Below are 55,199 nucleotides of genomic sequence, written 5' to 3' on the forward strand. Positions count from 1 at the left end.
TTATATCGATTTTTTTGCCATGCTCGCAACAATGCAGGGCCATTCTGCCGCGCCTCGAACTTCTCGGCAAAGAATCCAAAGATGCCGCCCCTGGCAAGTTACCCACAAAAATTGTGCGCAAGCCTGTTGATAACCTTTTAGCTGGCGGCTTATCTATTTGATTCGTATGGATTTTTTTGCTCTGCTCACAACAAGGCAGGAAACTTGTGCTGCATTGATCGGCGTCAGCGCAAAACCACGATGCAAGCCGTAGGGACAAAAAAAAGCCCGCTCACCTTGCGGTTGCGGGCTGAATCCAAACCTTAGGAGGTGTTGGAGGAGACAGGTGTAACTATATGGCGATGCAGCATGCTTGTCTGCTTTATTTAGCCAATAACAGATATTCTAAATTTATATATCAGTGCAATTACCATTGACGCCTTCAACACGCGTCAACAATGCCTATGATTATTTCGGCTTCTCGTCATGACCACGGCAAGCATCGGCGCGGGCTTTGTGCAGCGTGCCATCCTTACAACGCATGACGCTCTGGATACTACTTACCCGGTGGCTACCATCATAAAAAGACGCCGAATTACGGTCGTTGCGTGCATCGGGATGGCCTTCCAACGCGGCTCCGGGAGCTGGGCTTGGCGCCGGCTCATTTTGCGCATAGGCAAAAGAGCTGGTAGCCAGCAGGAGCGCCAGCGCGCTGAGCAGTTTTTTTCCTGGCAGTTTCTTCATATTCGGCCTTTCGTTTGAAAGTGGAAGAACGATGATGATCTGATGCAGATGACACTGTTTCGAGCCGCGCTAGCGCTTAACGTTCCGCATTCAGGTTAAATCTTTTGTCATGACCCGGCTTGCAGGGTCCGATAAAGCGCCTCGCCCGACAGCGGCCGTGGCGCCAATCCTTCGGCGCCGTGAATCAGTGCGGTAATGCGGCGATTGGCTGGTGCATCACGTCCGAATGACTCCGCGAGGCGAACAATCGCGCCATTCAAATAATCGACCTCAGTGCGTCGTCCGCCATGCAAGTCTTCCCACATCGACGAACGCGCCTCAGGGTCGATTTTCAGCATGGTGGCGGCCAGCCGCTTGAACAATGCGTCCGGCAGACGCAGCAATGTCGGCAGTAGTTGCGGCCTTACCCTGGCGATCTTGGCCGGCCGAATGCCGGCTTCACGCAGCAACAGCAACGCCTCCTCGATCAGCAACGCCAGACAGCGTCGGTATGCGCGCTGCGACAACTCCGCTTTAAGCGGCAAATCGGACAACGCATTCACCGAATTATTCAGGTTCAGCAACAGCTTGCCCCATTGTATGGATGGGAAATCCTGACTTTCCTGCAACGGCAAATGCGCAGCGCGAAACACTGTCGTCCAGGCGCGCAGTTCGGGACTGGCTTCGATCGCCAATTCGCCGCCGGTGGCGCGATGAAAACGGCTGCCCGCCATCTGCGCCACATTGAACGGCACCATGCCGCCCAATATCGTCCGGCCGGGCAGCGCCTGCCGCAAGGTATCGGCATTGCCGACGCCGTTCTGCAGGCTGATGATCAGCGCCGACGGCTTGGCGTGCGCGGCAATTTCTGTCGCTGCGGCAGGCGTATCTGCGCTCTTGACGGTGACCAGAATCAGGTCGGCATCGGCCAGTGCTGCAGCGCTTTCAGCATAGGGAACGTCAGCTGCCGCCAGTTGCATGCGGAGTCCCGCCAGATCGGTCAACAGCAAGCCTTCGCGGGCAATCTGCTGGCGCATCCGCGCGCGTCCGACCAGCACTGCCTCGGCGCCGGATGCCAGCAGCGATCCGCCGATATAAACACCGATCGATCCGGCGCCGAAGATGGCAATTTTCATTGCGGCGTGCGAACGATTAATAGGCAATGCTGAGGCGCCGGTACAGGAAGCCGAGTACAAACAGCGGGCCGATCAGCAGGAAACGCAGGTCGTCGAAAAACGATGGTTTCTTGCCTTCGATCTTGTGGCCGATGAACTGCCCGATCCATGCCAGCACGAACACCGTGATCGAGAGTGGCAATATCCACTGTGGCGGCAGCACATACAGCAGCGCAAGCATGAAACCGAACATCAGCAGCATCCCAATCGCCAGCGGCGCCGACAGCGAGAAGTAATACAGCAGCGACGCCAGCGCCGCCGCCACTGCCACCAGCGGATGAATCGTCCACAGCAAACCCAGCAAGGTAAAGACGATCACCGGCACGCAAATGAAATGGATGATTTCATTGACGGGATTGAGATGGCTCTCGGAATACTTGGCCAGCAAGGTATCGATGGCGCGCGCGGACAGGGACTGCGAATCGGTGTTCATGATGGTCTCCATTCTTTTAATATGAAACCATCTTAGACCAACATTTTCAGTCGCGCTTGAACGCAATCGCCATCTTTTGCAGCTCCGACGGCACCACGCCGAAGGTGTGGCGGAAGGTCCTGCTCATGTGCGCCAGGTCGGCAAACCCGGCGTGGTGGGCGGCATTGGTCATGTTGTCGCCACGCGCGACTGCTTCGACGCCATCCAGCAGGCGCGACCACAGCAGGTAGCGCGATAGCGACAAGCCGGTCTGCTGGCGAAACAGATGGGTAAAGCGGCTGGGCGAGAGATGCGCGTCTGCGGCTAGCGACGCGCCGCTAACCGCGGCGCCGGGATGATGATCGATCCACGCCAGCGCTTGGCTGATGCGCGGGTCGATCTGCTGTTGCGCGGCATCGCCCAGCGCTGCACAGGATAGCCAGTCCTGCATCGCCCGTTCTGCATCCTCAAGCTCCAAGCTGCCGTTCCTGCCATGACCTAGAGCGCTGCGAACCGAAGCAAAATCGGCGGCACGATCGAAGCTCGCCAGCAGCACACTGGGCATGCTCTGCGAGCGTTGTGGCAACTCAATGAATAGATGTGCGAGCAGTGTCGCGTCGCACTGGATCTGGTGCGGCTGGTTGGAAGCGAAGACGGCTGCGCGTGTGGTGGTCCATGGCTGGTCCGGCGCCAGGCGCGCCTGGAATGGCGCATCCAGCCCCCAGGTCAGTTGCGTCGCAAAATGCGCATGGAATTTTGAATCGATGCCGGGACCGACCACCAGTGCGCGGCCGCGCCAGAGAAACAGATGAGAGCGTTGTGAATTCATCAATTCCCTACTTTGCCTACGCTTGAAAAAATTCGCGGCGCGGACCGTTCCGCCAACGCCGTCAGTATTTGTGGCAGGTGCAATTGCCCCAGCGGTACAGATGCATTTTGTGGAAAACGTTCTTCAGCTCATTTGGCACACCACCGAACAGTACTTCCGGCGCCGTCAGGCCAAACACGCCGAGACTGATCGACGGCTCCAGCGATACCACAGCGTGCCAGGTGCGCTTGGGAATGAACAGCGCATCGCCGGGTTCGACTCGTGCGTACAGCCCCTGCGTTTTTTCAAATTCGCGCAACTGCTCCGGCTGCTGATCGAGGCGCGAAATATTGATGTCGCTCAGGATCGCGCCCCAGTCGTACTTCTGGGAGATGCACATGTGCGGCGTTTGCTCGGGTGGAAACAGGATGAATTCCTTGGTGCCGCGGACCTGGCAGAACCAGTTGTGCGGGAAGTCGTAATGCAGGCCGGTTACCGTGTGGGCCGGCCCCATGAACACGTACTCCCAGGTCCAGCGCCAGCCAGGCCACAATTCCTTGATCGAGAAATCGTTGCGCAACGCCGGAAACTCGTCGAGGATATTCCATTGCGCCAGATACATGCGATCCGGCTGGAACGATTGCATGTATGACCAATCAAGGAAAAACTGTTCACCCGCAGCCAACTGATGGCGACGCTGATTCGACAGCAAGCCGATATCGTCCGCCAGAGGCTGCCGTGCGATCGCCGCCAGTTCCTGCAGATACGGACCGACCGGCATCACCGGTCGATGCCGGGTCTGCCCCTGCTCGACCAGGCCGTTCTGGAATTTCACTTTCGGCTCGCTGCCATCCTTGTAGCGCAACGCGGCCATCTGCTCAAACGACCAACCCTGCTGCGCCGGCCAGTTGCGCAGCGCGCCCTTCACCAGCAAAGGCCGGGTGCGCTCGCCGAAACCACCGTCGCGCTTGAGTTGCTCGGCGTCGATCTGGTCGACTAACTGGAAGGAAGGGCCGCGAATCGAAGTCATAGATAGGCAAGAAATCTGGTGGGAACGGCGCGGCACGCTGGCCGCAAACCGACAGGAAAGCCAGTATATTAGCAGGATGCGCCGGGAAATTTCGGCGCCCTGCCTTTCCTCGCCGGCGCCGTTATCCAACCATCAGAAATTGCGGATATCGTCCTGGATCATGCGAATCCGATTGTCGCTGCCGAGGCGATTGATCAATTGCGCCTGCACGCTTTGCCATAGCTGATTGCGGTCCATCAAATAGCCTTCGGTGCGATAGCCATACCTGCCGTTCCTCGGCACATCGCCGAAATAGCTGATCGTGGTGCGGCGGCTTTCGGCGCCTTCGTTGTAGCGCAGATCCAGGTTCGGCACGCGCGTCACCGACAGGTCGAGCACGATCTGGAATGAGTTTTCTTCGACCACCACCCTGCGGTTGAAACGGTAGGTCTTGGTCGACGTGCTGCCGTCCGGATTTTTCGTATCGACATTCTCGCTCAGCGCTTCGACGTACTCGCGGGCGCGTGGCGGATAGTAGACATAGGAGGTGTTGATATACATGCCGAGGTCGGCATTGCCGCCGCCTTGATACTGGAAGCGGGTGAAGCCGAGATTGAACAGGCCCATCACGCTGCGGGTGATGTCGCCGTCGGGATCGTTGCTGCTGACCTGCAGCACCACAGTGCCGAGTGCGCGATATTTGTCGGAAAGCGCCTGCGCATCCTTGTAGGGACCGTGTTCCTGATAGACGTTGTAGGCATTGTAGAAAGCCTGGCCGGCATCGCGATATATCGAGCGCCGGCGCTGCGGATTATTCGCCGCCAGTTCCGTGCCCTGCTTGTAATAGGCCGCTGCATCCAGGCTGTCGGCCGCGTAGCGGTGTTTGTCGGCCTGTTTGCGGGCGTCCTTGTAGTCGCCGTAGGGCTGGTAGATATCGGCCGCAGCGGCAAAACTGATCGCCGCCTGGCGTTCGTCCTTGTAGGCCGCTGCCGCGCTGGCCTTCTGGTAATACTCGGAGGCCAGCGTGTCGCGCAAGGTGGCGTCCGTGTAACGCAACGGCAGATCGGTGTACTTGGGGTAGTAGCTCCGCGCCGCGAGCGCGGTGCGAATATCCAGCAACGCCAGGTAGGCGCCTATCTTGCGATCGTAGTCGCGCTCGCCGGCGCCCTGAATCGTCGCTTCGTAGCTGGCCACAATGACGCGCAGGCGTTCGCGGATGCCATTTCTTTCATCGCTGTCGTCGTAGTCCGGCTTCTTGTATTTGTCATCAAGATAGGTAAGCGTCGACTTGACGCTGGCGACGTAATCGCCCTTCTCAAACTGCGAAATCGAAGTGGACAAAGAGGCGCAGCCGGCCAGCAGGAGCATGCACCCCATGAGCATTAGTGTGGATGCAGCTGTTTTGATTTTTTGCATTATTCTTCCCTGTGGCGGCTGATGGCCGCTGCCCCGCTGTCGCGCTATCTTGCTGTCGCAGCGATGTTTTCAAATGTCGAGCGGGCACAATTTTAACCTTGCCATTTTCTTTGTATATTTTTATTTACAGAAAGAAAACGAATGCCCGGCTTCGAGCATGTGGGAAAAATGCGTCTTTAGTTGGCATGGCGACCTCATCGACGCCGGCGTCGGCCATAAAAAAGCCGCGCTCTCATGGAAGAATCGCGGCGAACCGGTGCCGGGGAGCACTGGAGGGAGATCAAAAAAAGCCCACCACCTTGCGGCAGCGGGCTAAATATCAACATAGGAGAGGATAGGCTCCGATAGACGGTTTTCATTCTATTGAGAATTGACAGTAGCCACACCTGTCAGTTTTGACAGGTGAACAGAGATAAAAGTGCAGAAAAATATGCATATGACAATATTATGTCGGTAAATTGCAGCAAATCTGCCAAATCACTTCTCAATGATGATTGTTGCTGGAATTTGCTGGGAACTATCCGATTGCTGTTCCGGCATCCACCGCCGCTATCGTGTCGCGCAACCAACGCAAACCAGGATCACCCTGGTTACGCGGATGCCAGGCGGCAAACAGCGAAAAACCGCGGGCCTGGAACGGTAATGCGAACGCATCCAGCCGATCCTGGTAGCGTTGCACCAGGCGGCTCGGCAGCGTCGCCACATAATCGCTATTGCACAGCAGATCCGGCACCAGCGTGAAATTCTGCACTGACAGCATGACATCGCGCCGACGGCCAATCTGCTCCAGGTGCTCGTCCATGAAACCGTGAAAACTGCCGCCGCTGGTTGAAACCAGCACGTGCTTGAGCGCGCAATACTGTTCCAGGTCCAGCTCGCCCAGGCCGCGCGGATGCCCTTTGCGCTGCGCCATCACAAAGTGCTCGTCCATCAATTTCCGAGCTTTCATAGACGACGGCACCATCCGTTCCGATCCGATCAGCAGATCGATTTCTGCCCGCTCCAACTGTGTCGCGACCTGGCGCTGGTCGGCATTGACGAAAGCGATCCGGATGCCCGCGCCGGCCAACGATGGCAATTGCTCCATCAATCGCAAGCCGAGCACCGCGGTCGCATTATCGTTGGCGGCGATGATAAAACGCCGGTTGTCACGATGTGGATCGAATGCAGGACGTTGCCTGACCACGTTCTCCAGGTCGCGCAGTGCTGCACGCAAGGGCTCTACCAGCGCCAGTGCGTGCGCACTCGGCGTCATGCCGCGCCCGCCGTCGGCCGGTATCAGTAAAGGATCGTCGAATATTTTGCGCAGGCGCGCCAGTTGCGTCGACACCGCTGGCTGGGTCAGATGCAGACGCGTTGCCGCTTTGGTCACGTTGCATTCCTCCAGCAGCGCATCCAGCGACACCAAAAGATTGAGATCGACGCCACGTAGATCAATCATATTGATACGTCTCATATTATTAATTAATTTCAAATATACGTTGCTGCACCGTAAAGTTCAAGCATCGACACCGCAACCAGGAGATGAGCATGAAAGCATGGATGTTTAATCAGGCAGAACTTTCGTTGACATTGCAGGACCTTGCACAACCCGCGCTGCGCCCCGGCGCCGCGCTAATACGGATGGAAGCAGCGCCGCTGTTGAGCTACACCGGCGATTACCTGCAAGGCAAACTGCCCTATGCCTATCCGCCGGGCCCTTTTACCCCGGGCACCAATGGCATAGGCCGCATCGTCGCGGTAGGCGACGGCGTGCAGCATTTCCGCCCAGGACAGCGGGTAGCACTCAATCCCTACTGGATTGCCGATGAAGCGGTGCAGGAACCGGCGCAAATCCTGATCGGCCTGACCGGTATCAGCCATGACAGCGGCGGCATGCTGGCGGCATTCCCGCACGGTACATTGCGTGAAGTCGTCGACATGCCTGCTTCGACGCTGCTGCCATTGGAGGGGCTTGATCATCTGCCCGCCGAGCGCCTGGCGGTACTGGCTAAATTTGTGGTGCCGTTCGGCGGCTTGCGCCGTGGCCGGCTGGCTGCCGGCGAAACCGTGGCCATCAACGGCGCCGGCGGCTATTTCGGCTCGGCAGCAGCGATCGCCGCGCTGGCCATGGGCGCCAGCAAGGTGCTGGCGATTGGACGCCGAGCTGCATCATTGCAACGCCTGGTGGAAATCGGCCAGGGACGCGTGCTGCCGATCGTGTTATCCGGCGACGTCGTGGCGGACGCTGCTGCAATTCGGGAAGCGGCCGCCGGCGGGGTCGACCTGGCGTTCGACATGGTCGGCCAGGCAGTTGACGCGGACAGCACGCTGGCCGTATTGAACAGCTTGCGGCGCCGTGGCCGCCTGGTGCTGATGGGCAGCATGCAAGTACCGCTGCCGGTGCCGTATGGCGCCATGCTGCTCAATAGCTGGGAGTTGATTGGGCATTTCATGTACACCCCGGAAGACTACCTGGCGCTGCTGTCGCTGGTCAGGAGCGGCCTGTTATCGCTGGATACGGTGGACGTGAAGACCTTCGAGTTTTCTGCGCTGAAAACAGCAGTCGATCATGCGGCGCAGATGGCGGGATTGCAATCGACGGTTGTGCTGTTTGAATAGTAAGGAGAAAGATCCTTGCGGCGTGAACCGACGCCGCAAGCTTCAATTCAACTAAGGCCTGGCGGCAAAGCCTAGGAAAGATAGGCGATTAATTTGCCAAAAATTCCCGCCACGGCTCGAAGTATTTTTCGCGCCAGCCGATCTTGACGTTTTCGTAGTCCTGGTCGGGCACATCAAGATGCACCAGGTCGATGCGCCCTTGCTCGCCCTGCGGATGAAATGACAGGATCAGGATCGAGTCAGGATCTTCCTCCGCAAATTCGCTCGAACGCCAGGTCTGCACGATCAATCGCGGCTTGACCACTTGCAGCATGACCCCGCTCAGCGCGCCGTCGAAAGCCTCGAACTCGGCTCCGGCTTCCGCTGCGATCATCACCGGCTGGCCAGTGATGGCCTGATGCATTACCGGATCAACGTACATGTCGAACAGGGCTTCGGCTGAGGCTTTCAAGACTACCGTCTTGTAAATGACATTGCGCATGGCGATTCTTCCTTCGGTGCTATTGAGACAGCTATCCGGATTACTCAAACGCCACGGCAACCAGCCTGCTTCGTTCAACAATGGCGCGATCAGACAATACTTGAACTACTTGCGACAAAACTCTACCTGAATTCTACAAAAATTTATTTAAGCGCTCGTCGCATGCCGACATACAAAGCCTCGACCTTCTCGCGCGCCCATGGCGTCTTGCGCAGGAAAGTCAGGCTCGACTTGATACTGGGATCACTCTTGAAGCAGCGGATATCGATGCGCTGCGCCAGGCCATCCCAACCGAAATGCTCCACCAGTTCCGTCAGCATGACCTCCAGAGTAACGCCGTGCAGGTGGTGATGTGTGTTTTGTGTCATGTGATTCTCGCTCATTTCTCACTCATTTCTCGCTCAACATTCAGGATGTCATTTTACGGCCAGCTCGGCACTTGCGAGCATCGGCCTGCGCAAACGATGGCAACTTAAGCAAATAATTAGGGCCTTGAATTACAGATTTTCCAAATGTTGTCGTTAACTGGGTGGTAGTTAAACCGTTATTGTCAAAGGAAAATCATGATTTCAAGAACTTCGTCAGTACAGGGATCCGGTCAATCGGCCGCCAGTATCGCGTCGCAAATCGCCGCCCTGCAGAAACAACTTGCCGGTTTGCAAAAGCAACTAACCACAACGTTAAAGAACGCGGCCGCGGATGCCGATCCGGAGGCAACCGACATGCGCGTAAAAATGCTGCAGTTGCAGATCACTTCGATTGAGGCGCAAATCACGCGTTTGACCCAGATGGCAGCGGCGCCGACAGTCGATGATTCCGCGCTAAAACTGCAAGATGCAAAACAAAATTCGACATCCTCTGCATCGACAGAAGAACAAAAAAAACAATCCACGCTGTCGTCGGGCGGCAACGTGGATCTGTATATCTGAAGCAGCGAATTTCGCTGGCACTACAAGCTTGCGGTCGGGCCGCTTCCAGAGCGATTACCCCGACCGCCGGCCGCTACTCGGCCGCTACTCGCCCACTACTCGGCCGTTATTTGGCAGCCACACCAGCCTTGCTGGCAGGCGTACTCAGATTGCCGAAGCTACTACCGACAAAGGCCGTCACCGCATTAGCCAACAGCTTGTGCGTATGCGTGGTCGGATGCAGCGTATCCCAGAAAACGAAGGTGTCGGGATTGCTGCACTGGGAACGCGCTGTCTGCGTTTGCAGATAGTTGGTGCTGGAATCGGTATTGATGTTCAGGCAGGACTGCGTGGTGTTGCTGACCTGATACTTGGCTGGATTATTCAACACATCGTTGAACAACGAATAGGTATCGAACAACTGGATATTCAAGCTGCTGCCGTATTGCGCCTGCAGTGAAGCCACCAGCGCAACCAGGCGGTTGTTCAGGTCAGTTACCTGCGCCGCTACCGCCGCGCCGTTGGTCTTGATGGTAAACACCGGCGCCTTCGAAACGTCCGGCAGCTTGAGCAGCAGGATGTTGCGAGCGCCCGACTGGATCAGGTTTTGCAGGGCCTGGGTTTCGCCGCTGATGACCTGGTCGACCGTGCTGTTGTAATTGACCAGATCATTGCCGCCGATCAGCAGTGTAAACAGGGTGTTCTGCGGCTGGTAATTCTGCGCCTTCTGCATGTACGTCGTGTACGACTGCACCTGCTGGATCACACCTGGAATCACCAGATCCTGGGTAGTCACGCCCGCGCCGCCGATGGCCCAGTTGTACAACGGCAGTTGCAGATTGCCGGCCAGGTATTCCACCCAGTTATTACCGTTGCTGAAATGTCCGACGAACCAGCTATTGGAGTTCGGCAGGGTCCAGTTCGAGGCGTTGTAGATATTTTGATTATCAGACAGGCTGTCGCCAAAGGCGACGATCTTGTTGATGCCGTTCTGGGCGACGCTGTCGGTGGTCCAGACCGTGTAATTGAACGACAACGCATTGTCGGCTGCGGCGACCATCGCCACCGGCTGGCTGATGCCTTTCGCGGTGAGCGTGCTCTGGCAAACCGATTGCAATGTGTTTTGGGTGACGTCGCTATAGAACATGTTTTGCCAGTTCAGCAGACCGCCTGCCCACCAGTAGCCGTTGATACGGTAGTAATCGCCGCTGGACGGATCCAGTCCCCACACATAGGTAGTGGTGGGCTTGGTCGGATTGCTACCGGTGCGATAGAAACAGCGCAAATACGTGTAAGTACTGGTGCTGGCCGTGCTGGCAACAGCCTCCGTACGCAAGCTGGTAGCGCCAGTTTTTTTAGCCGACTGCGTAGATTGCTGTTTGAGCAACTGCTCCTTGGACAGCGGGCCGGATGAAGACAGTTGATGAGTGAAACGGGCATCGGGTTTTACATCAGGAGACACTTGTGCCAAAGCCATGCTGGAACACAGGGTACAAAGTACGAAGAGTGTTTTCATTGCTGGTTTCCTTGTTGTAGTTAGTGCGAAAGGCAAGTTGGACGACAGGAATGGGCCGGCAGCAAGACAACGGGATCAACTGCCGACGAATAAAAAAAAGCGGCATCGACAAATCCGCAACGTCACATCTTTAAATGACAAAACGTTATCGTTGATGCCCACCGAGATATTGCCACACAGAAATTACTTGATGGTTACGTAAAACCACTAAAGATGTTTTCCTCTAATTCCAGCCCGCTACTTACCCACAGAAAATGTGGACAGTCCTGTTGATAACTACCCAACGTTGTTCCTATGCGATTGATTTATATGGATTTTTTCTCACTGCTCACAGTCGTTGCGGTGAGTCGGCGGAGCAGGATGTGGATTTGTTTAAGAATCGCTTAATGCAATAAGGCTAAACTGAAGCCTTTCCGGCATCTTGCCGATTGCCTAAGGAGCTGGGCTCATGCGTTTGTTGCTGGTGGAAGACGATCCGATGGTGGGCGAAGCGGTCCGCAAGGGACTGCGGCAGGACGGCTTTGTCATTGACTGGGTGCAGGATGGCATCGCTGCGCAAAGTGCGGCCGCCCAGGAAGACTACCAATTGATATTGCTCGATCTCGGCTTGCCGAAAAAGAGCGGCCTTGAAGTGCTCAAGGCCCTGCGCGGCAGCGGCAACCAGATTCCGGTACTGATCCTGACTGCGCGCGATGCGGTGTCCGACCGCGTCGCCGGCCTCGATGCCGGCGCCGACGACTACCTGGTCAAACCCTTCGACCTGGAAGAACTGGCAGCGCGCATCCGTGCCCTGCTACGTCGCCAGTCGGGACGCGCCGAGCCGTTGATCGCACTTGGCGATCTGACTCTCAATCCGGCTACCCATGAAGTCTTGCTGCAAGGACGGCAGGTGAACCTGTCGGCCCGCGAATATGCATTACTGTGCGCGTTTCTTGATCGCCCCGGCGCCGTATTGTCGCGCGCCCAGCTGGAAGAAAAAATGTACGGCTGGGACGACAGCATCGAAAGCAATGCGATCGAAGTGTACATCCACGCCTTGCGCAAAAAGCTGGGCAGCGACTTCATCAAGAACGTCCGCGGCATCGGCTATATGGTGGCCAAATGACGTCGATACGCCGCGGTTTACTGTCTTGGCTGGCGGTCGGCCTTGGCGGCGCCATCCTGCTCGCCGGGGTTGCGCTGTACTACCAGGCACGCGGCGAAGCCAACGAACTGTTCGACTACCAGATGAAACAGATCGCCGCGTCGCTGCCGCGCCAGGCGTTTGCGCTGGTTGATCCGGGCGCCGACAGCGGACCGGAACTGGACGACGACATCATGATCCAGATCTGGGACAACACCGGCGTCGTGCTGTACCACTCGCACGGCCAGGCCAGCTTGCCGTTGCAGGCTGAACTGGGCTTCACCAACGTCCGCCAAAGCAACGGCGTGTGGCGCGTCTACAGCGCGCAACTCGGCAATACCGTGGTGCAGATCGCGCAACCGCAAAGCGCGCGCAACCAGATTGCCGCGCAAATGGCGGTCAAGACCGTCACGCCGTTGCTGTTGCTGTTTCCGTTGCTGGGCATCTTGATCTGGATCGCAGTCGGCCGCGGGCTGGCGCCGATCAAGCGTGCGGCGGCAGAAGTGCAGGCGCGCGACATGCATGCCCTGTCGCCGATACCGGATACCAAACTGCCGCAGGAAATCCGGCCGCTGACGCAGGCACTGAATGACTTGCTGGGCCGGCTCGGACAATCGATCAATGCGCAACGCGCGTTCGTCGCCGATGCCGCGCATGAATTGCGCACGCCGCTCACCGCGCTGCGCTTGCAGGTGCAGCTTGCGGAGCGCGCCGACAATGACATCGAACGCCAGGCTGCGTTTGGCGACTTGAAGAACGGCCTGGAGCGCGCCACCCACTTGCTGCAGCAATTGCTGACGCTGGCGCGCCAGGAGCCGGGCGCTTTCGAACAGGCCCATGCCGAACTCGACCTGAATGCGCTGCTGCATGGCGTGATCGGCGACTTCGCCCTCGCTGCGGACGCTCATCAAATCGACCTCGGCATCAGCAAGGAAATACCGGCTACCGTGGTCGGCAATGCCGACGCCTTGCGCATCCTGTTCAACAACCTGATCGACAATGCATTGCGCCACAGCCCGGCCGGCAGCAGCATCGATATTGCCGTCGCATCGGAGGAAAGCGGCGTCACCGTGTCCGTGGAAGATCACGGCTCTGGTATTCCGGAGGCGGAATTGCAACGCGTGTTCGACCGCTTTTATCGTGCCGCCGGCAGCCAGTCGCAAACACCCGGCAGCGGCCTGGGGCTGGCCATCGTCAAGCAGATTGCCGACGCACACGGCGCCGCTGTCACGCTGCGCAACACCGGCCACGGCCTGCTTGCCAGCGTACATTTTACAAAGTGATCGCGGGCCGACACTGAAAAAATTATCTGCAGTTCTTTAAGTCTGTTTTAATTTTTAATATTTATGCTGTGTGCTATCGAGTCGTTTCAATCTCTGATTTGAAGCTCTGATTTTCAGCTTCGTTCGGATGCTGAAACGGATTGGAAACGACATCGGTTCATCCATCTGCAAAGGAGCACAGCATGAATCGTCTGAATTTTACCCGTAGCACCATTGCCGTCGCCGTACTGGTTGTCGCCGGTGGCGCTTACCTGCATTCCAAGGGCGGAGAAATCGGCATCCCCGACGCCAATGCAGCGACGCAGGTTGCCAATGTAGCGCCGGTTCCGAATGCCGCGCCGGCGGTGGCAGTAGCCACCGATTTTTCCGGCATCGTCGATCGCTTCGGACCAGCCGTGGTCAACATCAGCGTCACCAGTAAACCGAAGCAGAGCGCAGTCTCCGACCAGGATGACGACTCCGCCGACCTCGATCCGAACGACCCATTCTCGCAATTTTTCAAGCGCTTCGGCCCGCAGTTGCAGATCCCGCGCCATCCGCAAATCATGCGCGGTGAAGGCTCTGGCTTCATCATCAGCCCGGATGGTTTGATACTCACCAACGCCCATGTTGTCGATGGCGCGCAGGAAGTCACCGTCAAGCTGACCGACCGCCGCGAATTCAGGGCCAAGGTGCTCGGCTCCGACAAGCAAAGCGACATCGCGGTGATCCGCATCGACGCCAAGAATCTGCCAACGGTACAGATCGGCAATCCTACTCTGACCAAGGTCGGTGAACCGGTATTGGCGATCGGCTCGCCATACGGCTTTGAAAATACGGCCACCGCCGGCATCGTCAGCGCCAAATCGCGCTCGCTGCCGGACGACACTTACGTGCCTTTCATCCAGACCGACGTTGCCGTCAATCCCGGCAATTCAGGTGGCCCGCTGTTCAACATCCGCGGTGAAGTGATCGGCATCAATTCGCAGATCTACAGCCAGACCGGCGGTTATCAGGGCTTGTCGTTTGCCATTCCGATCGACGTCGCCACCAAGGTCGAGCAGCAGTTGGTGAAGAGCGGCAAGGTAACCCGCAGTCATCTCGGCGTCAGCGTGCAGGAAGTTAATCAGTCGCTGGCTGAATCGTTCGGCTTGAAGAGCCCCACCGGCGCGCTGGTCAGTTCGGTCGACAAAGGCAGCCCAGCGGACAAGGGCGGCATGCAGACCGGCGACGTGATCCTGCGTTTCAACGGCCAATCGATCAATCACTCGGCCGATCTGCCAAGCCTGGTGGCCGACACCGCGCCCGGCACGTCGAGCAAGATCGACGTGATCCGCAACGGCCAGGAAAAGACGCTGGTCGTCAAACTGACCGAAGCAGAACCTGCCAAGTTGGCCCGCAACGACAACGGCGCCGGTTCGCAAGGCAGGCTGGGACTGGCGCTGCGCGAACTCAGCCCGAATGAGCAGCAACAGATCGGCACCCGTGGCGGCCTGGTGGTGGAAGATGCCTCCGGACCGTCCGCAGTGGCAGGCATCCAGCGCGGCGACGTGATATTGTCGCTCAACGGCACCCCCGTCAGCAGCGTCGAGCAGTTGCGCCAACTGGTGGGTAAAGCCGGCAAGAATGTGGCGCTGCTGGTGCAACGCGACAAGGACAAGATCTTTGTACCGCTGACCCTGGGCTGACTGATTGATCGAAAGACGGCAGGGTGACAGAGAAGGAAAGCAACTCATGAAATTCAATAATCTGTCGCAACACATCCTGCCGTCCTCGGCCACGATGATCGGCGTCTGCATCACCGCACTGTCGATCATCAAGCTTGCAAGATTCAGCGGGCTGGCAATCTGGCTCGGTCACCTGCTGGCCCTCAACAGCCTGGTATTCCTGACCAGCGGCATGCTTTCCTATGCGGCAATGCGCTCCATGCAAAGTACTCGCCTGGAGCAATATGCCGACATTGCCTTCATCTTCGGACTGACCCTGCTCAGCCTGTCGACCGTATTCATGGCCGTCGTAATTGAATGACCGCTCCCGGATTGAACTCTCAATCCGGTCAAAGTTACCCACAGAATCTGTGGATAGTCCTGTTGATAACCTCATTGCGACTTTGTTATGTGCTTGATCTATATGGTTTTTTCATAACTGCACATTGTTGACGCTAGGTTAATCGTCAATGCCTACAATTTGGGCAATATCGGCTTTGAATGTTTGCTCCGGGAATGCCTTCCTGATGCACCGGCACGTTGCCGCGCAATCGCCATCCAATTGTTTGAGCGTACGCTCACTTCCATTGCACGCAGCCCGGACACACGCCCGGCCAGGCTACATCATCACGACTCAATCGAACTTCCTCCCGCTGCAGCACAATTTGAATTGCAATCCATTTTGAGCATGCCTAATCTGTAATACTCACACAGCCCGATGGACCGGCGCCGACACATCAGCTCCCCCGCACTTCCGTAGATCAGATGGTTTTGTTTTTGACAATAAAAAGCAGGCTAGAAAAAATATTTGTGAAAAAATGTCGGCCACATGTCGATTCGACGATGACCGATTCGACTGACAAGTAAGGCCGGATTTATCAGCCGCACTAAAGCGGCACCGGCTCGCCACCTCAAACCAAATGGAGATTTAAAGATGCGATTCATGATCATACGCAAGGCCGACCAGGCAACCGAAGCGGGCGTGCTGCCCAGTGGCGAATTGCTTGCTGCAATGATTAAGTACAACGAAGAAATGATACAAGCCGGCGTCATGCAGGCCGGCGAAGGACTGCAACCTAGTTCCAAGGGAGCGCGCATCAAATTCACAGGCGGCAAACCCACTGTCACCGACGGCCCGTTTGCCGAAACCAAAGAGTTGATCGCCGGCTTCACGATGATCCAGGTGAAATCGAGGGAAGAAGCGATTGCCTGGGTCAAACGCTGGCCTGCCCTCGACGCCGACGGTGGTGTCGAACTTGAGCTGCGCCAGGTATTCGAAGCGGAAGATTTCGGCGATGCGCTCACCCCCGAGCTCAGAGAAACAGAGGAACGCTTGCGCGCTGCGAGTGCAAAACTATAAACGCAACTCCGCCCCCTTCATGCCGGCACTACAACAAGGAAAACCATGATCAAGACCATCGCCATTCTCATCGTCGTCGTACTTGCCGCCGTGCTGGGCTATGCAGCCACCAAGCCCGACACTTTCCGGGTGCAACGAACAATCTCCATCAAGGCCGCACCGGAAAAGATCATTGCCCAGATCGACAATTTCCACAACTGGACTGCATGGTCGCCTTATGAGAAACGCGATCCGACGATGAAGAGAAGCTACAGCGGCGCCGACAGCGGCGTGGGCGCCGTGTACGCATGGGATGGCTCGAGCGAGGTGGGTTCCGGGCGCATGGAAATCACGGAAGTATCGCCATCCTCCAAAGTCGCGATCAAGCTGGATTTCATCAAGCCGCTTGAGGGTCACAACATTGCTGAATTTACCGTAGAACCCCAGGGCGACAGCAACACCGTCACCTGGGCCATGTATGGCCCTTCGCCTTTCATTTCAAAAGTGATGGGCCTGTTTTTTAACATGGACCACATGATCGGCAAGGATTTTGAAGCCGGTCTGGCCAACCTGAAAGCCGTCGCGGAAAAATAAGCGCACCTATTCCCATGCGAGCGGCATATTCAATCACTCATTAAAGGAACGCATCATGAAATTGATTCCCTATCTTAATTTCGACGGCCAATGCGAAGCGGCATTCAAGTTCTATGAACAGGCTCTTGGCGGCAAAATCGTCTTCATGATGACGCATGGTAATTCGCCGATGGCGGAGCAAACTGCGCCCGAATGGCGCGACAAGGTCATGCACATCCACCTGGAATTCAACGGCATGGCGGTAATGGGATCCGACTGTCCGCCGGGGTATTACCAGAAACCGCAGGGCGTTTCGCTATCGATCAACGTCGACAAGATCGCTGATGCGGAACGCCTCTACAATGCGCTGGTCAAGGACGGCAAGGTGACAATGGCGCTTGACAAAACCTTCTGGGCCGAACGCTTCGGCATGCTCCAGGATCAGTTCGGCATCTCGTGGATGATCAACTGCGAAAAAGAAATATGACAAACGGCAGTACAAGGAACAGGTGATTTTCTTCACCTGTTTCACTTGCCATCCGCCGCGTCGGAAGCTATTGTAGCGCCGCGATTAGCGCGTAGCCGTCTTGACAACGGTGATACGGTCGATGAAAAACTCGCCGTCGATGCATTTCCGGTGCGGCACGCCGGCCGCCTGGAATCCTGGCCCGCCCTCCTTCACCCATATCTTCGCAACGGTGTCGAATTCCTCGACTTCCAGGCCGAGCATGGGTGCCGACAACACGAATTGCGCGCCTTCTTTTTGCCGGTCCAGGACTTCTTGTACTGTCTTTGCCATGATGTAAATAATTCTGTGAGTGGTGATTAATCAGCCGTCGCGCAACAGCTCGCGCGGCAATTCGTAGGTTTCCTTGATCGCCTGCAGCACGATGTTGGAGCGGATATCGAGCACGCCCGGTATCTTGTAGAGTTTTTCCAGCACGAACGCGGAATAGTGTTTCAGGTTGCGCGCCTTGACGCGCAACAGGTAATTGGCGTCACCAGTGATGATATAGGAACCGACTACCTCCGGATATTTCTGCAACGCTTCCATGAAATTTTCATGCCAGCTTTCCACATCGCGACGCATTGTCACCTGCACGAAAACATCCAGTTCCAACCCAAGTTTTTCCGGATTCAGCAGCGCACTATAGCGACTGATGATGCCTTCCTCTTCCAGAATGCGTACCCGGCGCAGGCATGATGACGGCGACAGGAAAACCTTCTCGGCCAGATCCTGGTTGCTGATCCTCCCATTCTGCTGCAACAACGTCAGAATGCTTAAATCGGTGGCATCGAGCTGCATTGAAATTATCTTTCAACAATAACCGTTAAATACTGAATTTATTCTAAATTTAGTCAAAATTGTATCGCAATTTCGTAGAAAAATTTCAATCAGCTAGCCTAAAATATTTGCTCGAATCGACACTCTCCAGCGCCAATGACGAACAACGCCGACAAGCCCATCTGGGACATCAGTCCCTCCCTTTCCGCGCACATTCCAGTCTGGCCGGGCGATACGGCTTTCAGCGCCCAGGCCACCTGGGAGATTGCCGATGGCTGTCCAGTGCATGTCAGCCGCTTCACTCTTTCCACCCACACCGGCGCGCACTGCGACGCCCCCTCCCATTACGATCCGCAGGGATTGCCAATCGACCAGGTCGCGCTCGATGCCTATATCGGCCCTTGCCGCGTGATCCATTGCATCGGCGCGTCGCCGGTCATGCCGCAAGACATTGCACATGCACTGGCCGACCTTCCGCCGCGAGTATTGCTGCGTACTTATGCGAACGCGCCGCAAACCGAATGGGATTCAGCATTTGCGGCCGTTGCACCTGAAACCATTGATCTGCTTGCAGGGCACGGCGTGCGCCTGATCGGCGTCGACACGCCATCGCTCGATCCGCAGGATTCGAAAGCCATGCTGGCGCACCACGCAGTGCGCCGCCACCGCATGGCGATACTTGAAGGCATCGTGCTCGATGCGATTGCCGCTGGCGATTACGAACTGATTGCACTACCGCTGCGCCTGGCCGGCCTCGACGCCAGTCCGGTCCGGGCGATCTTGCGACCTCTTTAACTCTTCTGGAACATAGGAATGACCAACCACACCACCACTCGCGCAGCTTGTGAAACGCTGGACGCGAACGATCCACTGGCGCCGCTGCGCGCGCAATTCGCGCTGCCGCCCGGCGTCGTTTATCTCGACGGCAATTCGCTGGGAGCACGCCCGAAAGCGGCGCTGCAACGCGCCCAGCAAGTGATCGAAGAGGAATGGGGCAACGACCTGATACGCAGCTGGAACAAGGCTGGCTGGTTCGACCTGCCGGCAAGCCTCGGCAACAAGCTGGCGCCGCTGATCGGTGCCGGTGAAAACGAAGTGGTCATCACCGACTCGACTTCGATCAACCTGTTCAAGATGCTGGCCGCCGCGCTGCAAATGCAAGCGACGCAGCCGGACAGCGCAACGCGCAAGGTGATCGTCACCGAACGCGACAACTTCCCGACCGACATCTACATGGCCCAAGGCCTGGCCGAATGGCTGGATCGCGGCTACCGCATCCACCTGGTCGATTCGCCGCAAGAGCTTTCCTCCGCAGTGAATACGGAAACCGCGGTACTGATGCTGACCCACGTGAACTATCGCAGCGGCCATTTGCACGACATGCGGGCGGTGACGGCCGCAGCACAGGCACATGGCGCCTTGGTGTTGTGGGACCTGGCGCACTCCGCCGGCGCGCTGCCGATCGACCTGCACGCGGCCAATGCCGATTTCGCCGTCGGTTGCACCTACAAGTACATGAACGGCGGTCCCGGTGCGCCGGCCTTTGCTTGGATCGCGCCACGCCATCACGTGCAATTCCGCCAGCCTTTGTCTGGCTGGTGGGGACATCGCGCGCCATTCACGATGCAGCCCGATTTTGCGCCAACCGACGGCATCCGCCGCGCCTTGTGCGGCACCCAGCCTATCGTGTCGCTGGCGATGGTCGAATCCGGCCTGGACATCTTCGCGCAGACCGATATGCACGCCTTGCGCGCCAAATCGCTGGCGCTGACCGATCTGTTCATCGCCTTGGTGGAAAGCCGATGCGCTGGCCAGCAATTGACGCTGGTCACGCCGCGCGATCATGCGCAGCGCGGCAGCCACGTCAGCTTCGCGCATGCGCACGGCTACGGCATCATGCGCGCACTGATCGCCCGCGGCGTGATCGGCGATTATCGCGAGCCGCAAGTGATGCGCTTCGGTTTCACACCGCTTTACACCCGATTTACCGACGTCTGGGACGCCGTGGAATCGCTGCGCCAAATCCTGGTCGATACAGACTACGAAATCAACGCGCAACAAGAAGCCGTGACCTAATTAGCGCCAGGAGACAAGAATGGAATGCCCGTACAACGACAAAGGCGCCTGGCACGGCGCCAAGATGGAATTCAAGGAAGACATGAGCTACGGCGATTACCTGGCGCTCGACCAGGTGTTGTCGGCGCAGCGGCCGCTCTCGCCGAATCACAACGAGATGCTGTTCATCGTCCAGCACCAGACCAGCGAATTGTGGATGAAATTGATGCTGCATGAACTGCATGCAGTGCGCGCGCAGCTGCGCATGAATGTGCTGTCGCCAGCCTTCAAGATGATGGCGCGCGTCGCCCGCATCATGGATCAACTAGTGCATGCCTGGGATGTCCTGGCGACCATGACGCCGCCCGAATACACGGCGATCCGCCCCTATCTTGGGCACTCCTCGGGCTTCCAATCGTATCAATATCGCGAGATCGAATTCCTGCTGGGGAACAAGAACGCGGCGCTGCTGCAGATGCACCAAGGTTCGCCGGAATCGTATGCACGGTTGGACGATGCATTGAAACAGCCGTCGATCTACGATGAAGCAGTGATGCTGATGGCGCGTGCCGGATTGACCGTGGACGAAGCCCGGTTGACGCTGGACTGGAGCAAGCCCACCGTCGCTGACCAATCCGTGGAAAACGCCTGGCTCACGGTCTACAAGGCGCCGGATAAACATTGGGAATTATACGAACTGGCCGAGAAGCTGGTCGACCTGGAAACTTCGTTCCGCTTCTGGCGCTTCCGCCACCTGACCACAGTGGAACGCGTGATCGGGTTCAAGAAAGGCACCGGCGGCACCGAGGGTGCGAGCTATTTGAAGAAGATGCTGGATGTGGTGTTGTTTCCGGAACTGTTCTCGCTGCGTACCTCTCTTTGACGGCAACAGCGAGCCTTGTCGCAGAAAGCGATTACACCTTGCTGCCGCGCGCCGCAGCCCGCTCGCGCGCATCCTTGACGTCGCCTGGTTCGCAGCGCATTTCCAGCAACTGGTTGACGGCAATTTCATCGGCCAGGGAAGTTGCCGTCACCACTGCGCCAAAAAAATTCGTATCGAGGCTGAGTGCGTCATATATGCGCCTGCGGCCCTGGTCATCCTGCGGCAATTGCAGCACAACAGTCAGATAGGTTGGTGCTGAGCCATCGCCGCGCGATGGAATTTTATCCGAAATCTGCTTAGCGGCTCCGCTCGACAAGATGGTCTGTTGCGCGTTTTGCGCGACTTCCACAGGCTCAGCTGCCCGCACTTGCGCGGCCAATTCATCCACCGATACGATCACGGTGGTATGTTCCCCTGGCCATTTTTTGACGCCGCCAACCAGCTCACAAGTGCCGCCACTGACCTCATATTCGCTCTCGGAAATCTTCTCGTAATGAAAAGGCTCCCAGCCATCGACGCCATGCTTGCGGATCGCGACAGCTTCCAATGCCAGGGTCAACGGCGCACCGTTTCCCAGCATGCCCACCGCGCTCAATTCAATCTCGCCACTTGTTGCTTCGTCCATCATGCCGCCTCGTTGATTCATTAATTCATGGATACGTTGATTAAAACGGATTACTGACCTTCACCACCGGCGCCGTCGGCAACACATCGGGCAGCGTCCGCGCTTCCATTTCACCGATCACCTGGTTGACCAGCGCCTGCAACGCCTTGGCTTGCTCCAGCCCGCGTGCATCCAACGTCAAATCGAGATCGCCGAACAGGCTGACCCGGTCCAGGCGGTTTTCAACGTTCAATTTACCGATGGCGAAGGTCGCGCTTTCATCTGCGAATGGCGTAAATTTAGACATGGGACATTCCTTTCTGAATCAGGTTGGTTATGAAATTCATCAACATTTTCAAGAAATCGTTCAGCATTCTTGTCAACAGGTCCGTTTCCATTTTCTTGACCTGCTGCGCCACCGGCTCCGCCTTCTTTTCGGGGCTGGCGCGCTCGCCACGCATGCTCGCTCCGGGCAATTTCATCGCCACATCCTTCACATGCTTGGCCACGCCGGGAAGCAAGCTGATGTGCAAGGTATTCTCCAGCTGCGTGACCGACATCTGTTCGTAGTGGGAAGTATCCTCGTTCTTGATGAAATAAGCAGCGGCCTGCTGCCTCTTCGGACTATAGACGACTTTATAGATATAAGTCGGCACCAATACGTTACCCACCTTCTGCAACTCCTGCCCGAGGAACGCCGGCCCGGTAATCACGTACAGCTCACCGTCGTTGACCGCCATGTTGCGCACCGCGCTTTCGATCGCAGCCCAGACATGCCGGTTGTTCTGCGGATTTTGCGGGATCATGTTGGCCAGGCTGAAACTTTCGTACTGCGAAGTCCGGTTCGCCATGTCGCCATTCGGGCTCATGTGGCCGCGATCAAAGCCGGAGCGCGCGTAGTCCTTCAGCTCCGCCCGGTCGCTGATCAGCAACGCCGGCTCGGGATGAAAGGAATTTTCACGCGATAGGCTCCGCGCCGCGTCAATGTTATTGCGCGTTAAATGTTCGGCCGACCAGAGCGGCGTGCGGGTAATCCCGGAATGCATGACGACAAAAGCCTGGAAGCAAAGCTCCTGGGTCTGGCGTGCCAGCTTGTCATTGAGAATCCTGGGAGCCTGGCCGCCGGCGTAATGAGAAGGACAATCTGTGGCAAAAGCGGTGGAACTGAGAAGAAACAGGGAAACAAAAAACAAACGAAGCTTGTGCGGCATTGCTCACCAAAAACTGTATAAATACACAGTATAAGGTTTTACGCGAACCGCTCCAAGCACAATCCTAATTTTTTCTGTTCGGCCTGCACACGCCCTAATAATCCGGTATCGATACGCGCTGCCTGCAACACCCGCAACACATTAGCCCGGCTTGCGGAAACCATTCTCGACCCAGGCACTGGCGCTACTTTGGCTCAGCTTGAAAGTCGGCGCCACGCGCACCTGGGCGACTTGTTCGCCGTCTTCATCGCGCGCGCTCAGCAATGCATAGGGGAAATCATCGTCGGGAACGATGTCCAGCGTCACGTTGTACGTTGCCGCACCGTCGCTCACGGTCATGTTCTTGTGCAGCATCGCGTGCAGTTGCTGTTCATGGCGACGCACGAATTCGGTGGCCGTCTTGACCAGCGTGATGAACGCCGATGGATCCAGCGGTTTCGGATTCTTCTTGTCGCGCCCCATGGTCCACGGGCCGACCAGTGCGGGTTCCGGCTCGCCATCCTTGATCATCGCCACCGCCCAACCGTCGTCATCGTCATTCTTGATGATGCGCGCGGTCCAGCCATCATCGCGCCAGAGACGCGGCTCCTGGATAACGTAGCTGTCAACGGCTTCAGGTTCAACGGGAAAATCAGGATCTTGCTGGGAAATATCGGTCATTGCGGAAAGGATCACTTCGAAGAGGCGGGGAAATTGGGGGAACAGCGAATTGTATAGTACAAAACGCCAGGCGACGGCAAGGCCTCGCCATTCCCGATTTTCGGCCAAATGAAAGACCGATGCTGCGTCGAAGAAGTGTGCGATGCCCAGCTTCTTCGACGCAGAAATGGTGTCAGTTATAAATCGGCAGCGCCAGGAACAGCTTGATCACGATTGCATTCGCAATATCGATGAAGAATGCGCTGACCATCGGCACCACCAGGAACGCCAGGCGCGACGGGCCGAAGCGGTCGGTCACGGCTTGCATGTTGGCGATTGCGGTTGGTGTTGCACCCAACCCGAAACCGCAATGTCCGGCTGCCAGGACCGCCGCGTCGTAGTTCGATCCCATCACGCGGAAAGTGACGAAGGCCGCATACAGCGCCATCGCAACCGTCTGTACCGCCAGGATCAGCAGCACCGGCAAGGCCAGCGACGCCAGGTCCCACAGACGCAGGCTCATCAATGCCATCGCCAGAAACAACGACAAGCTGACGTTACCAATGACCAGGATTGCGCGTTCAAAAATCTTGTAGCCGACCACCAGCGACAAACCGTTGCTCAACAGGACGCCGACGAACAACACGCTGACAAACGTCGGCAATTCAAATGCCGTGCCATTCAGTTGATTGGCAATCATGGTGCCGACCGTAAGACTGACTGCAATCAAGGCCAATGCTTCGATAAATGATTGCGCAGTAATCAGTTGCACTGCCTTTGGCTGCTCAAAGCTCAGCGGGGCATCCTGGCCTTCTTCCTGAGTAGCTTTCGCCGCGGGCAATTTCACCCGTTTCACCAGGAATCCGGCTACCGGGCCGCCAATCAAACCGCCCAGAACCAAGCCGAATGTCGCGCACGCTATCGCAATCTCGGTGGCAGCGGCCAATCCGTGACGCTCGGAAAACACGCGTCCCCAAGCAGCGCCGGTGCCATGTCCGCCGGAAAGGGAAATCGATGCTCCCAGCAAACCGATCAAGGGATCGAGTCCCATCATCTTGGCCATGCCAATGCCAATCGCATCCTGCAATATCAGCAAGCCCAGCACCACAAGCAGGAACAGCACCAGAGTACGACCGCCGGCCTTCAGGCTGGCAAGATTGGCGTTCAAGCCAATGGTGGCGAAAAACGCCAGCATCAATGGCCCTTGCAAACTGCCATCGAACTTTACCTGGACATCGCCGATTCCGCGCAATGCAAATAGCAGTAACGCCACCAACAGGCCGCCGACCACGGGTTCGGGAATGCTATAGGTTTTCAGGAAATTCGAAGACGAAACCAGCTTGCGTCCCAACAGCAATACCAGCGACGCCGCAACCAATGTTTCCAGGGTGTCTAAAGCGATCATTTATTCTCCTCTTGTCTTTTAAGCAAGCCGAAGTATAGCAAAATTCATAATACGAATTTAATTCCACCACCGCTTTACATTGAAATAAACAGACTGATTGAACTCTTACCTGGGTAGACCTTAGGCAATTTAAGCGATTCTAAAGAATATTGCCTGCGCAAGATGAAGCCGGCGACTACAGCGCCAGCACTTAATACAGAGTACGGAATCGATCAAAAAACATCACATCGGCCGGAAGCGCCAGGCATACGCCAGGCTCACCCTTAGCCTTTCCTTTGAACCGCGCAGCTCCACCGTGACTTTACCTGCATCGTCGCGGTAAGCCTTGACGATCGCATCGGCGCGCACCACCACGCTGCGATGGATTTGCCAAAACTGATCGGGGTCCAACCCGGCCATCAATTCGCGCAGGGGCTTGCGCACATGCGCTTCGTCATCGCTGCTGACCACCCGCGTATACTTTTCGTCGGAAACAAAGAACAGGATTTTCTCGACCGGAAACATCTTGATCGTATCGCCAACGCTGGCGCTGATCCAGCGTATCCGCTCAACCGCCGCAGCGGAGCGCAAACGACTGTCCAGTTCCCTCATCAGTTTGGCGACATCCATCGTCGGCTGGTCCGTTGCGAGACGTCCCTGCAAGCGGCTTACCGTTTCCTGCAAGCGCTGGCGCGACAGCGGCTTCAGCAGATAATCCATTGCGGCTGCAGTAAAGGCCTCCAGCGCATGATTATCGTACGCAGTCACAAACACGGCATGACAATTTCCCTTGATTGCTTCGGCAACATCCAGCCCGCTCAAACCCGGCATGCGTATGTCCAGAAAAGCAATGTCCGGCTGATGCTGCTGGATGGCCTCGAGCGCCTCTGTGCCATATTCGCATTCGGCCAGGATCTGCAACTCCGGCCAGACATCGGCCAGCATGCGGCGCAATTCGGTGCGGGGGAGATCCTCGTCGTCGGCAATAATCGCTGTTGGCATTTTTTCGCTAGATTAAATGAGGAACATCAAAGGGGAGAAATCGATAGCGGCAGCAATATGATTGCATCTACACCGCCGCCCGGCAATGCCTTCAGGGTCAGATTGGCACGGTCACCGTACAAGGCGGCAAGACGCTCGCGGATATTTGACAGGCCGATGCCGCTTCCTGCGGTGGCGCCGTTAAAACCGATACCATCGTCACGCACGCTGAGTTCCATTGCGTCGGCGCCATTGTGCCGTATCTGCCTCGCATAAACGTCGATCCGCGCACTCCCGACTTTGGATTCTATGCCGTGTTTTACGGCATTCTCCACCAGGGAAATCAACATCAGCGGCGGCATCGAAGCACGCAGCAGGCCAGGGTCAGCCTCAACCGAGTAATTGAGACGCGGCATGCGCGCACGCATCAGCGCCAGATAAGCGCGAGCCGCCGCCAGCTGGGCGCCAAGCCTGGCTTGGGCGCTGCTGCCGTCGCTGCGTAATTGCGGTATCGTGGCCCGCAGGTATTCCACCAGGTGATCCACAATCGCGGTTGCCCGCTGCGGCTCGGAGACAACCGCCGAGCGTACGCCCGCCAGCGTATTGAACAGGAAATGCGGTTCGATCTGCGCCATCAGGACCGACAAGCGCAACTCCGCTTCATTGCGGGCTGCGTTCACTCTTTCCACTTCCTGTTGGAGTAACGCTTCTTCCAGCTTGCGGCGCTGCCGGAAAAACATCCACAAATCCTTGCCGCCACCGAAGCGAAGAGTAAACAACACGGCAGCCAACGTGCTCAGCACGGTAATCATTGTGTCCAGGGAGGGCGGATCGTCGTTCATCATATCGGACGCCATTGTGTGCACCATCGAGTCGGCATCCGCCTTTGGTTGCGGCGCACTTTGGCTGCCGAACACCTTGCCATCAGCATTGACAGCGCTTTCTTCTTCTAACGAACCCGAAAAATAGAGATGCACCGAGTTGGTATTGAGTGCATGCTTGATCAAATATTTGCCGCCATAAAAAGCGCCGCAGGTCAGCAGCAAACCGAGCAGCAGGGCCGCGACAAGTCCAATCGCCTCTTCGCGCACTGGCCACGCCTGCCTGCGCACCAGCACCGCCAGGCCGATCCCGGATAACAACAAAAACACCAAGCCGATCTCGATCGAACCGCCGGTGAAGATCAATACTTTCCAGCTCTTTTTGGCGGCGAATCCGATCAGGAAAAAAATGATTCCCAAGGTCACAAGGTAAAACAATGAAGAAATGACACGGTATCGATACCAGGTCGAACTGAAAATCGGATAGCTCGATGAACGATCGAACCAGGTGCTGCTGCGCATCGACACATCCGCTGGAAGCAGTTGATCCTGGTTCGCCGGCATGCCGGATCTATCTATGACAGCCATGGTGCGTCCTTGCAAATGAAGTATTGGCATTGTGTCGTTTTTTACTAGCGTGGGATAGCCGGGTGCGATGAAATCGGGATTTTCGATGATGAAATTATGAGAATCCGGCATGAAGAATGAACGGCGACTGCCAGGTACTCGCGCAGCAAGTGGCCATTTGTTCCTGAACCTCAGCCGCGTGGCTTCATCCGGCTAAGATGCTCCAGCAGTTCCTCGCGCACCACTCCAGTAATATGGCTGCGGCGTCCGCTTTCCAACATGCCTAGGCGACGTGCAACCGGCCTCCCCGGCAAATGCAGTACGCATAATCCAGGATCGTTTTCCCAATCGAAGTTCTTGAGCAAAGGAACCATGGTAAAGCCGACGTTCTTTCGCACCAGTTCGACAATCGAAAGCAGTGAATTGAGTTCAAGGAATTCTTTGGGCACCAGTTGCATCTCTCGCAGGACTCGATCGATGTTAGCGCCAGTCGGCGTCAGCCGGTCGAAGCGTATGAACGGATGCGCGGCAAAAAGACTGGCGATGCTGGTGTCATGGGTGGCGACGCTTGAGTTTGCAATGACGGTCAATGTCTCGACGTAGCAAGGAGTCCACAGCACTCCTGGTCTTTCCGGCCATTGGCGCTCAACCACCATGGCTGCGTCGAGTTCGCCGCTGATCACGCCTTCGGTCAGCCGCGCCTGATCCTGGACCCGCAGTTCCACCTCCAGATCCGGATGGCGCAATTTGAGTTCCGCAAGCGTCGTGGAAAGCAGGCCCATGGCGGTAATCAGGGAGCCAAGTTTGAGGCTGCCGGCAATCTGTTGCTGGTCTTGCACCTCGCGGCGCATCGCATCGTATTGGGCCAGCAGGCTCTCTGCACGCGGCAGCAGCAGATGCCCGGCCGGACTCAGCACCATGATGCGACCGGTCTTGTCGAAGAGCGTCCTTTTGAGTTCCGCCTCCAAGGCACGCATCTGCTGGCCAACCGCAGCCTGTGTCAGCGCGACCTGATCGGCGGCGGCAGCGAACGAGCCGCCGCGTGCCGCAGCCACGAAAGTACGAAGAAAGCGGATGCTGCTCATAGGCTAGCGGCCCGAGAAAAAATGAAAGGCGAAGATAAAGAATTTATTTAGCAATACTAAACTATTTATGCATATTTATTTTCCTTTTTTTACCACATAATCAAATCGCAGTTTGACGGCATGCCAGCGCAAAGCACTCAACAACAGCAATGCATGCCGCAAAAATTCTTCTTTTGACAAAAGTGCGCTGTAGCCCGTGGCCGGCGCCTTCCCGTTCGCAATTGCAAAGGATTTCCCATGCCAGAAACGTCCGCGGCCCCCTCTCTCCAATCCGATCAGCGTGCCCGCGCGATTTACGACCTGGGGCACAGCACCATCTATGCATCGCGCAGCGACCCGCGGTTTTCGTACTGCACTTACGTGCCGCATCACATTGGTAACGTCAGCGCACGCCCCCTGCAACTGGTCGTCGTGATGCACGGCACCGGCCGCGCCTTCACTGAGTATCGCGATGCCTTTGCTGAATTTGCCAAGTGGAATGACTGCATCGTGCTGTGCCCGCTGTTTCCCGCCGGACCGCTAGGCGATGGCAACCGCGACGGTTTCAAGCAGCTGCGGGAAGGCGCCATCCATTACGACGAAGTGCTGCTGGACATGGTCGATGAAGTCGCCGAAAAATTCGGCTGCGATTTTTCCAAGTTCGCACTTTTCGGCTATTCGGGTGGTGGTCAGTTCGTCAACCGCTTCGGCTACCTGCATCCCGAGCGTCTGTGGGCGCTGTCGATCGGCGCGCCCGGCTCGGTCACGCTGCTCGACGTCAACCAGGACTGGTGGGTTGGCGTACGCAATTTTGAAACCCGCTTTGGCAAGCCGCTGAATCTCGATGTGCTGAAGACATTGCCAGTCCATATGATTGTCGGCAAGGCTGATATAGAGACCTGGGAAATCACGCACAAGGAAGGCGGCAAGTTCTTCATGCCCGGCGCCAACGATGCCGGCCGTACGCGGCCCGAGCGCCTCGACACCTTGCGCAAATCCTTTGAGGCTGCCGGTGTCGCGGTGACGCTCGATGTGGTCGACAACGTTCCGCACAACGGCTTGGCCTGCGTCGACAAGGTGCAGGATTTTTTCGCCGCCACGCTGCGCACGATCCGTAGCACGGCCTGCTAGGCCGCGCCCCGCGCCACACTCACCACCGACACTGGACCTCAAACCATGTTTCGTTTCGCGCTCAATCGGCTGCTCATGGCGTTGCCGACTTTGTTCATCGTTGCGGTCGCTGTTTTTGTGCTGATCCGCCTGATCCCTGGCGACCCGGCGCAACTACTGCTCGGCGATCTGGCCGATCCGGTACGGCTGGCTGAATTACGCAGCCGCCTGGGCCTGGATCAGAGTTGGCTGGTGCAGTTCGGCATCTGGGGCCGCCATGCATTGCACGGCGACCTGGGCGTCTCAATCACCACTGGCGAGTCTGTCATGCATCTGGTCTGGACGCGTTTCCTGGTCAGTGCGCAGATTGTCCTGGTCGCCGTATTCTTTGCCGCTCTGGTCGCGGTGCCGGCCGGCATGATCGCGGCCTGGAAACAGAATCGCTGGCCCGACCTGGCGCTGGTTGGCACGGCCACACTATTGGTGTCGCTGCCGACTTTCTGGCTTGGCTTGCTGCTGTTGTTGTTCCTCGGCCTGAAGATGGATTGGCTGCCAGTCGTCGGCTACGTATCCGTCGCAAGCGACTGGAAGGCCGGCCTGCTGTACCTGGTCATGCCGATCATGACGCTGTTCTTGCATGAGATCGGCGTACTCATCCGGATGGCGCGCGCCAGCACACTTGAGGTGCTGCGGCTGGATTACATCACCCATGCGCGCGCCAAAGGTCTGTCCGAGCGCGCCGTGCTAATGCATCACGCGTTTCGCAATTCCTTCGGTCCGACCTGGACCTTGATCGGCCTGGTGCTGGGCAACCTGCTGGGCGGTGTTGCCGTGGTCGAAACCGTGTTCACCATTCCTGGCCTCGGCCGCCTTTTGGTAGATGCGATCTTTGCACGCGATTATCCGGTCATCCAGGGTTGCCTGCTTTTTGTAGCGGTGATCTATGTGCTGACCAACCTGGTGATTGACCTGTGCTATCCCCTCTTTGACCCACGGGTACTGGCCGAATGAAAAAACTACTCACTCCGCAAACGCTGATAGGACTGGCGATGATCGGCATCATTCTGGCAGCGGCCATCATCGGCCTGTTCTGGACGCCGTACGATCCATTGCAAATCAGCTTCTCTGCCCGCTTTCACCTCCCCAGTACCGACTGGTGGCTGGGCACCGATGAATTCGGTCGCGACGAACTCTCGCGCCTGATGGCCGGCGCCTCCAACAGCATCCTGATCAGCTTCCTCACGGTGCTATTGGCCGTCAGCGTCGGCACCGCTATCGGCGTTGTCACCGGCTTCGTACGCGGCTGGTTCGATCGCATCGTGATGGCTTTCATCAACGCCTTGCTTGCTTTTCCAGGCCTGTTGCTCGCCCTTGCATTGCTTGCGGTCTTTGGCGCCAACAAGTACGGCATCATCCTGGCCCTTGGGCTGGCCTACACGCCTTCGGTCACCCGCATTGTGCGCGGCACCGTGATGTCGTTGCGGGAAAAGGAGTTCATCGAATCCTCCCGCGTGCTGGGAAATTCCGAGCTGTACACCATGATCCGCCACGTACTTCCGAACTGCATCGCGCCACTCACGGTGCTGGCGACATCCATGTTCGGCTGGGTCATCCTGGCGGAAAGTTCGCTGTCCTTTCTGGGACTGGGCGTGCCGCCGCCAGCGCCGACCTGGGGCAATATGTTGGCTTCGGCCCGGCCCTACATGGCGCAAGCGACGTATCTGTCTATCCTTCCCGGCCTGTGCATTGCGCTCACGCTGCTGGGCATCAACTTCCTGGGCGACGCCGTGCGCGATCTGCTCGATCCTCGCATGAAAGGCCTGGAATGAGCGCGCCGATTACCCTCCCCTATATCAAGCTGGTCGACGTCTCCGGTCTGACGCTGGCCGTCGGCGCCAAGGGCCGGCAGATCGTCAGCGATGTATCGTTTTCGGTCTCTCCCGGCGAATTCGTCGGCCTGGTTGGCGAGTCCGGCAGCGGCAAGACGCAGGCAGCGCGCGCCATCATGGGACTGACGCCCTTGCCGCTGGTGCGCACTGCAGGCCGCATAGTTTTCGAAGGAGAAGATCTCGCAGAAGTCACCGAAGCGCGTCTGCGTTCGCTACGCGGTGCGCGTATCGGCATGGTGTTCCAGGAACCGATGACGTCGCTGAATCCTTCATCGACCATCGGCGCCCAACTCGATGAGGGATTGGCGCTGCATCGTCCGCAGTTGAGCAAAACCATGCGACGCGAGCTGGCGCTCGACATGCTGGCCCGCGTCGGCATTGCCGACCCGAAGGCCGCGCTCGGCGCCTGGCCCCACGAATTTTCGGGCGGCATGCGACAACGCATGATGCTGGCCTCGGTGATGTTGCTTGAGCCTTCACTGCTGATCGCCGACGAACCTACCACCGCGCTAGACGCCGTGGTCCAGCGCGACGTACTCGAACTCATGGTCAACCTGACCCGCGAGCACAACACGGCGGTCCTGCTCATCAGCCACGACCTGCCCATGGTCGCGCGTTACACCGATCGTATTATCGTCATGAAGCAGGGTGAAGTCGTCGAGTCCGGCAACACCGCAACCTTGCTGGCAACACCCTCACAGCCATACACCCGCAAGCTGCTCGAAGCGATCCCGCGCCGCCAGCCCGCACGCATTTTGCCGGCTGCCGATCCTGTGGTCGAAGTGCGCGGACTGGTCTTTGACTATCCCGGCCACAAACGCTGGTTCTCGAAGACTGCTGCCAAGCGCGTGCTGCATGGCATTGACCTGGCCATCCAACCCAAGGAAATCGTTGCCGTCGTCGGCGGTTCCGGTTCAGGAAAAACCACGCTTGGCCGCGCCATCGCAGGCTTGATCAAACCGACCGAAGGCGAGCTGCGCTTCAAGGGCAGATCCATCCAGCGCCGCGATCCGGGCTGGCGCGACTATCGGCTCAACTGCCAGATGGTGTTCCAGGATCCCTACTCGTCACTCAACCCGCGCATGACGATTGCACAACTGGTCGGTGAAGGCCTGCGCCTGATCAACGGCATGTCGAACGCCGACAAGCAAGCGCGCGTCGCAAAAATGCTGCAAGAGGTCGGCCTCGACGGCAAGTACGGCGACCGCTACGCGCATGAGTTGTCTGGCGGCCAGCGCCAGCGCGCGGCGATCGCCCGCGCACTGGTGCGCCATCCATCGTTTGTGATTGCCGACGAACCTGTCTCGGCACTGGATGTGACGGTGCGCGCGCAGGTGCTTGAGCTTTTCGCTGAACTGCAGGATCGCTACGGCTTTTCATGTCTCTTTATCAGCCATGACCTCGGCGTGGTCGAACAAGTTGCCGACCGCGTGCTGGTAATGCAGGCCGGCAGGATCATCGAACAAGGCAGCCGCGACGCCGTGTTCGATCAACCGCAAGAACCCTACACCCGCCAGCTGCTATCGGCGATCCCGGCGCTGATCCCGGTGCCCGGCGGTGGCATGCAGCTCAAGTGGCGCTTCGACCAACCCGATACGCTAGTCGCCGCGATTTAACCGTTATCTTTCAAGGAACTTTGCCATGCGATCTACATTGTTCATAGCACGTCTTGCAGCACCGGCAGCGCTCGCGTTGTTAGCCGCGGGCGCGGCAAGCGCGCAGACTCCACAGTCGCAGCAAATCGTCGTCGCGCAACCGGCCGACATTCGCTCCACCAATCCCGGGGTAAATCGAGACGACACCACCGATGGCGTCATGCTGAACATGGTTGAAGGCCTGGTCGGCTACCACGATAACGGCTCGGTTGGGCCGTTGCTGGCACGTTCCATCAGCACCAGCCCGGACGGCCTCACCTATACCTTCAAGCTGCGCACCGGCGTGAAGTTCCACAATGGCGATCCGATGACTTCAGCCGATGTGTTGTGGAGCTGGAACCGCTACATGAATCCCAAGACCGACTGGCGCTGCCTGACGGAATTCGACGGCCGCTCGGGCACCAAGGTGGTATCGGCCACCGCGCCCGATCCTCAGACCTTCATACTAAAGATAGACAAGCCATCGGCGGTGTTCCTCGACAATCTGGCGCGCACCGACTGCGCGATGACTGCGGTCATCAGCAAAAAATCCGTCAAGGCCGATGGCAGCTGGGATAAGCCGATCGGCACCGGACCTTTCAAGTTTGAAGAATGGAAGCGCGGCGAATACGTGACCATGAGCGCCTTCGCCGATTACCAGTCGCCACCCGGCGACAAAGTCGATGGCTATCTCGGCCTGAAGAAACCATTGGTGGCCAAGGTCAAGTTTTTGGTTGTGCCCGACATGTCGACGTCCAAGGCTGGCCTGCAGTCTGGCGCCATCGACGTCGGCCAAGTCACCTCATCCGATGTCAAGGAATTGAAAACCGACCGTAACCTGAGCCTGCTCAACTCGATCGATTCGGGTAAAAATACGCTGCTGATGCAAACCAACGATCCAGTGTTGAAAGACGAGCGTATCCGCCAGGCGATCGCCCTGTCGCTCGACATGAAACAGATCGTTGAAGCCGCCTCGGAAGGACTGTCCCACGTCAACAATTCTGCCATTACCGACAAGTCATTGTTCTACAGCGCGGAACAAAAGAAGTCCTACCCCTATAACCCGACCAAGGCAAAACAGTTGTTGCTGCAAGCCGGTTATCGAGGCCAACCCATCGTGATCCAGGCCAACAAGCGCGCGCAGGTGCCGAGCTTCACGGTTGCGGTGCTGACCCAGGCCATGATGCAAGCCGTCGGCATCAATGCACAGATTGAAGTACTGGAATGGGCTACACAACTGGACCGTTACAACAGCGGCAAATTCCAGATGAGTTCGTTCAGCTATTCCTCCCGCCTGGACCCGGCATTGAGCTATGAACAATTCTCCGGCAGCAAGGCCAAGCAACCGCGCAAGATCTGGGACGATCCGGCCGCGCAGCAGTTGATTGACCAAAGTTTCACCGAGTCCGATCCGAAAAAACGCCAGGTGCTGTTCGATCAGCTACACGCGCTGATGCTCGCCAAGACGCCGTTGATCGTGCTGTACAACATCACCGATTCCTGGGCCGTGCGCAAGCGTGTGAGCGGCTTCTCGGTGTGGGAAAGCAAACCCCTGATGTGGAACACCCGCGTGACCGACAAATAGCGCCTCCGCCGGGTCCCACTGCACATAACCTTTCGCCCTCCTTGCAGAGGAGGGACTATTTTGTGGCAACGCATCGCCGCCGGCCGCCGCACGCCTGTCCATTTCATTTTATGAATGCTTAAGACCATGAACTCCATACAACAATTTCCTTTCATCTCCGTTTCCGGCACACCGTTTGAGCGCGGCGTGCAATACGGCCAGCAGGCCGCCGACCGCGTGCGCGGCAGCATTGCGCTGTATGGACAGACGCTGGTCAATCTCGGCTACAGCGAGCAAGCACGCAAAGAGCTGATAAATTTTTTTGTCAAACAGATCGGCGACTTTGCGCCCCACTACATCGACGAAATGAACGGTATCGCCAAAGGCGCCGATGTCGACCTGGCCGACATCGTGATGATCAACGCCCGCACCGAGGTACTGGCCAAGGCGCGCGCCGAGAAAGTCAGGGCGGTCGACAACGAACCCGGCGATGGTTGTACCGGCGCACTGATCTTGCCCGGCCGCTCGGCCACCGGCAACCTGATCCATGGCCAGAACTGGGACTGGCGCGCCGAATGTGTCGATACTTCCATCGTGCTGCGCGTGCGTAACGACAACGGCCCCGATTTCCTGACCTTCGTCGAAGCCGGCGGACTGGCGCGTAGCGGGTTCAACAGCGCGGGCGTGTCCATCACCGCCAACTACCTGGAGTCCGATCGCGACTTCACCCAACTCGGCGTACCGTTATCGTTGATCCGTCGCAAAGTCCTGGAACAGGAGATTTTTTCGCTAGCGATGAAAGCCGTGGCGACCACACCGAAATCCTGCTCCAACAACATCATGCTGGGCATGGCGGAAGGCTTCGGCATCGACTTCGAATGCACCACCAACGAATCCTTCCCTATCTATCCGGGCGATGATGGTCTGATCGTGCATGCGAACCATTGGGTGTCCCAGGTTGCGCTGGGCAAACTGGTCGATCTCGGCATCGCCAACTCGCCCGACAGCCACTACCGCGACTGGCGCGTGCGCAAGCTGCTGAACGAAGCAGGTCCCAAGCTCGGCCGCCAGCAGATGAAAGACGCCTTTTTCGATAACTTCGGCTTGCCCTATTCAGTGTGCCGGCCGCCACGTCCCGGCAGCCACGATAATCTGTCGGCCACGGTCGCCATGGTCATCATGGAACCGGCTGCACGGGAAATGGAAGTCGCGCCGTTGCCGGCGTTGAACCGGGTGTTCACACGCTACAGCCTTGATCGGGATCCGGAGTTGCTGGTGGGTTGATGCCAAGCTGATACCTACAGCGCAGGCACAGCGGTTCTCGCCCTAAGCATGCACCGCGACAAGGATACTGCTCTTGACTCGCTCCACCAGCAGCGCATCCATCGCCCCGCGCCACCAGCGCATCGCAAATGTCTTGCGGCGCGAATGGCCGACGATGATTAGCTCTATTCCGAGCTGGTCGGCCAGGGCGCCGATCACGTCAACCGGCTCGCCAATCTTGAGGTGCGTGATCACCTTCAGCCCGGCGGACGCCAATTGCTCGCGGCCGCGCTCCAGTTCCTGTTCCATCATTTGCGTCTTGGTAGTGAATGCGATCTCCGGCGCGTAGCCGCCGGCCATGCCATACGCGGATAGCTGGACCACCGCCAGCAGGTGAATTACCGCTGAGGCATGCGGTTCGATGCAGATGCATTCGTGCAAGGCGGACTTGCTTTCCGGCGTGCCGTCGTACGCCACCAAAATTTTGCTGTACATGACAGTCTCCTCACATCATCCGTTCATCGCTATGAATCGGATAATGTCATGGGGCTATTGTGCTCTCTTTGCGATCAGATGTATCCCGCCGCGTGAATCGCTGCCGCGCCAGCCAATCGCGCACCTGTTCCGCCACCCAAGGTCCGGCATCCAGCGTGAGATCGTGGCCCGCCGCCGCCTGCATCGCCAATGGCGCTTGCCATTGCTGCGCCAGACGCTGCGAACAGTGGGGATCGATCAAGCGGTCGGCGCCGCTGGCGAGGATCAGCAGCGGCACCTGCGGCGCGCCGGCCGGGGCACGGTAGCGGATTGCCGCACACAACTGGCGCAAAGCGTTGCACTGGCTGACCGGACGATCGCGCTGGTAGCTGATCCAGGCTGCCAGCACTTCTGCTTGCTGTGGATGCTGATTACTGGTCAGGCCCAGCAACAAACTTTCCTGCCGCTCGACCTGGCGCCGGCCAAAACCCGATAAACCAAGAGAGAGCAGTGCCGGATAATTACGGGGCCGCAGGCGTCGATAAAACGGACTGATCGGGCGCAGGCTGGTATTGAGCAGCACGCAACCATCGATTTCCTCCGGGTAGCGCGTTGCCCAATCGGTAGCGACCATGCCGCCTAGCGACAAGGCAAACAAATTGTATGGCGGTTCGATAGCCCGGTCTTTGAGCTGCCTGCGGCAGGCTTCAGTCATCTCCTCAACCCGCATCGGACTTCTCAACGCATGCAGGCTGCCGTTGCCGGGCAGGTCGAGCAGCGTGATGTCAGCGTCGGGCAGCAGCGCACGGAACACGTCTGGAAAATCCCCCCAATGCCGGGCCTCGCGCATCAGGCCGCGCAGGAACACCCATTTACTCATGATGCATCCCGTGTTGTTGCTGATAGCCGGGACTGTCCGGCGTCCAATAGCGGTGGGCGCCGGCCGCGCGGGTGAGGAATTCGAACCACACCAGGTGACTGCGCAGCACGCGCTGCAGGCGGTTGGGCGATTTTGGATTGAACATGCCGAGGCGGGAAAACAGCTGGCGCGGATTTTCCCGTACCCAAAGCCAGGAGCCCATCTCCAGCGTCAGCGGCAGAAACACCCGGTCGCCGCTGGCTTGCGATTGCAGATACAGGTAATCCCACAAATCGCCGTGCGTCAGATATTGGTTGTTTTGCGCTTCGAACAGATAATTGTGTTCGCGATAGGTTTGATTGAACAGCTCCTTGAGGGCGAGGACTTGCGGCAGATGCGGAATCGGCGTACGGCTGTGGGCGTAGGGAAACCAGATCCGGTCCTTCAAGCCGAAGCCGGAATGGCAATCCAGCGCAATGCTGAACTCACGGCTCATCAGTTCGTCCTGTACAACGCTGCACAAGGCCTGGGCTTCGGCCTCCATTGGTGCATCGGAGATGCCGCGATACCAGGGCAGGCGCGAACTGAAACGCTGGCCGCCGAGCATGAAAGCGACCTTCTCGCTGGCATCGACAGGCGCGTTGCGCATCAGGTCGACACCTCGCGGGTTACAGCGTGTGCTGTCCCACATGCCGGCCGGATTGACCAGCGGCATGAAAACCAATCGTACCGAAGCCAATTGCTGATGCAGCGCCGCGTCCCATTTCAAGCGGCTCAACAAGCTGCGTAAAAAGGAGAGCAGTACGCGGGTGCCGATCCGCTCAAGTCCGTGCACGCCGCCAAAGAATCCCACCGCCGGCGCTTCCGGATCCTTGCTGCCGATCGTCAGCGCATAGACGGGAAAGCGATGTCCTTTCATCTCGACTTCGCACACAGTCCGACTCTCCAGGTAGGGTTTCCCCTCCTGCATGATGCGTTCCAGTTCGATCAATTCCGGCAAATCGCAGTCCATTCTGGCGCCCTCGCTGTCCCCTTGGTTTGATGGAGCGGGACAAAGATAACTTTTGCGCCTAGTTGGCGACAATGTCAAGGGTGTGTCCCGAAAAACCGCTCGCCGACACATGGCCGAGAAAGGATGGCGGCACCCGCTCCGAAAGCGACGCAATCCACCTGCTAGAATTACTCACTTTCATTGCCCACTTTCAGAACCACAGGATTTCCATGGCCAGCTACGCTTATCGCCTCCTCAATGTCTTCGCCGAATCGACTTTCGGCGGCAATCAACTGTGCGTATTCGAAGACGCGCGCGGCCTGGACGACACCACCATGCAAGCCCTGGCGTTGCAATTCAATTTATCGGAAACCACGTTCATCCTGCCATCCGATCGCGCCGATGCGCGCGTGCGCATCTTTACACCCGGCCACGAAATGCGCTTTGCCGGCCATCCGACGCTTGGCACTGCACACGTGGTGCGTGATCTCGTGCACACCGGTTCCACGCTGTCGCTGGAACTCAACGCTGGCGTAGTTCCGGTAAGCGCCAACGGCGATGTCTGGACCCTGACTGCACCAGACCAGCCAAAAACCGCCGCAGCCGATCTGACACAAGCGGACATGGCGGCATTGCTCGGTTTAAGCGAAGACGATTTGCTGACTGCGCCGTTGTGGGTCGATACCGGCACCGATCAGATGCTGGTGGCGTTGCGCAGCCTCGACGCGGTCCGGCGGACACGTCCCGACAGCAGCCGCCTTGAGGCCTGGCCGCAAAACAGTATTGATCGCAAAACCGTTTATGTGTTTGCTTTTGACGCCGCGCAGCCTGGCCGGGTCTTGTCGCGTTATTTCTATGCGAAACCGGGCGGCGGCGTGGTTGAAGATCCGGGCACCGGTTCGGCCTGCGCCAATCTGGGCGGCTGGCTGATCGCCAACAACCATGCGCTGCCGGCGGCATATCGGGTTGAACAAGGCGCTGCGGTACAACGTCCCTGCCTGCTTCATCTGACTGTCGGCAGCGATCAGGCGATCCAGGTTGGCGGCAAGGTCATCGAGATTGGTCGCGGCAGTATCACGCTATAGCCATTTTTCCGCGCTCATCATGATTGCTCAACTTCCAACGCCAGGAACAAGCCGCGGCAGTCGCAATCCAGAGGAAACGACGATTAATTGGTAAAATTGCTGCCAACCAATCCGGAGAAACAGCATGCTTACCAGCGTCGAGCAGTTGGAAGAGATTTATGGCAAACCACATGAACGCGCGGTCTGGAAGGAAATTGATTTCCTGAACGAGGATTACCAGGCATTTGTCAGCGCCTCGCCGTTTGTCGTGATTTCTTCTGCCGGCCCGGAAGGCACCGATTGCTCTCCAAAAGGAGATGCGCCGGGATTCGTCAAGATCCTCGATGAACGTACGCTGGCGATACCGGATCGTCCGGGCAACAACCGTATCGACACACTACGCAATATCGTCGTCGACTCGCGTATTTCGGTACTGTTCATCGTGCCCGGCATCGGAGAAACGCTACGCGTCAACGGCCGCGCGGAAATCTCCGCCGATCCGGCAATGCTGGAAAATTTTGCGGTCAATGGCAAACTGCCGCGCACAGTCACCATCGTCAACATCGAAGCGGCCTATTTCCATTGTTCGAAGGCGCTGGTGCGCTCAAAACTCTGGGACCCGGCGCAACAATTGGAACGCAGCCGCTTGCCAAGCCCGGGAGCCATGCACAAACGGCTCACTGGCGGCGCCTTCGATGCGGAAGCCTACGATTGCGAATTGCCGGCTCGGGTGCAGGCAAGTTTGTATTGAGATCGCAGTTGGCCAAAAGCGCCTGATCATTCCTGATCAACACCCCAGACCTTCCGCCCCTCAAGCCGAAAAACTGTCAATAATCACAGTAGCATAATCATGTCGTTCAGTTAAGAAATGAACGGCATGGCGGCTGCACGTTGAAATATTCATCAGATCCCCTACCCGCTGGCCCGAATCTTTGTTACCTTGCTCGTAAGAATTTGTTTTCCAGAGCAATGCCCTGAGCTGACAACCTGCCGCCAAATGGGCACGTCAATGAGCAAGCCATCATCGCTTCAAAGGATGCATATGGACATGAGCGTAAAAATCGGAGAACGGCCGGAAGCAATCCGTCGAGTGACCAAGCTGTATGCGAAGTTGCTGATGGCCGGGTTTGCGCTGTCTCCCATCGTCCTGATCGCCTATCTGTATTTTTTCCAGGACCCGACCCTCAAATTCGAGAACCATCTGTTTCACGAAATCGCGATCGCCGGGGCTACCCTGGAGGGATTATTTGTCACGTATGTGAGCTGGCGATGCTACCAATCGTCGGGGGAGCCGCTGTTGCGCTGGCTGACGCTGGGCTTCCTGGGCTTTACCGCGATCTACGCACTGCACGGCGCATTCACCGGCATGGCGCACCATAATATCTGGCTGTTCCTGCTATACGGTCCCGCATCGCGCCTGGCGATGGCCATCCTGCTGCTGGTTGGCTTGTTATCGTTCAACCAGGAAGCTGATAGCCCGGAACTGCGTGCAGCGCCGCGCAGATGGCTGACATGGATAGCCGTATTCCTGCTGATCAATATCTTGGTTGGCATCCTGGCGTACTCGCCGATTGCCGGCAATCCGGCGGTGCGCCTGACGATGGAGGGCGGTGCGCTGGTCTTTTCTGCGATCAATATCACGCTGATGCTGATCGGCAGGATTCGTTCGCCGCTGATGACGGTGTTCGGCATTTCGATCTCCATGTTCGGCCTGTCGTCACTGGCCTTTATCCTCGGCCGTCCATGGAACCATATGTGGTGGCTGGCGCATGCCATCTTTGCCGGCGGATTCTTCTTCCTCAGCTATGGCATTATCCAGGCCTTCCACACCACCCGTTCCTTCGCCAAAGTCTACAGCCAGGAGGAAATGGTGAATCGCCTGGCGATGGCGATGGTCAAGACGGAAAGCGCGATCCAGGAACTGCAACGCAGCAACCAGATGCTGGCGCACCTGGCATCGACCGATTCGCTGACCGGCGCCGCCAACCGCCGCCATTTCATTGAACGGGTCGACGCCGAGATTGCACGGGCAAAGCGTGACAACTTGCCCTTTTCATTACTGGCCCTGGACCTGGATAATTTCAAATCGATCAATGATCATTATGGCCACCAGATCGGCGACGAAGTCCTGCAAGGATTCGTGCAGCAGAGCCTGGATGCAATCCGTCCCTACGACAGCATCGCCCGCATGGGCGGCGAGGAATTCATGATCCTGCTGCCTCAAACCACGATGGATGTCGCCGTGACGATCGGCGAACGGGTCAGGTCGGCCACCGAAAACGCCGTATTCAAAAGCATCCTGATACCCAGGCTGGCGCTTACCGTCAGCATCGGCGTTTCACAGTTCGGTCATGACGGCACCAGCATAGATACGATATTCCGCGCGGCAGATGAACGGCTTTACCGCGCCAAGGGCATGGGGCGTAATTGCGTGATCACCGCTTAGACTTGCTGCGGCGGATCGCGGAGTGGCTGGTCAGCCGGCACCGGTATTCCGGTATTTGCCAATGCCGATGCCGAAGATGCTGGTCTGATGAGTTTTGGGCTTCACCACACGCAATTTCTTGGTCGGATCCATCAAGGTAAACCGCTCGCGGATATCGGCTTCGCTTGGCAGCGAACTGGCGCGCCACCTGATGATGTCGATGCCGGCATTTTTCAATGCCTTGTACTTTTTTTCGTCTTCCTTGCTGAATGTCTTGTGATTGTGCGTCTTGTTATCCAGCTCAACCACGGCAACCACATCGCTGGCTTTATCGCAAATCACGAAATCCAGGCTCTTCGACGTCAGCGTATCGAGGCCAGCGCTGTCCTTGGTGCCCAGGCAGCGGCCCAGGCTGACCTGCGTCAGCACCATGTGATCCGGCAGTGCTCCCACCAGGCGCCAATACATGACTTGCTCGTTGTTCGACAGTGGCTTTTTCTTGATGTATTCGCGGCGCTTCTGCACTGTCGCCTGCTTCTCTCTGGTCAGCACGGCAATCACGGCCATCATGATGATCGTGATTACCGCCAATGCGATGATTGCTTTCATTGTTCTTTTCCCTGGATGAAGACAGCCGCCATTATATTTCCATATGGAAATATAATGAATATCAAGAATGGCAATTTCTGCATATTTAGTCGAAGCAGATGCAGCGTGCCTTAACGAATCATGTTAAAGATGGGAAATTCGGGCAATGAGGACGAATTGCGGGGTGTCGGCGCCCTGCCAACGATTGAAAGACCCGGGGCAGAATTGCAGCAAGGATCAGGCATGCACAATCCTTGTTGTCGTAATGAACACTGCCGGCTCATCGAACCGGCAGTATCGGCAGGATCTGAATTCCTGCTCAGTTGGTGCTGCTTAGTTGGTGCTACTTACTTGGTCAAACCGAAAATTGCATCGTAGCCGTTCTTGGCGCGATCAGCTTCTTCCAGTTCATTGCTCAAACCCAGATCTTCCAGCTCTTCCGAGGCATTGTTGTATTGCTTGCTGCTGGAAGCGCCGATAACGCGGTAGATTTCCTGTTTTGCATTGCGGATGCCGATCAGCATCTCTTCTTGCCGGACGATGTTCAATTCCACCGTCGTGACCAGCAGATTGGTCATGATGTCGTGATCAAATTCGGGGACGTCTTTATCTCCGATTAGTGCTGTTTTCAATCTATTCCTCTTGTATATATAAATAATCGTTACTGCAAGCAGCTGATGCCGACAGCCTGCAATTCTACATCGACTGGGCGCTCACTGCCTTGACGCCCCGCGCCGGCCCGGCCGGTTCCCGACCAGGACGGCACGAGCGCGTCCCATGCCATTACTCCTGGTGGTAACGCGTCACCAGTTCGACTTCGCTCTTGGAACCGAGGAAGACCGGCACCCGCTGGTGCAGTTTTTCCGGCTGGATATCCAGGATCGCCTGCTTGCCATCGGTAGCGGCGCCGCCAGCCTGCTCGACGATGAAGGCCATCGGGTTGGCTTCATACATCAGGCGCAGCTTGCCTGGCTTGTCCGGTTCACGCGCATCGGCTGGATACATGAAAATGCCGCCACGGTTCAGGATGCGATGGACATCGGCCACCATCGAGGCGATCCAGCGCATGTTGAAATCCTTTTGACGCGGACCGGTACTGCCGGCCAGCATCTCGTTGACGTAGCGCGTGACCGGCGGATGCCAGTGGCGCGCGTTGGATGCATTGATCGCAAATTCCTTGGTCTCGGCGGGGATCTGCATGTCGCGCTGGGTCAGGACCCACGAACCCATTTCACGATCCAGCGTGAAGCAATGCACGCCATTGCCAGTAGTCAGCACCAGCATGGTTTGCGGGCCATACACCGCGTAACCGGCGGCGACCTGCTTGCGGCCGGCTTGCATGAAATCCTGTTCGGTCGGCGTCTTCATGCCGTCCGGCGCTTTCAGCACCGAGAAAATGGTACCGATCGAGACGTTCACGTCGATGTTGCTGGAGCCGTCGAGCGGATCGAACAGCAGCATGTATTCGCCTTGCGGATAGCGGTTTGGAATCGGATGGATCGATTCCATTTCTTCCGACGCCATCGCCGCCAGGTGGCCGCCCCATTCATTGGCTTCGAGCAGGATTTCGTTGGAAATGATATCCAGCTTCTTCTGCACTTCGCCTTGCACGTTTTCGCTGTCGGCGCTGCCCAGCACTTCGCCCAGTGCGCCCTTGCCGACGGCATGGCTGATGGTTTTGCAGGCACGGCCCACGACTTCGATCAACAGGCGCAATTCGGCCGGGATGCTGTTGTGCAAGCGCTGTTGCTCGATCAGGTGCTGCGTAAGACTGACACGTTTCATATTGCTCTTTCTTCGTTGTAGCTGTTCGCCGCCGGCATGGCGTGCCACGATGGCGGCGAAGCGGCCAAAATCAATTGGCGAGTGCTTTGCCAATCACTTCCAGTACATCTTTAGACAAGTTTGGTGCTGCCGCCACCCGTTGCAGGGCGCTGCGCATTTTTTCCTGCAGCGCCGGCGCGTATTTGCGCCAGCGATCAAGGCTGCGCGCCAGGCGCGCCGCGACTTGCGGGTTGACGCCATTCAGCGCGATCACCTGGTCTGCCCAGAATTCATAACCGCTGCCGTCGGCCGCATGGAAATTGGCCGGATTGCCGCTGCAGAAACTGAAGATCAGGCTGCGTGCGCGGTTCGGGTTTTTCAGCGTGAAGGCCGGATGCTCCAGCAAGGCGCGAATGGCGGCGATATCGGCAGTATACGCGGTCGCTTGCAGAGCGAACCACTTGTCGATCACCAGCGCTTCCTGTTCGAAGTCCTTGTAGAACTTTTCCAATGCAGCAGCCTTGCCGGGCGCGCTGCTATTGGTCAACGCCACCAGCGCCGCCAGGCGGTCGGTCATGTTGTTGGCATTGTCATATTGCTGCTGCGCCAATTCATGTGCGGCCGCATCGTCGGCCTGGATCAGGTATGCCAGCGCGACATTTTTCAACGCGCGCTTGCCGGATGCATCAGCGTCCGGGCTATACGCGCCTGGTGTCTGGTTGGCGTGATACGCCGCCAGCAGATCGTCCTTCAACGCTTGTCCCAATTTGCCGCGCAGGTATTGACGCGAACGATGGATGGCTTGCGGATCGATCACTTCGGTTTGTTCGGCCAGCAGCGCTTCCGACGGCAATGTCAGGGCTTGCTCACGGAACGCGGCGTCGAGCGTCGTATCGTTGAGGATCAAACCGAAGGCCTTGCCCAAGGCATCGCTGTTCGAAGCCGCATTGTTCAAGACTTCTTCCAGCGCCACTACGTGACCAGCCTGCGATGCATCCTGCACTGCTGCAGTCAGCGACAGCAAGCTGCGCGTCGCCAGGCGCTGGCCGGCTTCCCAGCGATTGAACGGATCGCTGTCGTGCGCCAGCAGGAAAGCCAGCTCTGCATCCGTGTACTCAACGTCCAACACCACCGGCGCCGAAAAATTACGCAGGATCGACGGCACCGGTTGTTCGGCTACATCGACAAAACGGAAAGTCTGTTGCGCCTTGGTCAATTCGAGCACGCGGGTAGTGTCGCCGGCGGCTTTACCCTTGGCGTCAGTGCTCAAGCGCAGCGGCATGTCCTTGCCTGTGCTGTCGAGCAGGCCGACCGCAACCGGGATATGGAACGGCAGCTTCTTGGCTTGTCCCGGCGTCGGCGCGCAGGTTTGCGACAAGGTCAGTTCATAAGTCTTCTTGGCAGCGTCGTACTTGGCTTGCACCTGCACCCGTGGGGTGCCGGCCTGGCTGTACCAGCGTTCGAACTGGCTCAGGTCACGGCCGTTGGCGTCGACCATCGCAGCGCGGAAATCGTCGCACTCGACCGCTTGGCCGTCGTGGCGTTCGAAGTACAGATCCATGCCCTTGCGGAAACCGTCGCGGCCGAACAGGGTCTGGTACATGCGCACTACTTCAGCGCCCTTTTCATAAATCGTGACAGTGTAGAAATTGTTGATCTCGACATACGAGTCAGGACGCACCGAGTGCGCCATCGGGCCGGCATCTTCCGGGAACTGGGCCTGGCGCAATACGCGCACATCGTCGATGCGCTTGACCGCACGGCCGCTATCGGTGCCGACCATATCGGCCGAGAATTCCTGGTCGCGGAACACGGTCAGGCCTTCCTTCAGCGACAGCTGGAACCAATCGCGGCAAGTGACGCGGTTACCGGTCCAGTTGTGGAAATATTCGTGGCCGACCACTGCCTCGATATTGGCGTAATCGACATCGGTGGCGATGCGCGAATTGGCCAATACGTATTTGGTATTGAAAATGTTCAAGCCCTTGTTTTCCATCGCGCCCATGTTGAAATCGCCGACCGCGACGATCATGAAGCGATCCAGGTCGAGTTCCAGGCCGAAACGTTCTTCGTCCCAGCGAATGCTGTTCTTCAGCGAATCCATCGCATGCTGGGTCTTGTCCAGGTTGCCCTCTTCGACCCACACCTGCAACAGCACTTCACGGCCGGATTGCAATGTGTACTTTTCTTCCTGGCAGACCAGTTGGCCGGCCACCAGCGCAAACAGGTAAGACGGCTTCTTGAACGGGTCTTCCCATTTGGCGTAATGACGGCCGTTCGGCAGGTCGCCCTCTTCAATCAGATTACCGTTCGACAGCAGCACCGGATATTTCTTCTTGTCGGCGCGCAGCATCACGGTGTATTTGGCCATCACATCAGGACGGTCCGGGAAATACGTGATCTTGCGGAAGCCTTCGGCTTCGCACTGGGTAAAGAAATTGCCGTTGGATACATACAAACCCATCAGCGAAGTATTGTTCTCCGGCTTGGTCAGCGTTTCGATCTCCAGCACGACCTTGGCCGGCGCCGAAGGAATGCGCAGTTTGCCGCCTTCCAGCTTGTATTGGCTGGGCTTCAGTTGCTTGCCGTTGAGGCGCAGTTGCAGCAGTTCCAGTTCCTCGCCGAACAACACGATCTCCTTGCTCGCGCTGGCCGGATTGCGGCGCATGGTGATGCGGGTGGCAATGTGGGTCGCTGCGGGATCAAGATCGAAGCCCATGTCGACGGTGTCGACCAGGAAGGCGGGAACGGTGTAGTCCTTACGATGTATGGTAGTTGGCGTGACAGAGGTATCGGTGCGCATAGGGATGGTCGTTAGGGTGACGGTTAAGGTTGATAACTATGGTTGGTAACTACAGTCGGCAACTGGGCTTGCTCGCCAAGTGATCACTCGGCGACTCGCTCAAATGTGGCTGGTCAGTCTTAAAAATTCGGGCAGACAGTGATTCTACCAATCAAAGGCGGAAGCTTCATGCAATTTGAGATGGAAATGCGGCGATCGCCGGATTCGGCCACGATCCGGCGTCAAATGAAAGCCTCGCAGGATGAATCAGCACAAGCATCGAAAATTATCATAAAATTACTATCTTTCGCCCTATAGGCCATTCTCCTCACTTCCGGTTACAGAAAGTGACAAAGCCACAAAGCAACACCACGGAGACTTGGCTAAAATACTTCTTGTCCAGCCGCAATGTCGATTGACCTCGACCGCCAGACAGAATCGATGCCCCAAACATGTGCCAGAAGCTGCCAATGCCGACCAGGCAAACCGCGGAATTGCTCTGCACATCCCCCCACGAAGAGGAATCACAATGAAACGCATTATAAGTCTCTGTTTCGCTGCACTCATGTTGTTGCTGGGCGGTTGCGCCACCGTTATCCGCAGCGACGTTACCGCCTTCAACGAGTGGCCGGCCGATCTGCCGAACAAGTCGTACGTTTTCGAACGCACGGCGGCACAGGAAAATGACCTGGAATACAAGAATTATGAAAGCCTGGTGGGCGCCGAGCTGCAACGCCTGGGATTCGCGCAGCCGGCCGGCGGTGCTACGCCCCAATTGAAAGTCGCGCTCAAGTACGATATTGCCTCACGCGAGGTCTTTGCGTCGGAGCCGGTGGTCGCCGATCCGATGTGGGGCCCCTATGGTCCTTACGGCTGGGGACGTCCCGGCTTCTATAGCCCGTTCTACGATCCGTTCTGGTATGGCCCGCAGGTGGTCGGCCAGCGCACATTCAACTACCAGTTGTTCCAGCGCCGCCTGAACATCACGATCACCAGCGCCATCAACGGCAAGAAACTGTATGACGTCACCGTCACCAGCGAAGGCAAGATCAATTCGCTGCCGGCCGTAATGCCGTACCTGGTGCGCAGTGCATTCACCGAGTTCCCGGGGAAGAGCGGCGTACCGCACACGGTTGAGCTGAAGGTCGACGACAAGCTGTAACTGCAGCCCAACTACCCAAACGGCCCGCGGCCTCACCGAAGTGAGGGCGCGGGCCGTTTTTATTGGACGCTTATCGAGCGCTTATCGGACGCTCCTTTGCGCCCTTCTTAAGTTGGCTATCAGCTTCAGCTATACAGCCACTCGCTGGCAAAGGTAATGAACCCGATCAGGATCACCACCAGCACCAGCACGATCAGCAAACGCCCGAACTTGGGCGAGCCGTCGCTGCCGGTCGGCTGCTCTTCCGGGTGATTCATCGGGTTTTCCAGATGGGCGTCTGGGCGGTCGTTCAACGGGTCGCTCATCGATGCCTCAAGGGATCAGGATTGTGGAGCCGGTGGTTTTACGGGCTTCCAGATCGGCATGCGCCTGCGCCACATCCTTCAATGCATAACGCTGGTTGATGTCGATCTTGATCTGCTTGCTGTCGACCATATGGAACAGATCCGCTGCGGCGGCGTCGAGGTCTGCACGGGTAGCAATATAGCTCGGCAGCGACGGCCGCGTGATGCTCAGCGAGCCGCGCGAAGCCAGTTCGTTCAGGCTGAACGGCGGCACTGCGCCCGAAGCATTGCCGAAACTGACCATGGTGCCGAGCGGCGCCAGGCTGTCCAGCGAACCGATGAAGGTATCCTTGCCGATCGAGTCATACACAACCGGCACGCCCTTGCCGCCGGTGATTTCGCGTACGCGCTCGACAAAATTCTCGGTTTTGTAATTAATCACGTGGGCACAGCCGGCGGCAGTCGCCAGCGCCGCTTTTTCATCCGAACTGACGGTGCCGATCATCGTCACGCCCAGCGCCTTGGCCCACTGGCTGGCAATCAGGCCAACGCCGCCTGCCGCAGCATGAAACAGAATGGTCTCGCCGCCGCGCAACGGGAAGGTGCGGCGGAACAGATACTGCACTGTCAAACCTTGCAGGGTCATCGCAGCAGCTGTTTCAAAACTGATGGAGTCAGGCAGCTTGACCAGGAAAGCAGCAGGCATGACGCGCAACTCGGAATAGGCGCCGTTAGGGCGGGTGGCATAGGACACGCGATCGCCGACTTGCACGTGGCGCACGTCAGGACCGACCGCATCGATCACCCCGGCGGCTTCCTGCCCAAGGCCGGCCGGCAGCGGCTGCGGATACAAACCGCTGCGAAAGTAGACGTCGATAAAATTCAAGCCGCAGGCGACATGCCTGATCCGCACTTCACCCGGACCCGGATCACCCACTTCTACATCGACATACTCCATTACCTCGGGACCGCCGGTTTTGGACATCCTGATTGCTTTTGCCATGATTACTCCCGCTCCTAATGATTAAGACAGATTGCCGCGAAACCTTGTACAGGTTTTCGAGTTTTTATTGCTTCTTTTTTGAAATCAAGTAAATCCCCACCAACACCAAACCGGTTCCGGTCAATTGAATCACCGTGATCGGTTCATCCAGAATCAATGCGCCCAAAAACAGGGTCGATACCGGCCCCACCATACCCGCCTGAGCCGATGTCGCAGGACCGATGCGCGCCACCGCAACCATGGTCATGTACACCGGCAGCACCGTGCAAAACACGGCGTTGATGATCGACAGGCCATACACCTGCGGCGCTTGCTGCAACAGTACCGGCAGCGGCCGCAGCACCATGAACTGCAGGATGCAGGCGACGCACGAGACGCACATCGCATACGCCACCAGCCGCATCGCGCCGACCCGGCTCACCAGCTCGCCCGACAACATCAGGTATAGCGCGTAACTCACCGCCGCCCCCAGCACCAGTGCACTGCCGAGGCCGACATTCGAGCCGCCCAGCCGCACGTCATGCAAGAACACCAGCACCGTACCGAGATACGAAATCAGTAATGCTGCCCACTCCAGCCAGGTCACCCGGCGCCGATAAAACAAGAACGACATCAGCAGCACAAACGACGGCGTCAAAAACAATATCAGGCGCTCCAGCCCGGCCGAAATGTATTGCAAGCCAAGGAAATCAAGGAAGCTCGACAGGTAGTAGCCGATCAATCCCAGCACCACGATCCGCACCCGGTCAGCATTCGACAGCGGCGCTTCGGTACGTGCCTTCCATAGCGCCAGCGCGGCAAATACCGGCAACGCAAACAACATGCGAAACGTAATCAGCAATACCGCATCGACCGGATAGCGATAAATCAGCTTGGCTACGATCGCCTTGGCGGAAAACAAAATTGCGCCCGTGACGGCAATTGCCAAGCCGCCAAGAAAAATCTGGCGACTGGTCGGGTGGTGCTTGCTGCTCATTTATTACTCATGATGGAATTGTAATGGGTATGCGAAGATCGCGTCGGCAACCGGCAGAATGATAAGAATTTCTGCCGGCTGATCATGTGGCAATCGATTTGGCGCGAGGATACTACCTGTGCGGCCGACGATGTGAAAAGTTGCAGAAATCATTCATCCGTGAGAAACGCGATGAAGGAATCTACCCGCATTTTTGGAAACGTTTAGTTGCCAGATTGAAGTCGTCGCTCATTTTTTCTTCAGCAGCGATCCCAGCACGCCGCGGATCAGTTCGCGTCCAACCTGCGAACCAATGGTGCGCGCTGCTGATTTGACGACAGCCTGGACTACCGTATCCTTGCGGCCGGAACCGCCGCCACCGAGTAAGCCGCCCAGTACACTGCCCCATGAACTCGTGCTGGCGGCGCTTGAAGAATCGGCGCCGCTATCGGCACCGCCTTTGGCTGCGGGCGCTGCGGCGGCACGGCCTTTGAGTATTTCATAGGCCGATTCACGATCAATCGCAGCCTCATAGACGCCGGCGACAATCGATGCGGCGATCAGTTGTTTGCGTTCATCCTCGGTAATCGGGCCGATCTGCGATGCCGGCGGCAGGATAAAGGCGCGTTCGACGATATTGGGGCGGCCCTTCTCATCCAGGAAAGACACCAGCGCTTCGCCGACGCCGAGTTCGCTGATGACCTGCGCGGTATTCAGCTCGGGATTGGCGCGGAAGGTATCGGCGGCGGCTTGTACTGCCTTCTGGTCGCGCGGCGTATAGGCGCGCAATGCGTGTTGCACGCGATTGCCGAGCTGGCCGAGGACGGTGTCGGGGATGTCCAGCGGGTTTTGCGTGACAAAGAACACGCCCACGCCTTTGGAGCGGATCAGGCGCACCACTTGCTCGATCTTTTGCAACAGCGGCTTTGGCGCTTCGCTGAACAACAGGTGGGCTTCGTCGAAGAAGAACACCAGTTTCGGCTTGTCCAGGTCGCCGACTTCCGGCAGCCGTTCGAACAGTTCCGACAGCATCCACAGCAGGAAGGTCGAATACAGGCGCGGCGCATTCATCAATTTATCGGCCGCCAGGATGTTCACGATGCCCTTGCCGCTGCCGTCGGTCTGGATCAGGTCGTCGATATTCAGCATCGGCTCACCGAAGAACTGTTCGCCGCCCTGTTCACCGATGCCGATCAAGCCGCGCTGGATGGCGCCGATGCTGGCCGCCGAAATATTGCCGTACTCGGTCTGGAAACTGGCGGCGTTGTCGCCAACGTGTTGCAGCATCGCCCGCAGGTCCTTCAGGTCCAGCAGCAGCAAGCCGTTATCGTCGGCAATCTTGAATACCAGCTGCAGCACGCCCTGTTGCGTATCGTTCAGGTTGAGCATGCGCGCCAGCAGCAGCGGCCCCATATCGGAGATGGTGGCCCGTACCGGATGGCCTTGTTGGCCATAGACATCCCAGAAGGTCACCGGCGTCGCCGCCCACTGCGGCTCGGCGATGCCAAGCGAATCCAGGCGCTGCTTGAGCTTGGTCGAAGCGGCGCCAGCCTTGGCCATGCCCGACAAATCCCCCTTGACGTCGGCCATGAAAACCGGCACTCCACTATCCGACAGAGCTTGTGCGATCACCTGCAAGGTCACTGTCTTGCCGGTGCCGGTGGCGCCGGTGATGCAACCGTGGCGATTCACCAACGCCGGCAGAAGGAACAGGTCCTGCTGGGCATTTTTGGCTATCTGGAGAGGATTTGACATGTTTTTAAGCGCTCAGAAGTGGGATTTCAAGAATGTCCGATATGGTAAAATTGCGCTTTGATTATAGCTAACTAGAGCAAGAAAGAACCATCATGGCTGGACACAGCAAATGGGCCAATATTAAGCACAAGAAGGCCGCCACCGACGCCAAGCGCGGCAAGATCTGGACTCGACTCATCAAGGAAATCACGGTTGCAGCCCGCATGGGCGGCGGCGACATCGACGCCAACCCGCGCTTGCGGCTGGCGGTAGACAAGGCATCCGACGCCAATATGCCGAAGGATAACGTCACGCGCGCGATCCAGCGCGGCAGCGGCAGCCTGGACGGCGTCAACTATGAAGAAGTGCGCTACGAAGGCTATGGCATCAACGGCGCCGCCATCATTGTCGATTGCATGACTGACAACAGAATCCGCACCGTGGCCGAAGTCCGCCATGCGTTTTCCAAATTCGGCGGCAACATGGGCACTGAAGGTTCGGTGGCATTCATGTTCAAGCATTGTGGCCAGCTGCTGTTCGCTCCCGGCACCAATGAAGACGCCTTGATGGAGGCGGCGCTGGAAGCCGGTGCTGAAGACGTGATCACCGACGAAGAAGGCGGCATCGAGGTCTTGTCCGGTCCGCACGATTTCTCCGCGCTGAAGCAAGCCCTGGAAAAAGCCGGCTTCAAGGCTGAAATGGCGGAAATCATCATGAAACCGGCCACGGAAACCGTATTTACAGGCGACGACGCAATCAAGATGCAAAAACTGCTCGACGCCCTGGAAAATCTGGACGACGTACAAGAAATTTACAGCAACGCAGTAATCGAAGACTGATACAGGTTCATATGAAAATTCTGGTAGTGGGCTCTGGCGGCCGCGAGCATGCCCTGGCGTGGAAAATCGCCCAATCACCGCGCATTCAAACCGTCTTCGTTGCTCCCGGCAACGGCGGTACGGCGCTGGATCAACGGCTGGAAAACATCAACATTACCGATCCGGCCGCGCTGGCGGATTTTGTCGAGCGTGAGCATGTCGCGCTGACCGTGGTCGGCCCGGAAGTGCCGCTGGCGGCTGGTATCGTCAACATTTTCCGCGACCGCGGCTTGAAAATCTTCGGACCGACGCGTGAAGCAGCGCAGCTGGAAAGCTCCAAGGATTTCGCCAAGTCGTTCATGCAGCGTCATCACATTCCAACCGCCGAGTACCAGACCTTCTCCGATGTCGGTCCTGCGCACCAGTACATCGACCAGAAAGGCGCACCGATCGTCATCAAGGCCGACGGCCTGGCTGCCGGCAAGGGCGTGGTTGTGGCCATGAACCTGGAAGAAGCGCACGCCGCAGTCGACATGATGCTATCCGACAATCGCCTCGGCGATGCCGGCGCGCGCGTGGTGATCGAGGAATTCCTGGCCGGCGAGGAAGCCAGCTTCATCGTCATGGTAGATGGCAAGAACATCTTGCCGCTGGCCACCAGCCAGGACCACAAGCGCCTCAAGGACGACGACCAGGGCCCGAACACCGGCGGCATGGGCGCCTATTCGCCGGCGCCGATCGTCACTCCTGCGCTGCACGCCCGCGTGATGCGCGAGATCATTACGCCTACCGTGCAAGGCATGGCCAAGGACGGCATCCCGTTCAGCGGCTTCCTGTATGCAGGCTTGATGATTGACGACCACGGCAATCCAAAGACGCTGGAATTCAATTGCCGCATGGGCGATCCGGAAACCCAGCCGATCATGGCGCGCCTGAAAACCGACCTGCTGGTGGTGATGGAACATGCCGTCAACGGCACGCTCGACACCATCGAACTGGAATGGGACCGCCGCACCGCGCTGGGCGTGGTAATGGCCGCTGCCGGTTATCCGGACGCGCCGCGCAAGGACGATTTGATTTCCGGGATTCCTGCGGAAACCGTCGACAGCGTGACTTTCCATGCCGGCACCACCCTGACCGGCGAGCGCCTGACGACTTCCGGCGGCCGCGTGCTGTGCGTGGTCGGCCTGGGCGACAGCGTCAAGATGGCGCAGAAGCAAGCCTATAACGTGGTCGACCAGATCCATTTCAGCGGCGCGCAATTCCGCCGCGACATTGGTTGGCGGGCACTGAAGAAGCATGCCTGATCAAGCAGCCAGTATTGGCTCGCATATGACACGTAGGGTGGGCACTCGTGCCCACGCGGGACCTGACACCGATGCAACATGTTCCAGCGTGGGCAGAAAAATTTGCCCACCCTACTCCTATTAGCGCAAGTACCGTCCCTCTCCCGATGAGTTCACACATCACTCCCGATAGCCCGGCCAACGCCGTCAAGTCTTACCTGCTCGACTTGCAGGCACGTATCGTCGCCGCCCTCGAACAGATCGACGGAAAATCGTTCGGCAGCGATCAATGGCAGCGCGCGGAAGGCGGCGGCGGCATCTCGCGCATCATCGAGGAAGGCAACGTGCTGGAACGCGGCGGCGTCGGCTTTTCGCATGTGATGGGCAAGAGCCTGCCGCCATCGGCAGCCGCCAACCGCCCGGAAATCGCCGGCCGCCAATGGGAAGCCATGGGCGTGTCGCTGGTGATGCATCCGCGCAATCCGTTTGCACCGACCGTGCACATGAACGTGCGCTTTTTCATCGCTTCGGCCGAAGGCCAGGCGCCGGTGTGGTGGTTCGGCGGCGGCATCGACCTGACGCCGTATTACGGCGCTACCGAAGATGTCGAGCATTTCCATCGTACTTGCCGCGATGCGCTGACGCCATTCGACAACGCAGCGATAGAACACGGCAACGGCGCGCTCTATCCGCGCTTCAAAAAATGGTGTGACGATTATTTCTACCTGAAGCATCGCCAGGAACCGCGCGGCGTCGGTGGTATTTTCTTCGACGATTTCAATGAATTGGGCTTTGAACAAAGCTTTGCCATGATGCAAAGCGTGGGCAATGCCTTCATCCCGGCCTACACGCCGATCCTGGCGCGCCGCAAGGATATTGCCTACGGTGAAACCGAGCGGGATTTCCAGGCATATCGCCGCGGACGCTATGTCGAATTCAATTTAGTGTATGATCGCGGCACTTTGTTCGGTCTGCAATCAGGGGGACGCACCGAATCCATCCTGATGTCGATGCCGCCCGTGGTC

At 57.7% G+C, this 55,199-nt stretch carries 56 protein-coding genes (1 of these 56 only partly in view); 25 read left to right on the plus strand and 31 right to left on the minus strand.

The genetic code is table 11. The features are described 5' to 3' along the window. Positions 1-447 precede the first annotated feature (447 nt). The 7 genes from ACIPF8_RS07870 to ACIPF8_RS07900 form a co-directional block, all read right to left on the minus strand. Positions 448-723, minus strand: a complete 276-nt coding sequence (locus ACIPF8_RS07870; RefSeq protein WP_400419211.1) for a hypothetical protein — start codon at positions 721-723, stop codon at positions 448-450. Between the two features lie 107 nt (positions 724-830). After that, positions 831-1,838: a 2-dehydropantoate 2-reductase gene (locus tag ACIPF8_RS07875; protein WP_400419213.1), complete on the minus strand. Its 1,008-nt coding sequence runs from the start codon at positions 1,836-1,838 to the stop codon at positions 831-833. Between the two features lie 16 nt (positions 1,839-1,854). Then, positions 1,855-2,310: a DUF962 domain-containing protein gene (locus ACIPF8_RS07880; protein ID WP_400419216.1), complete on the minus strand. Its 456-nt coding sequence runs from the start codon at positions 2,308-2,310 to the stop codon at positions 1,855-1,857. A gap of 46 nt (positions 2,311-2,356) precedes the next feature. Continuing rightward, on the minus strand, positions 2,357-3,118 hold the full coding sequence (locus ACIPF8_RS07885) for a helix-turn-helix domain-containing protein (protein WP_400419218.1): 762 nt from the start codon (positions 3,116-3,118) through the stop codon (positions 2,357-2,359). Positions 3,119-3,179: 61 nt separating this feature from the next. Then, the gene (locus ACIPF8_RS07890) at positions 3,180-4,127 is read right to left on the minus strand and encodes a cupin-like domain-containing protein (protein ID WP_400419220.1); all 948 of its coding nucleotides are present in this window, start codon (positions 4,125-4,127) and stop codon (positions 3,180-3,182) included. Between the two features lie 132 nt (positions 4,128-4,259). Continuing rightward, entirely contained in the window at positions 4,260-5,483 is a 1,224-nt protein-coding gene (locus ACIPF8_RS07895) for a hypothetical protein (RefSeq protein WP_400419223.1), read from the minus strand. 556 nt (positions 5,484-6,039) lie between these two features. Next, entirely contained in the window at positions 6,040-6,963 is a 924-nt protein-coding gene (locus ACIPF8_RS07900; RefSeq protein ID WP_400419225.1) for a LysR family transcriptional regulator, read from the minus strand. An 89-nt stretch (positions 6,964-7,052) separates the two neighbouring features. Here ACIPF8_RS07900 and ACIPF8_RS07905 point away from each other — a divergent pair, with 89 nt between their 5' ends. Then, positions 7,053-8,123: a zinc-binding dehydrogenase gene (locus ACIPF8_RS07905; protein WP_400419226.1), complete on the plus strand. Its 1,071-nt coding sequence runs from the start codon at positions 7,053-7,055 to the stop codon at positions 8,121-8,123. An 88-nt stretch (positions 8,124-8,211) separates the two neighbouring features. On the opposite strand, the gene ACIPF8_RS07910 is transcribed toward ACIPF8_RS07905, so the two are convergent. Next, the gene (locus ACIPF8_RS07910; RefSeq protein WP_400419228.1) at positions 8,212-8,604 is read right to left on the minus strand and encodes an SRPBCC domain-containing protein; all 393 of its coding nucleotides are present in this window, start codon (positions 8,602-8,604) and stop codon (positions 8,212-8,214) included. 143 nt (positions 8,605-8,747) lie between these two features. Next, the gene (locus ACIPF8_RS07915) at positions 8,748-8,987 is read right to left on the minus strand and encodes a VF530 family DNA-binding protein (RefSeq protein ID WP_400419231.1); all 240 of its coding nucleotides are present in this window, start codon (positions 8,985-8,987) and stop codon (positions 8,748-8,750) included. A 180-nt stretch (positions 8,988-9,167) separates the two neighbouring features. Here ACIPF8_RS07915 and ACIPF8_RS07920 point away from each other — a divergent pair, with 180 nt between their 5' ends. Then, positions 9,168-9,533, plus strand: coding sequence for a hypothetical protein (locus ACIPF8_RS07920; RefSeq protein WP_400419234.1), 366 nt, complete (start codon positions 9,168-9,170; stop codon positions 9,531-9,533). Between the two features lie 106 nt (positions 9,534-9,639). Here the strand turns inward: ACIPF8_RS07920 and ACIPF8_RS07925 are convergent, their stop codons facing one another. After that, positions 9,640-11,028, minus strand: a complete 1,389-nt coding sequence (locus tag ACIPF8_RS07925) for an SGNH/GDSL hydrolase family protein (protein ID WP_400419237.1) — start codon at positions 11,026-11,028, stop codon at positions 9,640-9,642. Between the two features lie 448 nt (positions 11,029-11,476). On the opposite strand from ACIPF8_RS07925, the gene ACIPF8_RS07930 reads away from it, so the two are divergent. The 7 genes from ACIPF8_RS07930 to ACIPF8_RS07960 all read left to right on the plus strand — a co-directional run bounded on the left by ACIPF8_RS07930 (position 11,477) and on the right by ACIPF8_RS07960 (position 17,518). Then, positions 11,477-12,133 (plus strand): response regulator, encoded by a 657-nt coding sequence (locus ACIPF8_RS07930; protein ID WP_400419240.1) that lies wholly within the window; start codon positions 11,477-11,479, stop codon positions 12,131-12,133. Then, positions 12,130-13,434, plus strand: a complete 1,305-nt coding sequence (locus ACIPF8_RS07935; protein WP_400419243.1) for an ATP-binding protein — start codon at positions 12,130-12,132, stop codon at positions 13,432-13,434. The genes ACIPF8_RS07930 and ACIPF8_RS07935 overlap by 4 nt, the downstream gene beginning before the upstream one ends. 182 nt (positions 13,435-13,616) lie before the next feature. Then, positions 13,617-15,101 carry a DegQ family serine endoprotease gene (locus ACIPF8_RS07940; protein WP_400419245.1) on the plus strand — a complete coding sequence of 495 codons (1,485 nt, stop codon included), beginning with the start codon at positions 13,617-13,619 and terminating at the stop codon, positions 15,099-15,101. A 46-nt stretch (positions 15,102-15,147) separates the two neighbouring features. Continuing rightward, positions 15,148-15,441, plus strand: coding sequence for a hypothetical protein (locus ACIPF8_RS07945; protein ID WP_400419247.1), 294 nt, complete (start codon positions 15,148-15,150; stop codon positions 15,439-15,441). Positions 15,442-16,053: 612 nt separating this feature from the next. After that, positions 16,054-16,479, plus strand: coding sequence for a YciI family protein (locus ACIPF8_RS07950; RefSeq protein WP_400419250.1), 426 nt, complete (start codon positions 16,054-16,056; stop codon positions 16,477-16,479). Positions 16,480-16,524: 45 nt separating this feature from the next. Beyond that, entirely contained in the window at positions 16,525-17,052 is a 528-nt protein-coding gene (locus tag ACIPF8_RS07955; RefSeq protein ID WP_400419253.1) for an SRPBCC family protein, read from the plus strand. Between the two features lie 55 nt (positions 17,053-17,107). After that, the gene (locus ACIPF8_RS07960; RefSeq protein WP_400419256.1) at positions 17,108-17,518 is read left to right on the plus strand and encodes a VOC family protein; all 411 of its coding nucleotides are present in this window, start codon (positions 17,108-17,110) and stop codon (positions 17,516-17,518) included. Between the two features lie 84 nt (positions 17,519-17,602). Here the strand turns inward: ACIPF8_RS07960 and ACIPF8_RS07965 are convergent, their stop codons facing one another. Together ACIPF8_RS07965 and ACIPF8_RS07970 are read right to left on the minus strand one after the other, a co-directional pair. Beyond that, on the minus strand, positions 17,603-17,830 hold the full coding sequence (locus tag ACIPF8_RS07965; RefSeq protein ID WP_400419258.1) for a hypothetical protein: 228 nt from the start codon (positions 17,828-17,830) through the stop codon (positions 17,603-17,605). 30 nt (positions 17,831-17,860) lie between these two features. Continuing rightward, positions 17,861-18,337: an Lrp/AsnC family transcriptional regulator gene (locus ACIPF8_RS07970; RefSeq protein ID WP_400419261.1), complete on the minus strand. Its 477-nt coding sequence runs from the start codon at positions 18,335-18,337 to the stop codon at positions 17,861-17,863. A gap of 135 nt (positions 18,338-18,472) precedes the next feature. Here ACIPF8_RS07970 and kynB point away from each other — a divergent pair, with 135 nt between their 5' ends. The 3 genes from kynB to kynA are packed head-to-tail and all read left to right on the plus strand — an operon-like array spanning position 18,473 to position 21,254. Beyond that, entirely contained in the window at positions 18,473-19,111 is a 639-nt protein-coding gene (gene kynB / locus ACIPF8_RS07975) for an arylformamidase (protein ID WP_400419263.1), read from the plus strand. 18 nt (positions 19,112-19,129) lie between these two features. Further along, complete coding sequence (gene kynU / locus ACIPF8_RS07980; RefSeq protein WP_400419266.1) at positions 19,130-20,392, plus strand: kynureninase; 1,263 nt, start codon at positions 19,130-19,132, stop codon at positions 20,390-20,392. A 19-nt stretch (positions 20,393-20,411) separates the two neighbouring features. Next, positions 20,412-21,254 (plus strand): tryptophan 2,3-dioxygenase, encoded by an 843-nt coding sequence (kynA, locus tag ACIPF8_RS07985; RefSeq protein ID WP_400419269.1) that lies wholly within the window; start codon positions 20,412-20,414, stop codon positions 21,252-21,254. A gap of 31 nt (positions 21,255-21,285) precedes the next feature. Here the strand turns inward: kynA and ACIPF8_RS07990 are convergent, their stop codons facing one another. The 8 genes from ACIPF8_RS07990 to ACIPF8_RS08025 all read right to left on the minus strand — a co-directional run bounded on the left by ACIPF8_RS07990 (position 21,286) and on the right by ACIPF8_RS08025 (position 28,546). Next, positions 21,286-21,882, minus strand: coding sequence for a hypothetical protein (locus tag ACIPF8_RS07990; protein WP_400419272.1), 597 nt, complete (start codon positions 21,880-21,882; stop codon positions 21,286-21,288). Positions 21,883-21,919: 37 nt separating this feature from the next. Next, positions 21,920-22,165: a hypothetical protein gene (locus ACIPF8_RS07995; protein WP_400419275.1), complete on the minus strand. Its 246-nt coding sequence runs from the start codon at positions 22,163-22,165 to the stop codon at positions 21,920-21,922. After that, the gene (locus tag ACIPF8_RS08000; RefSeq protein WP_400419278.1) at positions 22,158-23,069 is read right to left on the minus strand and encodes a DNA/RNA non-specific endonuclease; all 912 of its coding nucleotides are present in this window, start codon (positions 23,067-23,069) and stop codon (positions 22,158-22,160) included. The genes ACIPF8_RS07995 and ACIPF8_RS08000 overlap by 8 nt, the downstream gene beginning before the upstream one ends. A gap of 141 nt (positions 23,070-23,210) precedes the next feature. Further along, complete coding sequence (locus ACIPF8_RS08005; protein ID WP_400419280.1) at positions 23,211-23,729, minus strand: hypothetical protein; 519 nt, start codon at positions 23,727-23,729, stop codon at positions 23,211-23,213. 172 nt (positions 23,730-23,901) lie between these two features. Next, positions 23,902-25,113 (minus strand): sodium/glutamate symporter, encoded by a 1,212-nt coding sequence (gene gltS / locus ACIPF8_RS08010; protein ID WP_400419282.1) that lies wholly within the window; start codon positions 25,111-25,113, stop codon positions 23,902-23,904. A gap of 222 nt (positions 25,114-25,335) precedes the next feature. Next, the gene (locus tag ACIPF8_RS08015) at positions 25,336-26,094 is read right to left on the minus strand and encodes a LytR/AlgR family response regulator transcription factor (RefSeq protein WP_400419285.1); all 759 of its coding nucleotides are present in this window, start codon (positions 26,092-26,094) and stop codon (positions 25,336-25,338) included. A gap of 26 nt (positions 26,095-26,120) precedes the next feature. After that, complete coding sequence (locus ACIPF8_RS08020; RefSeq protein ID WP_400419288.1) at positions 26,121-27,482, minus strand: sensor histidine kinase; 1,362 nt, start codon at positions 27,480-27,482, stop codon at positions 26,121-26,123. Positions 27,483-27,652: 170 nt separating this feature from the next. Next, on the minus strand, positions 27,653-28,546 hold the full coding sequence (locus tag ACIPF8_RS08025) for a LysR family transcriptional regulator (protein ID WP_400419291.1): 894 nt from the start codon (positions 28,544-28,546) through the stop codon (positions 27,653-27,655). A gap of 237 nt (positions 28,547-28,783) precedes the next feature. Between ACIPF8_RS08025 and ACIPF8_RS08030 the strand changes: the two genes are divergently transcribed. The 6 genes from ACIPF8_RS08030 to ACIPF8_RS08055 all read left to right on the plus strand — a co-directional run bounded on the left by ACIPF8_RS08030 (position 28,784) and on the right by ACIPF8_RS08055 (position 36,006). Beyond that, positions 28,784-29,656, plus strand: coding sequence for an alpha/beta hydrolase (locus ACIPF8_RS08030; RefSeq protein ID WP_400419294.1), 873 nt, complete (start codon positions 28,784-28,786; stop codon positions 29,654-29,656). A 45-nt stretch (positions 29,657-29,701) separates the two neighbouring features. Further along, positions 29,702-30,646, plus strand: a complete 945-nt coding sequence (locus ACIPF8_RS08035; RefSeq protein ID WP_400419296.1) for an ABC transporter permease — start codon at positions 29,702-29,704, stop codon at positions 30,644-30,646. Continuing rightward, entirely contained in the window at positions 30,643-31,464 is an 822-nt protein-coding gene (locus ACIPF8_RS08040; RefSeq protein WP_400419298.1) for an ABC transporter permease, read from the plus strand. Before ACIPF8_RS08035 ends, ACIPF8_RS08040 begins: the two co-directional genes overlap by 4 nt. Next, complete coding sequence (locus ACIPF8_RS08045) at positions 31,461-33,140, plus strand: ABC transporter ATP-binding protein (RefSeq protein ID WP_400419301.1); 1,680 nt, start codon at positions 31,461-31,463, stop codon at positions 33,138-33,140. The genes ACIPF8_RS08040 and ACIPF8_RS08045 overlap by 4 nt, the downstream gene beginning before the upstream one ends. A 25-nt stretch (positions 33,141-33,165) precedes the next feature. Continuing rightward, on the plus strand, positions 33,166-34,743 hold the full coding sequence (locus tag ACIPF8_RS08050) for an ABC transporter substrate-binding protein (protein WP_400419303.1): 1,578 nt from the start codon (positions 33,166-33,168) through the stop codon (positions 34,741-34,743). Positions 34,744-34,869: 126 nt separating this feature from the next. Continuing rightward, positions 34,870-36,006, plus strand: coding sequence for a C45 family autoproteolytic acyltransferase/hydolase (locus ACIPF8_RS08055; RefSeq protein ID WP_400419305.1), 1,137 nt, complete (start codon positions 34,870-34,872; stop codon positions 36,004-36,006). Positions 36,007-36,048: 42 nt separating this feature from the next. Here the strand turns inward: ACIPF8_RS08055 and ACIPF8_RS08060 are convergent, their stop codons facing one another. Genes ACIPF8_RS08060 through ACIPF8_RS08070 form a run of 3 tightly spaced genes read right to left on the minus strand, consistent with a single transcriptional unit; the run spans position 36,049 to position 38,330 of the window. Continuing rightward, positions 36,049-36,480 carry a universal stress protein gene (locus ACIPF8_RS08060; RefSeq protein WP_400419308.1) on the minus strand — a complete coding sequence of 144 codons (432 nt, stop codon included), beginning with the start codon at positions 36,478-36,480 and terminating at the stop codon, positions 36,049-36,051. 46 nt (positions 36,481-36,526) lie between these two features. After that, positions 36,527-37,339: an alpha/beta fold hydrolase gene (locus ACIPF8_RS08065; RefSeq protein ID WP_400419311.1), complete on the minus strand. Its 813-nt coding sequence runs from the start codon at positions 37,337-37,339 to the stop codon at positions 36,527-36,529. Next, on the minus strand, positions 37,332-38,330 hold the full coding sequence (locus ACIPF8_RS08070; RefSeq protein ID WP_400419314.1) for a M14 family zinc carboxypeptidase: 999 nt from the start codon (positions 38,328-38,330) through the stop codon (positions 37,332-37,334). The genes ACIPF8_RS08065 and ACIPF8_RS08070 overlap by 8 nt, the downstream gene beginning before the upstream one ends. Positions 38,331-38,539: 209 nt before the next feature. Here ACIPF8_RS08070 and ACIPF8_RS08075 point away from each other — a divergent pair, with 209 nt between their 5' ends. The 3 genes from ACIPF8_RS08075 (at position 38,540) to ACIPF8_RS08085 (ending at position 41,819) form a co-directional block, all read left to right on the plus strand. After that, on the plus strand, positions 38,540-39,394 hold the full coding sequence (locus ACIPF8_RS08075) for a PhzF family phenazine biosynthesis protein (protein ID WP_400419317.1): 855 nt from the start codon (positions 38,540-38,542) through the stop codon (positions 39,392-39,394). 124 nt (positions 39,395-39,518) lie between these two features. Continuing rightward, positions 39,519-40,124 carry a pyridoxamine 5'-phosphate oxidase family protein gene (locus tag ACIPF8_RS08080; RefSeq protein ID WP_400419320.1) on the plus strand — a complete coding sequence of 202 codons (606 nt, stop codon included), beginning with the start codon at positions 39,519-39,521 and terminating at the stop codon, positions 40,122-40,124. Between the two features lie 291 nt (positions 40,125-40,415). Then, positions 40,416-41,819: a GGDEF domain-containing protein gene (locus ACIPF8_RS08085; RefSeq protein ID WP_400419323.1), complete on the plus strand. Its 1,404-nt coding sequence runs from the start codon at positions 40,416-40,418 to the stop codon at positions 41,817-41,819. A 30-nt stretch (positions 41,820-41,849) separates the two neighbouring features. Here the strand turns inward: ACIPF8_RS08085 and ACIPF8_RS08090 are convergent, their stop codons facing one another. From ACIPF8_RS08090 to pepN, 4 genes are all read right to left on the minus strand, one after another. Then, positions 41,850-42,407 carry a DUF2726 domain-containing protein gene (locus ACIPF8_RS08090; RefSeq protein WP_400419326.1) on the minus strand — a complete coding sequence of 186 codons (558 nt, stop codon included), beginning with the start codon at positions 42,405-42,407 and terminating at the stop codon, positions 41,850-41,852. Positions 42,408-42,733: 326 nt separating this feature from the next. Beyond that, on the minus strand, positions 42,734-43,018 hold the full coding sequence (locus ACIPF8_RS08095; protein ID WP_400419328.1) for a hypothetical protein: 285 nt from the start codon (positions 43,016-43,018) through the stop codon (positions 42,734-42,736). Positions 43,019-43,169: 151 nt separating this feature from the next. Next, positions 43,170-44,171, minus strand: a complete 1,002-nt coding sequence (locus ACIPF8_RS08100) for a class 1 fructose-bisphosphatase (protein ID WP_400419331.1) — start codon at positions 44,169-44,171, stop codon at positions 43,170-43,172. 70 nt (positions 44,172-44,241) lie between these two features. Further along, the gene (gene pepN / locus ACIPF8_RS08105; RefSeq protein ID WP_400419333.1) at positions 44,242-46,953 is read right to left on the minus strand and encodes an aminopeptidase N; all 2,712 of its coding nucleotides are present in this window, start codon (positions 46,951-46,953) and stop codon (positions 44,242-44,244) included. Between the two features lie 508 nt (positions 46,954-47,461). On the opposite strand from pepN, the gene ACIPF8_RS08110 reads away from it, so the two are divergent. Further along, positions 47,462-48,094 carry a DUF4136 domain-containing protein gene (locus ACIPF8_RS08110; protein WP_400419336.1) on the plus strand — a complete coding sequence of 211 codons (633 nt, stop codon included), beginning with the start codon at positions 47,462-47,464 and terminating at the stop codon, positions 48,092-48,094. Positions 48,095-48,219: 125 nt separating this feature from the next. Here the strand turns inward: ACIPF8_RS08110 and ACIPF8_RS08115 are convergent, their stop codons facing one another. The 4 genes from ACIPF8_RS08115 to ACIPF8_RS08130 form a co-directional block, all read right to left on the minus strand. Continuing rightward, positions 48,220-48,399, minus strand: coding sequence for a hypothetical protein (locus ACIPF8_RS08115; protein ID WP_400419339.1), 180 nt, complete (start codon positions 48,397-48,399; stop codon positions 48,220-48,222). 7 nt (positions 48,400-48,406) lie between these two features. Continuing rightward, entirely contained in the window at positions 48,407-49,381 is a 975-nt protein-coding gene (locus ACIPF8_RS08120; protein WP_400419341.1) for a quinone oxidoreductase family protein, read from the minus strand. Between the two features lie 64 nt (positions 49,382-49,445). After that, complete coding sequence (locus ACIPF8_RS08125; RefSeq protein WP_400419344.1) at positions 49,446-50,357, minus strand: DMT family transporter; 912 nt, start codon at positions 50,355-50,357, stop codon at positions 49,446-49,448. Between the two features lie 228 nt (positions 50,358-50,585). Then, complete coding sequence (locus ACIPF8_RS08130) at positions 50,586-52,091, minus strand: helicase HerA-like domain-containing protein (protein ID WP_400419347.1); 1,506 nt, start codon at positions 52,089-52,091, stop codon at positions 50,586-50,588. Between the two features lie 92 nt (positions 52,092-52,183). Here ACIPF8_RS08130 and ACIPF8_RS08135 point away from each other — a divergent pair, with 92 nt between their 5' ends. The 3 genes from ACIPF8_RS08135 to hemF form a co-directional block, all read left to right on the plus strand. After that, the gene (locus tag ACIPF8_RS08135) at positions 52,184-52,909 is read left to right on the plus strand and encodes a YebC/PmpR family DNA-binding transcriptional regulator (protein ID WP_400419350.1); all 726 of its coding nucleotides are present in this window, start codon (positions 52,184-52,186) and stop codon (positions 52,907-52,909) included. An 11-nt stretch (positions 52,910-52,920) separates the two neighbouring features. Further along, positions 52,921-54,195: a phosphoribosylamine--glycine ligase gene (purD, locus tag ACIPF8_RS08140; protein ID WP_400419352.1), complete on the plus strand. Its 1,275-nt coding sequence runs from the start codon at positions 52,921-52,923 to the stop codon at positions 54,193-54,195. 146 nt (positions 54,196-54,341) lie between these two features. Further along, positions 54,342-55,199, plus strand: partial view of an oxygen-dependent coproporphyrinogen oxidase gene (gene hemF, locus ACIPF8_RS08145; RefSeq protein ID WP_400419355.1) — the 5' portion only. It continues 87 nt past the right edge of the window; the window shows 858 of its 945 coding nt (coding positions 1-858); the start codon lies at positions 54,342-54,344; the stop codon falls past the right edge of the window.

The organism is Collimonas sp. NPDC087041 (assembly GCF_044745265.1).
In the GTDB taxonomy this organism is placed as follows: domain Bacteria; phylum Pseudomonadota; class Gammaproteobacteria; order Burkholderiales; family Burkholderiaceae_D; genus Collimonas.

Excerpts from the sequence above, each read along its gene's own strand:
- ACIPF8_RS07995 (WP_400419275.1), bottom strand. The coding sequence starts at position 22,165 with ATGTCTAAATTTACGCCATTCGCAGATGAAAGCGCGACCTTCGCCATC.
- ACIPF8_RS08015 (WP_400419285.1), bottom strand. The coding sequence starts at position 26,094 with ATGCCAACAGCGATTATTGCCGACGACGAGGATCTCCCCCGCACCGAA.
- ACIPF8_RS08080 (WP_400419320.1), top strand. The coding sequence starts at position 39,519 with ATGCTTACCAGCGTCGAGCAGTTGGAAGAGATTTATGGCAAACCACAT.
- ACIPF8_RS07915 (WP_400419231.1), bottom strand. The coding sequence starts at position 8,987 with ATGAGCGAGAATCACATGACACAAAACACACATCACCACCTGCACGGC.
- ACIPF8_RS08090 (WP_400419326.1), bottom strand. The coding sequence starts at position 42,407 with ATGAAAGCAATCATCGCATTGGCGGTAATCACGATCATCATGATGGCC.
- ACIPF8_RS07900 (WP_400419225.1), bottom strand. The coding sequence starts at position 6,963 with ATGATTGATCTACGTGGCGTCGATCTCAATCTTTTGGTGTCGCTGGAT.
- ACIPF8_RS07870 (WP_400419211.1), bottom strand. The coding sequence starts at position 723 with ATGAAGAAACTGCCAGGAAAAAAACTGCTCAGCGCGCTGGCGCTCCTG.
- ACIPF8_RS07925 (WP_400419237.1), bottom strand. The coding sequence starts at position 11,028 with ATGAAAACACTCTTCGTACTTTGTACCCTGTGTTCCAGCATGGCTTTG.
- ACIPF8_RS08030 (WP_400419294.1), top strand. The coding sequence starts at position 28,784 with ATGCCAGAAACGTCCGCGGCCCCCTCTCTCCAATCCGATCAGCGTGCC.
- kynU (WP_400419266.1), top strand. The coding sequence starts at position 19,130 with ATGACCAACCACACCACCACTCGCGCAGCTTGTGAAACGCTGGACGCG.
- ACIPF8_RS07955 (WP_400419253.1), top strand. The coding sequence starts at position 16,525 with ATGATCAAGACCATCGCCATTCTCATCGTCGTCGTACTTGCCGCCGTG.
- ACIPF8_RS07920 (WP_400419234.1), top strand. The coding sequence starts at position 9,168 with ATGATTTCAAGAACTTCGTCAGTACAGGGATCCGGTCAATCGGCCGCC.
- ACIPF8_RS08100 (WP_400419331.1), bottom strand. The coding sequence starts at position 44,171 with ATGAAACGTGTCAGTCTTACGCAGCACCTGATCGAGCAACAGCGCTTG.
- ACIPF8_RS07950 (WP_400419250.1), top strand. The coding sequence starts at position 16,054 with ATGCGATTCATGATCATACGCAAGGCCGACCAGGCAACCGAAGCGGGC.
- ACIPF8_RS08085 (WP_400419323.1), top strand. The coding sequence starts at position 40,416 with ATGGACATGAGCGTAAAAATCGGAGAACGGCCGGAAGCAATCCGTCGA.
- ACIPF8_RS08120 (WP_400419341.1), bottom strand. The coding sequence starts at position 49,381 with ATGGCAAAAGCAATCAGGATGTCCAAAACCGGCGGTCCCGAGGTAATG.
- ACIPF8_RS08050 (WP_400419303.1), top strand. The coding sequence starts at position 33,166 with ATGCGATCTACATTGTTCATAGCACGTCTTGCAGCACCGGCAGCGCTC.
- ACIPF8_RS08040 (WP_400419298.1), top strand. The coding sequence starts at position 30,643 with ATGAAAAAACTACTCACTCCGCAAACGCTGATAGGACTGGCGATGATC.
- ACIPF8_RS07895 (WP_400419223.1), bottom strand. The coding sequence starts at position 5,483 with ATGGGGTGCATGCTCCTGCTGGCCGGCTGCGCCTCTTTGTCCACTTCG.
- ACIPF8_RS07940 (WP_400419245.1), top strand. The coding sequence starts at position 13,617 with ATGAATCGTCTGAATTTTACCCGTAGCACCATTGCCGTCGCCGTACTG.
- ACIPF8_RS08130 (WP_400419347.1), bottom strand. The coding sequence starts at position 52,091 with ATGTCAAATCCTCTCCAGATAGCCAAAAATGCCCAGCAGGACCTGTTC.
- pepN (WP_400419333.1), bottom strand. The coding sequence starts at position 46,953 with ATGCGCACCGATACCTCTGTCACGCCAACTACCATACATCGTAAGGAC.
- ACIPF8_RS08075 (WP_400419317.1), top strand. The coding sequence starts at position 38,540 with ATGGCCAGCTACGCTTATCGCCTCCTCAATGTCTTCGCCGAATCGACT.
- ACIPF8_RS07885 (WP_400419218.1), bottom strand. The coding sequence starts at position 3,118 with ATGAATTCACAACGCTCTCATCTGTTTCTCTGGCGCGGCCGCGCACTG.
- ACIPF8_RS08110 (WP_400419336.1), top strand. The coding sequence starts at position 47,462 with ATGAAACGCATTATAAGTCTCTGTTTCGCTGCACTCATGTTGTTGCTG.
- ACIPF8_RS08000 (WP_400419278.1), bottom strand. The coding sequence starts at position 23,069 with ATGCCGCACAAGCTTCGTTTGTTTTTTGTTTCCCTGTTTCTTCTCAGT.
- ACIPF8_RS07990 (WP_400419272.1), bottom strand. The coding sequence starts at position 21,882 with ATGATGGACGAAGCAACAAGTGGCGAGATTGAATTGAGCGCGGTGGGC.
- ACIPF8_RS07910 (WP_400419228.1), bottom strand. The coding sequence starts at position 8,604 with ATGCGCAATGTCATTTACAAGACGGTAGTCTTGAAAGCCTCAGCCGAA.
- ACIPF8_RS08045 (WP_400419301.1), top strand. The coding sequence starts at position 31,461 with ATGAGCGCGCCGATTACCCTCCCCTATATCAAGCTGGTCGACGTCTCC.
- purD (WP_400419352.1), top strand. The coding sequence starts at position 52,921 with ATGAAAATTCTGGTAGTGGGCTCTGGCGGCCGCGAGCATGCCCTGGCG.
- ACIPF8_RS08115 (WP_400419339.1), bottom strand. The coding sequence starts at position 48,399 with ATGAGCGACCCGTTGAACGACCGCCCAGACGCCCATCTGGAAAACCCG.
- kynA (WP_400419269.1), top strand. The coding sequence starts at position 20,412 with ATGGAATGCCCGTACAACGACAAAGGCGCCTGGCACGGCGCCAAGATG.
- ACIPF8_RS08065 (WP_400419311.1), bottom strand. The coding sequence starts at position 37,339 with ATGAGTAAATGGGTGTTCCTGCGCGGCCTGATGCGCGAGGCCCGGCAT.
- ACIPF8_RS08125 (WP_400419344.1), bottom strand. The coding sequence starts at position 50,357 with ATGAGCAGCAAGCACCACCCGACCAGTCGCCAGATTTTTCTTGGCGGC.
- ACIPF8_RS07890 (WP_400419220.1), bottom strand. The coding sequence starts at position 4,127 with ATGACTTCGATTCGCGGCCCTTCCTTCCAGTTAGTCGACCAGATCGAC.
- ACIPF8_RS07930 (WP_400419240.1), top strand. The coding sequence starts at position 11,477 with ATGCGTTTGTTGCTGGTGGAAGACGATCCGATGGTGGGCGAAGCGGTC.
- ACIPF8_RS07960 (WP_400419256.1), top strand. The coding sequence starts at position 17,108 with ATGAAATTGATTCCCTATCTTAATTTCGACGGCCAATGCGAAGCGGCA.
- ACIPF8_RS07965 (WP_400419258.1), bottom strand. The coding sequence starts at position 17,830 with ATGGCAAAGACAGTACAAGAAGTCCTGGACCGGCAAAAAGAAGGCGCG.
- ACIPF8_RS07905 (WP_400419226.1), top strand. The coding sequence starts at position 7,053 with ATGAAAGCATGGATGTTTAATCAGGCAGAACTTTCGTTGACATTGCAG.
- kynB (WP_400419263.1), top strand. The coding sequence starts at position 18,473 with ATGACGAACAACGCCGACAAGCCCATCTGGGACATCAGTCCCTCCCTT.
- ACIPF8_RS08020 (WP_400419288.1), bottom strand. The coding sequence starts at position 27,482 with ATGGCTGTCATAGATAGATCCGGCATGCCGGCGAACCAGGATCAACTG.
- ACIPF8_RS08135 (WP_400419350.1), top strand. The coding sequence starts at position 52,184 with ATGGCTGGACACAGCAAATGGGCCAATATTAAGCACAAGAAGGCCGCC.
- ACIPF8_RS08070 (WP_400419314.1), bottom strand. The coding sequence starts at position 38,330 with ATGGACTGCGATTTGCCGGAATTGATCGAACTGGAACGCATCATGCAG.
- ACIPF8_RS07880 (WP_400419216.1), bottom strand. The coding sequence starts at position 2,310 with ATGAACACCGATTCGCAGTCCCTGTCCGCGCGCGCCATCGATACCTTG.
- ACIPF8_RS08025 (WP_400419291.1), bottom strand. The coding sequence starts at position 28,546 with ATGAGCAGCATCCGCTTTCTTCGTACTTTCGTGGCTGCGGCACGCGGC.
- ACIPF8_RS08060 (WP_400419308.1), bottom strand. The coding sequence starts at position 36,480 with ATGTACAGCAAAATTTTGGTGGCGTACGACGGCACGCCGGAAAGCAAG.
- ACIPF8_RS07875 (WP_400419213.1), bottom strand. The coding sequence starts at position 1,838 with ATGAAAATTGCCATCTTCGGCGCCGGATCGATCGGTGTTTATATCGGC.
- ACIPF8_RS07945 (WP_400419247.1), top strand. The coding sequence starts at position 15,148 with ATGAAATTCAATAATCTGTCGCAACACATCCTGCCGTCCTCGGCCACG.
- ACIPF8_RS08005 (WP_400419280.1), bottom strand. The coding sequence starts at position 23,729 with ATGACCGATATTTCCCAGCAAGATCCTGATTTTCCCGTTGAACCTGAA.
- ACIPF8_RS07970 (WP_400419261.1), bottom strand. The coding sequence starts at position 18,337 with ATGCAGCTCGATGCCACCGATTTAAGCATTCTGACGTTGTTGCAGCAG.
- ACIPF8_RS08035 (WP_400419296.1), top strand. The coding sequence starts at position 29,702 with ATGTTTCGTTTCGCGCTCAATCGGCTGCTCATGGCGTTGCCGACTTTG.
- ACIPF8_RS08055 (WP_400419305.1), top strand. The coding sequence starts at position 34,870 with ATGAACTCCATACAACAATTTCCTTTCATCTCCGTTTCCGGCACACCG.
- gltS (WP_400419282.1), bottom strand. The coding sequence starts at position 25,113 with ATGATCGCTTTAGACACCCTGGAAACATTGGTTGCGGCGTCGCTGGTA.
- ACIPF8_RS07935 (WP_400419243.1), top strand. The coding sequence starts at position 12,130 with ATGACGTCGATACGCCGCGGTTTACTGTCTTGGCTGGCGGTCGGCCTT.